This window comes from Polyangium sp. 15x6, assembly GCF_029960785.1.
GTDB lineage: Bacteria > Myxococcota_A > Polyangia > Polyangiales > Polyangiaceae > Polyangium.
Map to the genome: position 1 here is coordinate 1 of NZ_JASBQE010000003.1, position 54619 is coordinate 54619.

Here is a 54619-nt window from a genome sequence, read left to right on the forward strand (position 1 = left end):
GCCCATGCCGCCCGCGCCAGCCATCCCGCCTGCGCCACCAGCACCGCCCATGCCGCCTGCGCCGCCCATTCCACCGGAGCCGCCCTCGCCGCCTGCGCCGCCGCTGCCACCGCTGCCGCCCGCGCCCCCCTCGCCGCCGAGTCCGCCGGAGCCACCCGCGCCGCCTGCACCGCCCTCGCCACCCGTGCCCCCGGCACCGCCGGGACCCATCCCTCCGATGCCGCCCGTGCCTCCGGCGCCGCCGGGACCCATCCCGCCCGGTCCGCCCGTCCCACTGCTGGAACTCCCGCTCGTCGTGGGCGACTCGGCGTCGCATCCGACGCCGCCGGCGAGGCTCGCGACGGTGAAAAGGAAGATCGCAACGCGGCTCTGCATGAAGGCTCCTCGTGAAGGGGGTGACGGGGCGATCCTCCCATTGCCCCTCCGATTCACGCGAGATCCGCGCGCGCCAGAAATGAGATCAGGGCGCGCCAGAGCGAGCCCGCGCCCCGCGCATCTGGCTCGCCGCGACGCCGTACCAGCGCTTGAATGCGCGCAGGAACGCGCCCGTCTCGCGGTACCCCAGGACCACCGCGATCTCCGCGAGCGGCATCTCCGTATCGCGCACGTAGGCGCCGGCCATCTCGCGCCGCAGCCCGTCGACGAGCTCCTGGAACGTCGTGCCCTCCTCCGTCAAGCGTCGCTGGAGCGTGCGCGGGCTCATGGAGAGCGCGCGCGCCACGACCTCGAGATCGGGCGCTCCGTCACGCAACTTCTCGAACACCCGCTGTCGCACCTCCCCGAAAAAGTCGTGCGGTCGCTCGCGCGCCACGCGGGAGCGCTCGGCGTGACGATCGAGGACCGACAAAAGCCGCGGATCCGACGTCGCGAGCGGGAGAACGAGCGCGTCGCCGGGGAGCGCGAGCCCCGTCGCGCCTGCGTCGAACTCCAATCGAGGCGTCCCGAGCGCCTCGGCGAGCGCCGAGGTATCGCGCGGCGCGGGGTGACCGAACCAAGCGCGCTCCGGAACGACGGAGACACCCGAGAGCGCGCGGGTGCGTAGGAGCACGAGGACCACGAAACACTCGTTCGCGTGCCGCCCGAGGCACAACGGCGCGCCGGGAATCCGCTGCTGGAGGAGCCCCACGCCGCCGCGCTCCTCGAAGGTCGCCACGACCAGATCGTTGAGCAGCGCCGTGTAACGAGCGACGCGGACCAGGGCCTCGCGCACGGTCGGCGCGCTCAGGCAACTGAACTCGAGCAGGTCGTAGGTGCCGCGTTCTAGCTGCGCGGCGAGGTGCACGCCGAGGAACGGATCGCTCGCGACGCGGGCGGCCTCGTCGAGGAACGCGTAGAGCTTTGCGAGCGGCAGGACGACGTCGGGCTCGGTTTCGGCGCCGGGCGGCAGGCCGAAGGCCTCGACGAGGGGGGACGGATCGACGCCGAGACCCCGGAGACGCGACAGGATCGGGCCGACGATCTGGGAGCGCATCGGTCGCACGAGGGCACGCGCAGGCATCGCGGCAAAGACTATAGCCGGAACGAAAGGCGCCATTGTCCTTGGCGAGAGCGGCTGTGTCCTTGCGGAACACGACCCCGCCCTTGGCGCGAGGCATCGTGTCCTTGCGGAACACGCCCCCGCCGTTGCGGAACACGACCCCGCCGTTGCGGAACACGCCCCCGCCGTTGCGGAACACGCCCCCGCCGTTGCGGAACACGCCCCCGCCGTTGCGGAACATGACCCCGCCCTTGCGGAACATGGCTCCGCTGTTGCGGAACACGACTCCGCCGTTGCGGAACACGACCCCGCCGTTGCGGAACACGCCCCCGCCGTTGCGGAACACGCCCCCGCCGTTGCGGAACATGACCCCGCCGTTGCGGAACGAAACCCCGCCCTTGCCGCGGGAGAGAAAAACATCGCCCTCGCGTAGGGATCGGCCGGCTCGCCCCGTCAGTTGGATCGAGACCTCGCTGATGTATCGAGAGCGAGGCCGAGGAGAGACCATCATGTTCACCCGTACCCAGAAGTTCTTCGCGCCCCTTACCTTCGCTCTTGCCCTCGCCATGGGCGGTTGTGCGTCGGCGAGCCCGGACGAAGAGGTCGCCTCGGCCTCGGAAGCCTCGCAGGAAACCCAGGCGGCTCCGCACGAGCGCGGTGGCAAGTTCGGTCGTCACCACGGCGGCGGCGAGCTGCTCGTGACGGCGCTCCACGAGCTCGACCTGACGGACGCCCAGCGCAAGACCATCGAGGGCGCGCTCTCGACGCTCGGCGACACGCACGAAGCGGATCGGAAGGCGTTCCACAAGGCGCTCGCCGACGGCGTGCGCGCCGGCAAGATCGACGAGGCCGCCGTGAAGGCGAAGCTCGGCGACGGCGAGAAGATCGCGAGCGAGCGGCGCGCGGCCGTCGCGAAGGCGCTCACCACGCTGCACGCGACGCTCACCCCGGCCCAGCGCGCCGAGCTCGTGACGCACGTCGAGGAGCGGATGGCGAAGCACGGGCCGGAAGGCATGAAGCACGCGCGGCGCCACGGCCCCGAGGACGGCGAGCGCGGGCCGCGTGGTCCCGAGGGCGCGATGCGTGGTCCCCGTGGCCCCGAGGGCGCGATGCGTGGCCCGCGTGGCCCCGAGGAAGGCGAGCGTGGTCCGCGTGGCCCCGAGGGCGCGATGCGTGGTCCCCGCGGCGAGCACGGGCCGATGGGCTTCTTCCTGCACGGGCTCGAGCTCCGCGACGAGCAACGCGAGCAGATCAAGACGGCGCTCGAGGCCGCGCGGCCCGAGAAGGCCGAGAAGCCCGAGGGGATGGATCGGGAGGCGTGGGCGAAGAAGCACGAGGAGATGCGCGCCCGGATGAAGGCAGCGTTCGACTCGTTCCGGAGCGAAAAATTCGACGCCGAGGCGCTCCTGCCCCCGAAGGAGATGCGGCCGATGGGTGGTGATCACCTCGTGAAGGCGCTCTCCGCGATCGTGCCGGTGCTCGACGCCGAGCAGCGGAGCACGCTCGCGCAGCGGATCGAGGAAGGCCCCCAGATGCCGCCGCATTTCCGCGGCAAGCACGGCGGGCGCGAACACGGCGAGACGCAGGCGCCGCCCTCGCGGTAGAGTCCGGCGCGCATGTCCGTCGATCTGAGGCTCGTCGCAGCGCGTGTGGCCGGTGGAGACGTGGCGGCCTTCCGGCCGATCGTCGACCACACGCGCGTGCCGCTCTATCGGCTCGCGGCGCGCCTCGTCGGCAACCTCGCCGACGCCGAGGACGCGCTCCAGGACGCCTACGCCAGCGCCTTCCGCGCCCTCTCGGAAGGTCGCTACGATGGCCGCGCCAAGATAGAGACCTGGCTCTACCGTATCGTGACGAACGCGTGCGTCGACCTCCTTCGCAAGCGCCGCGAGCGTCCCGCCGAGGAGACGGGCGAGCCCCGCTTCGACGGCCTCGTGCGCGCCGAGGCGCGCGTCGCCTTGAACGAGCTCGACGCGATGCTCAAGGCCCTCCAGCCACAAGATCGCGCGGCCCTCGTGCTCGTGACCGTGGAGGGGCTCTCGGCGAAGGAGGCCGCCGAGGCGCTCGGATGCAGCGAGGGGGCGCTCGAGCAGCGCCTCGTGCGAGCGAGGGCCGCGCTGCGCACGAAGACCGAGGCGGGGGAGGTGTCCGATGGCCACGCGTGAACAAGATCCGCTTTCGCATCTCGCAGCGCTCGCCCACGCCACCGAGGATCTGCGCCCGACCGACGAGCTCACCGAGGCCGTACTCCTCGCGATCGAGCCTCCGGACGATCGGCTCGCGCGGATCGCCCGTGAGACCTCGGATCTCGCTCCGAGCGAGGATTTCGTGTCGTCCGTGATGGCCAAGGTAGGCGTAGGCGCGGCGAGCGGCGCGCGTCCGGCCGAACCTCCGTGGTCGTCCGGCGTCGTCCGGTTCGGCCGGTTCGCCCTGATCGGCGCCGCGGCGGCGGCGGTCCTCGGACTCTGGCTGTCGCGAACGGCGGAGACAGGCTACGACTCGGCCGTCCTCGAGTCGGTGGCCTCCATCGAGGTATACGAATGAAATCCCGCCTGCTCCCCGCCTTCGTGCTCGCGGGCGTGTTCGTGCTCGGCGGCGTCGCCGGCGCGGGCGCGATGCGCGCCTACATGCTCCAGGACCTCCGCTCTCGCTTCGGCGGCCCGCCGGGCGAGGTGCGCACGCACCTGCGTGTCGAGTCCATGCGCCGGCACCTCGACCTCACGGCCGATCAGGTGGTCCGGGTCGAATCGATCTTCCGCGATACCGACGGCGAGCTCGAGCGCACGATGAAGCCTTGTCGCGACGGACTCGAAGCGCTGCACAAGAGCACCGACGATCGGATCGTCGAGATCCTCGACGCCTCCCAGCGCGTGCGCTTCCAGGAGTTCGCCGAGAAGCGCAAGCGAAGGCCCCACGGCCCGTTCCCACCGCCGCCGCCGGGCCCGCCGCCGGAGTGAGCCGCCGCGCCGGGGCGCTGCCCCGGACCCCGCGGGGGCTGTTCGCCCCTCGACCCGAACCAGGGCAAGCCCTGGACTCGGGTTGGAAGAACCGCGCGATGCGCGGTTCTTCCAACGGCCGGTGCAAGACCAGGGGCAGCGTTGCCGATCGAAATGGCAGCGCGGCTGTTTTGGCTGGCAGGGTCGTCGCTGGTCTTGCCTCGGGCCTGTTCGATGAACTGCGCATCGCGCAGTTCATCGACCCCGGGTCCAGCGCTTGCGCTGGTCCGGGTCCAGGGGCGGATAGCCCCGGTGGGGCCTGGGGCAAAGCCCCAGCGCAGCGGCACCCAGATGAGACCCATGGGGGTGAGCCTGGCTTTACGCGCCCCACATCCAGGCGTTAGGCTGCCGCCCGTGACCCCGGCCGAGCTCTTCGGCGGCCGTTTCGCCATCGAGCGGCTCGCCAGCGCGGGCGGCATGGCCGAGGTGTATCGCGCGATCGATCGCGCGACCGGCGCGCGTGTCGCGCTCAAGGTCCTGCACGCCGCGGGGGCTCCGTTCGCTGGCCACTTCGCGCGGGAGAGCTACGTCCTCGCCGGGCTCGATCACCCTGGCATCGTCCGGTACGTCGCGCATGGCGCCGCGCCCTCCGGCGAGCTCTTCCTCGCGATGGAGTGGCTCGAGGGTGAGGACCTCGCGCAGCGCTTGAGGCGCGGGCCCCTCTCCATCGCCGAGACCCTCACCCTCGGCGTGCGTGTCGCCGAGGCCCTTGGCGCCGCGCATGCGCGTGGCGTCGTGCATCGCGACATCAAGCCGAGCAACCTCTTCCTCCCGGACCGCGACATCGGCCGCGTGAAAATCCTCGACTTCGGCATCGCGCGGCCCCAGGCCACGCGGCCTGCGACACGCACGGGCATCCTCCTCGGGACACCGGGCTACATGGCCCCCGAGCAGGCCCTCGGCGCGCGCACCGTCGATCCTCGCGCCGACGTCTTTGCCCTCGGGTGCGTCCTCTACGAGTGCCTCGTGGGGCGACCCGCCTTCGAGGCCGAGCACCTCATGGTGCTCCTCTCCAAGATGCTCGCGCCCGAGCCCCCGCGCCCCGCCGACCTTCGCCCCGACACGCCCGCCGCGCTCGACGAGATCATCGCCCGCATGCTCTCGCACGAGCCCGCGCACAGGCCTGCCGACGGCGCGGCCGTCGCCGTCGAGATCGCCATGCTCGACGACGCGGAGACGGCCTGGGTCCAGGGCGGCGTGCCCTTCCATCGCCTCGGCGCGGCCACGCCGATCGAGGATCTCTTCGAGGTCACCGGCGTCGGGCTCCCCGACGACGTGCCCACCTTGGACGCGGCCAAGCGGCTCGGCGACGGCGCGTCCACCTTGCCCCTCGACGCCTGGTATCGCCAGAGCGCCTCCCCAGGCGCCCCGCAAACGCAGGTGCTCCCCGGCGCCTCCCTCGCGCTCGCCGGCTCCGAGGACGACACCACGCTCGTCCCCCACACGCTCCTCGGCCGGCCTTCGCCGTGTGTCGGCCGCGAGCGCGAGATCGACGAGGTCTTGCGGGCGTTCGGTGCGGTCGTCTCCACGGGCAAACCCTCGGCGCTCCTCGTCACCGGCGAACCGGGGGTCGGCAAGTCCCGCCTCGTCGCCGAGGTCGTCCGCGCCCTCGATCAGCGCGGCGGCCTGCTCGACGCCGAGGGCATCGTCCGCCCCGTCTCCGTCTTCACCGCCGAGGCCGCGCCGCTCGCTCAGGGCGCCGCCTTCGCCCTCGCGGCCGACCTCGTTCGCAATGCCGCTGGCCTCTCCCGCGCGGACTCGCTCTCCGCGAGGCGCGACAAACTCCTCGAACGCCTGGCGCGGCACCTCTCGCCTGCGTCGGCGGGCCGCGTCGTCGAGTTCCTCGGCGAGCTCACGGACGTGCCTTTCCCGGACGACACGAGCGTCCCGCTCCGCGCGGCGCGGCAGGACGCGCGGCTCATGGGCGATCACCTCCGCCGCGCGTTCGAGGACTGGCTCGCCGCCGAGTGCGACGCGCGGCCCGTGCTCGTCGTGCTCGAAGACCTCGCCCGCGCCGACGCGGCGAGCATCGGCCTCTTCGAAGGCGCGCTGTCGAGCCTCGCCTCGCGCCCGCTCTTCCTGCTCGTCACGGACGCGCCCCCGTCCTTCGCGGCCGGCCGCGCGCGCGCCTTGCCCCTTCCGGCCCTGCTCTCCGATGCGGCACAGGCCATCGTCCGCCATGGCCTCGGCGAGGCCGCCGAGCCCGCGCTCATCACGCGGATCGTGCAGCGTGGGCTCGGCAGTCCGTATCGCCTGGAGCTTCTCACGCGTGCGGTGCGAGCGGCAGAAGACGTTCCCTCCGGCCCGACGCCCGAGCTCGTCCGCCGCGCCATCGACTCGCTCTCGCCTCTCGCGCAGCGCCTCCTCCGCGCCGCGAGCGTCTTCGGCGCGCGCTTCTGGCCCGGCGCCCTGCTCTCGGTCCTACCCGGCGGCGCCTCCGCGCGCACAGGCACCGAGCCGTGGCAAGCCGAGCGCAAAGCCCTCGCCGAGCTCGTCGCGGCCGAGCTCGTCGTGCGTCGCGGCGGTCGTATCCCGTGGGGCGAGGAGCACGTCTTCCGGCACGTGATCGTCCGCGAGGTCGCGTATGCCTCGCTCGACGACGGGGAGCGCGCGCGGCTGCACCTCGCGGTCGGCGCGTGGCTCGAGCGCGCGGGCGACACCGAGCCGGCCGTCCTCGCCGAGCATTTCAGCCTCGCCGGCGCGCCCGATCGCGCCGTCCCGTGGGCGGGCCTCGCGGCCGAGGCCGCCTTCGAGGCCAGCGACTTCGACGCCGTCCTCGCGTGGGTCGCGCGCGGCATCGCGGCCGCCTCGGCGGGCGAGGTCCGCGGCGCGCTCCGGCTCTTCGAATCGCAGGCTCGCAAGTGGAAGGGCGAGCATCGGGCCGCCCTCGAAGCCGGCAGCGACGCGCTCGGCCTCTTCCCGGTCGGCAGCCCCCTCTGGTACAGCGCCGCGGGCGAGGTCGTGCTCGCGGCGGGCAACCTCGGCGACGACGCCGCGCTCGGGGCCATCTTCGAGGCGCTCTCCGCGCTCGGCGCCGAGGGCGAGTCCGGCGGCCCGCACGTCATCGCCGTCGCGCGCGCGGCGCTCCAGCTCCTCATGGCCGGCCACCACGACCACGCCGAGGCCATGTTCCGAGCCCTCGACACCCTCGACCGCCGCGTCGTCGCCGTCGACCCCGAGGTCGCCGCGTCCGTGCACCGCGCCCGCGCCTTCCGCGCGCTCTTCGCGGGCGACGCAGGCACGAGCGTGCGCGAGTTCGAGGCCGCCGCCGTCCGCTTCGAGGCCGTCGGCGATCTCCGGAACGCCTGCGTCCAGCGGGCCAACGTCGGCTCCGCGACGAACGAGCTCGGCGATTACGCGCGGGCCGAGGCCTCCTTGCGGGATGCGCTCGCGCAGGCCGAGCGCCTCGGCCTCGGCGCGCTCGTCGCGCACGCGAAGCTCAACCTCGCGCTCGCCCTCGCGCGCCAGGGCCAGCTCACCGAGGCCCACGCCTTTGCGCGCGAGGCGCTCACCACCTCCACGCGCCAGGGCGACCGCCGCGTCGAGGGGTATGCGCGCCTCTACCTCGGCATGATCCGCCTCGCTGGCCGGGACCTCGCGGCGGCCGAGGCCGAGGTCCGCGCCGCGATCGACCTCCTCGCCGTGCACCCGCCCGTCCGCGCGCATGCGCTCGCCGTCCTCGGGCAGATCGCGCTCTTCCGCGGCGACGCGCGCGCGGCGCTCGGTCCCGCGGACGAAGCCATGCGCTTGCTCGAATCCCTCGGCGGCATCGAGGAGGGCGAATCGCTCGTGCGCCTCGTGCGGGCGGAGGCGCTCGCGTCGCTCGGGCTCGAGGCCGAGGCGCGCGAGGCGATCGTCTCGGCGTACGAGCGCCTCGACGACCGGGCCTCGAAGATCCGTGATCCGCTCTGGCGCGCGTGGTTCCTCGAAGCGGTACCGGAGAACGCGCGCACCGTGGAGCTCGCACGTGCGTGGGGCGTGGCCGAAAGTGCTTCGCAAGACGACGACACGAGCGCGTGAGAAGGGTTCTTCGCGACGATTTTTCGTGTGACGGCGAAAGGCCTCGTCGCTACGATGCGCGCGCGGGCGCCGGGAAAGCCCGCGCTGTTCGAGGCCGGAGGACGACACCATGAAGATCAAAGCCGCGGTCGCGCATAAACCCAACGCGCCGCTGAGCATCGAGGAAGTTGATCTGGAGGGCCCCAAGGAAGGGGAGGTCCTCGTCGAGATCAAGGCGACCGGTGTTTGCCACACCGACGATTACACGCTCTCGGGCAAGGACTCCGAGGGCATCTTCCCCTCGATCCTGGGGCACGAGGGCGCGGGCGTCGTCGTCGACGTCGGCCCCGGCGTGAAGAGCGTCAAGAAGGGCGATCACGTCATCCCGCTCTACACGCCCGAATGCCGCCAGTGCAAATTCTGCCTCTCGCGCAAGACGAACCTCTGCCAGGCCATCCGCGCCACGCAGGGCAAAGGCGTCATGCCGGACGGCACGAGCCGATTCAAGATCGGCAATGAGACCGTGTACCATTACATGGGCACGTCCACGTTCGCGAATTACACCGTATTGCCCGAGATCTCCGTCGCGAAGATCCGCGAGGACGCGCCGTTCGACAAGGTCTGTTACATCGGTTGCGGCGTCACGACGGGCCTCGGGGCGGTCATTTACACGGCGAAGGTCCAGCCCGGTGACAACGTCGTGGTCTTCGGCCTCGGCGGCATTGGCCTGAACGTCATCCAGGGCGCGAAGATGGCCGGCGCGAACATGATCGTCGGCGTCGACCTGAACCCGGCGCGCAAGGAGATGGGCGAGAAGTTCGGAATGACTCATTTCGTCAACCCGAACGAGGTGCAGGGCGACCTCGTGCCGTATCTCGTGAACCTCACGGACGGCGGCGCCGATTACTCCTTCGAATGCGTCGGCGACGTGAGGGTCATGCGCCAGGCGCTCGAGTGTTGCCACAAGGGCTGGGGCGAGAGCATCATCATCGGCGTCGCCGCGGCGGGCCAGGAGATCGCGACGCGCCCGTTCCAGCTCGTCACGGGCCGCGTGTGGAAGGGCAGCGCCTTCGGCGGCGCCCGCGGGCGCACGGACGTGCCGAAGATCGTCGACTGGTACATGGACAAGAAGATCAACATCGACGACCTGATCACGTACGTCTTGCCGATCGACAAGATCAACGAGTCGTTCGATCTCATGCACTCGGGCAAGTCGATCCGCACCGTCGTCACTTTCTGATCTTTGCGTCCGCGACCGGGGCGGGGTAGACCCTCGCACATGAGGGGATCCATCCTCGCCCTGGCCTCGCTTCTCGCCCTCGCCGGTTGCGAGAAATCCGTGCCGCCATCGACCTCGCAGCGCGTGACGCTCGTCCAGAAAGGCCCGGCCCAGATCGAGCTCGTGCCGGCCGCGGGGCAGCCCCCTTATTGCCTCGTCTTCACCATCGCCGAGGGCGGCCCCATCCGCCACCTCACGATGCTCGAGGACAAGCTCTCGCCCGATTGCCCGGCCGGCGAGCCCATCGTCGGCAACGTCTTTCGGATCCCGCCGCGCGAGGGCAAGGTGAAGATCTTCGTCGTCTTCTCGGATCGCGCCCTCGAAGCCGACCCCATCGCGCGCCAGATCAGCGATCTCGTCTCCCAGAAACAGCCCGTCACCGCGATGGACCTGCGCGCGCCCGGCCGCGTCGTCGTCGAGACGCTCGAATTCACGCCCTCCTCGGGATAGCGGCGCGTTTCACCTGGGGTGCACGCTATGGCGTGCTGCGCGGCGGATCTGGTCGATGCGGGCGCGGGCTTCCTGCTCGCCGGTAGCGAATTCCATGGGAAATGGTACGCGTGATGGGGAGAGGATCCGGGCCGCGCGATACATGGTCATCACGACCATGCGTATCGAGAAGCTCCCGCCATAGGCGACGATGTGCCGGATGGGGTAGGGCTTGTCGCGCTCCAGCCAGACCGCGCGCGCGCCGGGCTCCAGCGATTCGATCTGCGTCGCGTCGACGATGGCGTAAAAGCGGCCGACCTTCTCGCCGATCGTGTCGTAGATCTCCTTCATCCGCACGGTGTCGGCGGTCGTCGTGCTCCCGCGGAAGGCGATGAAGACGAGATCCGGCCGTTCCAGCCGGATTTCGTTGCGGCTCACTTCCCAGGTCGGCTTGGGGGAATCGAAAGGATCCACTCGGCCGTGTATGCTACCAGCGACCGAGCGCGGGCACAACCACGCGCGAACGCTCACGCGGACGCGCAGGCGTACCCCGCCTGGCTGCCGAGCGCGGCGAGACGCGTGCGCGCTTCTTGCTCCGTGGCGGCAAACTCGATGTGAAAATCGAAAACCGAAGGCACGAGCAGCCGCCCGGCACGGTAGACCGTCATGATCACGGTACGTGTCGGGAAGCTGGCGCCGAAGCAGACGACGTGACGTAACGGATAGACCTTTCCTCCGCGCGTCCAGGCTGCACGCGCGCCGGCCTCCAGAAATACGAGGTCGCTCGCGTCGAACAGGATGTCGAATTTCCCGACTTGCTTTCCGATCGCGATGTAGACATCCCGGATCTGTTCGGCTTCTGCGGCGCTCGTCGCGCCGCGGAAGGCAACGGAAACGAGGTCCGGCCGCTCCAACCGGACCACATGACGACCGACCACCCAGCTCGGCATGGAGGAATCGATAAGGTCCATTCGAATGATGCTACCAGCAGCGCCAGGCGGGCACAACAGCACGAACGGTCACGATACTGCTATTTGGTGTCGCGGAAATCGTCTCGGTCGAAAACCGATTTCGCGCACAGCGGATACGGATACAGCATGAGCCGTACAATGATGGTATGTTCGCTGTATGTCAGCGTCATGCCGTCATGTTGGAGCTGTATCTCTCCTCGGCGCGCTCCTCGCGGGCTGCGGCGAAGCACCGGCAATCGAGGCGACCGCCACCGCCTGGCCCGAGGCCGACGCGCTCTTCCACGCCGATCCCCGCTGGCTCGGCGCCGACGACGCTTACTCCGTCGACCTCGGCGGCGGCCGCGTCCTCTGGCTCTTCGGCGATAGCTTCATCGCCACGAGCGACGCGAACGTCCGCGGCGAATCTCGCCTCGTGCGGAACAGCATCGCCATCCAGAATGGCTACGACCCGAGCGAGGCCGCGATCGCGTTTTTCTGGAACGGGCCGAAGGACGAGCCCGCTTCCTTTTTCCCCGAGAAGGACGGCATCTGGTACTGGCCCGGCGACGGCGAGCGGGTAGGGGACGAGCTCTTCCTCTTCATGATGGCCGTCCGCGCCGCGAGCGGCGGCCTCGGCTTCGAGGTGTTCGATGCCGACGTCTTCGTCGTCGAGAACCCCGACGACGCGCCGCCCGCGTGGGTCATGAAGGAGCTCGAAATGCCCTCGAACGACGATGGCGTCATCGTCGGCTCGGCGAGCGTGCTCGCGCATGACGGGCACCTCTACGCATTCGGCGCCGACGAGTCCGGCGGGCACGACATCCACCTGACGCGCTTCCCCCTGCCCGCGTCGGGCCATATCGATTTCACGAAGCCCGAGCCGCTCGGCCTCGCCTTCGAGGACGGGCAAACCGAGCTCACGGTGCACCACGACCGCGCCCGCGACCTCTGGATCAGCGTGCAGACCGAGGGCTTCGGCGCCTCCGATCTCGCGCTCCGCACGGCAAGCGACCTCCGCGGCCCCTATTCCGACCTCGAGACCTTCTACCATCCCCCCGAATCCGACCGCGAAGACACCATCGTTTACGCCGGCAAGGGCCACTCCGAGCTCGAAGGCGCCGATCTCGTGGTCACGTATGCCTCGAACAGCCTCGATTTCCCCACGCTCGTCGCCGATACCTCGCTCTATTTCCCGCGCTTCGTGCGCGTGACGCTCCGCACGCCCTGAAATCGGCTCCGCGCTGCCACTATCGTCGCGGTTGCCGATCGGGTAATCTCGATCCATGCTGCATCGATCTTTCTCCTCGACTTGGGCTGCCCTCGCGGGCGTGATGGGCCTCGTGATCGCGTCGGCGTGTGGCGACGCCGGATCCAGCGCTTCTGGGAGCGGCGCATCGGGCGCTGCATCGGGCACCGGCGGTATGGGCGGCGGGGGCGGGGGCTCGGCGGGCGCGGGCGCGGGCACGTTCGGCTGCAATCCGGCCTGCGTCGAGCCGCAGACGTGTAGCTCCGTGGGCACGTGTATCGATCCCGGCACGTGCGCGGCCGACGGCGACTGCTCGCCGGGCATGAAGTGCGACGGCGCCACGAAGACGTGCGTGCCGGGCGGCGGATGCGGCGCGCAGGAGGCGAAGGTCGAGACCATCCCGCCGAACATGCTGCTCGTGCTCGATCGCTCCTGCTCGATGACGGCGCTCGTCGGCAACGTGACGAAGTGGGACATCGCCGTCGCCGCCATCAACAAGATGACGACCGATTATACCGGCAAGATTCGCTTCGGCCTCACGCTCTTCCCCGACCTCGTGACCCCGAATTGCCAGCAGGACGCGATCCCCATCCCCGTCGGCCCCGACAACGAGGCGGCCATTCAAGAGCTTCTCACGGCGGCGCTCGTGAAGGCCGACAAGTATTTCCCGGACGGCCCCTGCGTCACGAACATCCAGACCGCCGTCACGCAATCGACGACCGAGCCCGCGTTCAACGACGCCGATCGCGACAGTTATGCCGTGCTCATCACGGATGGCAAGGAGACGTGCGGCGCGGACGCGACGACCGAAATGGAAATCAAGAACCTCTTCGAGCAGCGCGGCATCCCGACGTTCGTGATCGGCTTCGGGGCGGGCATCGATCCGGCGCAGATGAACGAGTTCGCGGCCGCCGGCGGCGTCCCGGCCGCGGGGGCGAACCAGTATTACGACGCGTCCGACCAGGCGAGCCTCGACATGGCGCTCGCGACGATCGCCAAGAAGACGCTCTCCTGCGCGTACACGCTCGACACGGTCCCGCCGAACCCGAGCGAGATCTACGTCTTCTTCGACAACACGACCGAGGTGAGCCGCGACGACACGAAGACGGACGGGTGGGACTACGATCCGGGCAAGAACCAGGTCGTCTTTTACGGCCCGGCGTGTGATAGCTTGAAGAACGGCGTGGTCATGGACCTCGACATCGTCCTCGGCTGCCAGGAACCCACGCCGAACTGATCGGAAGGTTTGCCCTCGTTCATGAAGCAGAAGCCCGACCCGCGCGCCCCCGGCGCCCAGGCCCCCGAGGTCGTCCACGGCCTGCGCGCCGGCCTCGCCGTCTTCGCCCGCCGCCCCGACGACATCCTCGCCGTCTCCTATGGCCGCGAGGTGCGCCGCGACCTCGAAACCCTCATCCGCTGGGCGGCGGCGCGCCGCGTCCCCTGCCACGAGCTCCGCGACGACGAGCTCGAGCGGATCGCGCACACGAAGAACCACGAGGGCCTCAGCCTCCACACGCGGCCGCGGGCGTGGCTCGGGACGAACGAGCTCGCGGACATGCTGGTCCGGACGCGCGGCGCGGCCATCGCGCTCGAGCGCGTGCGGAATCCCTACAACATCGGCGCCATCGTGCGGAGCGCGGCGTTCTTCGGCCTCGACGCGGCGCTGCTCGGCGCGCCGGCCCCGCACCCGGGCCTGCCGCCCGACGCCGTGCGTGTGGCCGAGGGCGGCGCCGAAGAGCTCGCCTTTGCCCGCACGACGGACCTGCCCGACACCCTCGCGCGCCTCCGCGCCCGAGGGATCTCGATCGTGGGCGGCGAGAGCGACGCCGCGGCGAACGCGTTCGGGTATTCGTTCAAGCGGCCGGTGGTCCTGGTGCTCGGCCACGAGCGCGAGGGTCTGTCCGAGCGAGCCAAGGCGCAATGCGACGCGCTCGTGGCGATCCCGGCAGCCGGGGCGGGGACGGTCGGGTCGCTGAACGTGTCGATCGCGGCGAGCGTGCTCCTGGCGGAGGTTGTCCGGGAGAACTTGCTCGGGAAAAACCCGGCGCCCGCGTCGGCGGCGCCTGCCGGTTCCCCTGCGCGTCCACCTGCCGGCCCGCCGCGGGGGCGTCCGCCGCGGCGACGCTGATCCCTGCCTTTCACCCCACCTTCCGCGCCCGCGTCGTCCCCAGCGTCTTCCGCACCAGGATCCGGTCTCCCGCTTCCCCCATCCGGACGAACCCCGCCTGCAGAAACGTACCGAGCGGCCCTGTCTCCTTCCCGGGCCGCGTCTTCGGCGGGTACGCGTCCAGGAACGTCTCCCCTTCGGCCGCCAGCGCGCTCTCGGCCTCGGCGAGCAGCACCCGCCCGAGCCCGAGCCTTCGGTAGCGCGGGACCACGAGCAGGCAGGCCACCGTCGGCACCCGCCCCGTGGTCGCGGCGGCGCTCGGCCCGAACGCCGCGAGCGCGCCGACGAGGCAGAGCCCCGCGGGAAAACCCCCCACGTACCCGGCAAAACCTTTGAGCTTCCCGGAGCGCATGTCGGCTCCCAGAATCTCGACCACCTCCCATGGGTCGAGCTCCGGTGGCTGTCCTGACAGACCGGGAAAAACGGCGTCCGGCACCTCGTCGAGTTCGTGCTCCAGCAGCGCCAGGCTCTCGGCGACCGTGGTGGGTTCGTCGGCGGAGACGGGAAGGACGTACGTGTCGAGCATGGGTTTTACGGGACCGAACGCAGAGTCCCCTCAATGAGCTCCATGTGTCGAACGACCCGATCGTCCGGAAAAAAAGTGAGGCGATGAAAAATAAATCCCTCTCCGCGGGAAAACCGTAGGGCAACCCACGCTGCCTGGCGAGTGCACGAGAGGCATCGCGGCGGGCGGCGGGGCGCGTTATGTTTGGGTTCGATGGTCCGGAAGTTCGGGCTCCCCGTCCTCACGCCTCGGCCGCCGCTGCCGACGGTCGATGCCATGCGCAAGCGCCTCGGCGGGCGTGCCTCGACCGAGCCCGGGACCGGGGACGCGGTCACGTTCACCACGCCGGGCGGCGTTCGCCTGATGGGCGTCGTCCTGTTCGTCCGGGGAGACGAGCTCGACGTGTGGGTCGACGAGAACGTGGTGCGCCGGACCCGTCGCGCGGCGGCCGCCCCGCTCGACGCCGCGCTCCCGCGGGACCTCGTGACGATCGCCGCCGACGCCCGGGTCTTCGCCACGCTGACCGAGGGCCAGCGGATCCGCTACCTCGACGAGGGGCGCGTGGACGAGGGCACGCTCGTCGAGAAATGCAGGTTCGGCGCGCTCGTCGAGCGCGCCGACGGCACGATCGTCGGCCTCGGCTTCCGCAGGCTCTGGCCCGCGGACGCCGTGCCAGCGCGCGAACCTTCGTAGCTAGAGGCAGCTACAGATCGGATCGTTGATCGCGCAGGCGCAGCCCGTCGTGACCCGAGTGTTCGGTTTTCCCGGGACCGAGGTCGCGTCGTGCTTGTGCTGTTGCGGTTTCAGGCCGGTCGGCTGGTCCGGTGCTGTCTTCGGCTGCGCTTCGACTTCGGGCGGCGCTTGCGCCTCGACCGGCACCTTTGGCGCCTGGGCCTCGGCGGCCTCGGGCTTCGAGACGTCGTTCGTCGCGGTCGGCGCGGGCTCGGGTTTGCCGCAGGCCGCGACGAGCAGCGACGCACCCACGGCGAGGCGCAGGCGCGGCAAACTCCGGGCGGCCGGGGGACGCGGCTCGCGCTCGCGGAAGAGGACGTTCCCCTCCTCGTCGTGCTCCACCCGCACGCAGAGCGAATGCGGCCGGGCCGAGGCGATCAGGCGATCGGCCTCCTCGGGCGAGAGCTCGGCGAGCGCGACGACCTGCTTGTCGCACGAACCGCAATGGCGTCGCGCCTCCGAACCCGTCATCGACTCCCAGCGCTCGCTGCAAGGCTCGGCGATGTGGAAGCGTCGAAGCATGGGGAAGAGTGTACGCCGGCAAGCCGGAAAAGGGGAGCCCTCGGGCGCTACGCCCCGCCGAGACGGGCCTGCGCGAACGTCCCCAGGCCGTTCACGACGACCGGGGGGATCTCGTGCGCCCCGCCGTGCGGCACCCACGTCACGCCGGCTTTCGCCGAGGTCATCATGTCCCGCAGGATCTCGGCGCGCCCGAAGGGCAGGAGCGGATCACGCCGCCCGTGCGAGATGAACGCGGAGAGCCGCTCCCCGACCGCATCGAGCCCGGCCTGCCAGCGGTCGCCGCCGAGCCGGGTCCCCGAGAGCACGGCGAGGCCGGCGAACGGCTCGCGGAGGTGGGTCACGAGCTCGGTCGTGACCATGGCGCCCTGGGAAAACCCGCCGATGAGGAGCTGATCGCGCCGCACGCCGTGATCCTTCACGAGGACCTCGATGGTCTCCGCGAGCGCATCCCGCGCGGGCGCGAGCCCCTCGGGCACCTCGTCGAGGCGCTTCATGGCGCCGTCGATGTCGCCGCGCATGAGCAACGTCATCAGCCGATCCATGCCGATGTCCCACCAGGCACGACCGCGCATGCCGGGGCCGACTTCGACTTCGAGGGGGGCTTCGGGGAAGAACCAGCGGACGCCGCGGCCGGCGTCGATGACGCGGCAGAGGCTGACGAGGTCTTCCCCGGGCGCGCCGAAGCCGTGGCAGAGGAGAATCGCGGGGCCGTCGCCGCCGCCGCGGTGATCGTCGCCGCCGCGGGCGTGGACGCGGAGGGGGCCGAAGGTGCGGGGTTCCATGGGGCGGGACGGTAGCAGGATTTCGAGGGGGTGGGGGAGGAGGGGCGGCTGCCGTGCTTGACAGGGCTCCGGGCCCAGCCATTACGCTCGCTGCCCCATGCCCGGCTCGTTGTACCACGCTCGACAGTTCGGCAGGCTTCCGTATCGCGGGAACGACCAGCGGGAGCACTGGGAAGTGGATATCATCGACGGAGACATGGACGTCGTCTCGTATTCGTCCTGGCAGGAGCTCGTGGAATACAGCGCGCGGCTCGGCGTACCGGTCGAGGTATGGCCCGACTTCACCGACGGCCACGGCGAGGGCATCGATGTGCCGCTCGATCGGGTCGATCGGATGCAGGGGGACCTCCGGGAGGCTTTGCGCAGATTGACCCCCGCCGAGGTCGCCGGGCACGCGTTGCTTGCGCGTATCGTCGGGTACCTTGCTCGCGGGGAGAAGGTGTTTTTCTGTTGAACAATACGAGGCAGGCTGATTTCGAAGGCCTCGAACACGGATTCGTAGGGTCGCCACCAAGCCTTCGCGCAGAAATCGAATCCTTCTCGGAGCGCTCGTGCGAAAGCTTGCAACGAGTAGTCATCCGGCCGGGACGATGACTGGCTCAGTGAAGGCGAGGCAACGGCAAGTGGGTAGTACTTCGCCTCGACGCACATGAGGTCGAGGTCATGAGGAAAAGTTCTTGTTCGGAACACCACGTGTGTTCGGGAGGGCCCGGTACTCGAGACGCGCTCTCGGTTGGGTCGGGCTCAGGAGTTTGTAGTATGCTGAGCCCATCGTCGATACCTCAGGGCTCTCCGTCCGAGGACTTCCTGGCCCCGCTAACCCATGCCGACCGTCAACCACGAGGAAGAGACTCGATGACTCACCTCATCACGCTGTTTTCCCCGGAAACGTATCGCCGGTTCTCAGAATCCAAGCGGGACACGAGTGCCGTGCGCATCCGCCAGCAGAAAGCGGCGGAGCGGGTGAGCGTCGGCGATTTTTTGGTTGCGTACATGACCGGACTCTCGAGGTGGGTGGGGCTCTTCGAGGTCACAGGTCGTGCCTACCGAGACCAAACACCTATCTTCGCGGAGAAGGACGATCCATTTGTTGTACGGTTGCCCATCAAGACGCATGTGTGGCTAGCGCCACAGCACGGCCTTCCGATCCACGACCGCGCGTTGTGGCAAAAGCTCTCTTTCACGAGGGGCCACGAGCCGAACTCGACACTTTGGACCGGCTCGGTCCGGACAAGCCTGGCGCCGCTCGACGCCGCCGACGCCAAGCTGCTTGATGCGCTGCTCCGCGCCCAGGCCGGAAAGCTGATCAACTACCCACTCGATGCTAGCGAGGCCCGATTGATCGAGGAGCACCGTGTCCGGCGTGAGGGCGGTGAAGTCACGGTGAGCGTGCCCGAAGATGCAGTCGATTTGTCGTCGAATTCGCCAAAACTCGCGCGCGAATCAGTAAGGGTGCAGGCGCTTCTTGCAAAGATCGGCGCTACCATGGGTTTCCGGGTGTGGATTCCGACGAGCGATCGCGCCAGCGTCCTGCGCGAGCAGCCTGCCGTGGAGCCAAGCCTCCTGCAGCAACTCCCGCTCAACTACGATAACACGACGCTCAAAACGATCGAGAACATCGACGTGATCTGGTTGAAGGGGCGCTCAATGGCGCGCGCGTTCGAGGTCGAGCATACGACGGCGATCTATTCGGGGATCCTTCGCATGGCTGATCTGCTCGCCCTGCAGCCAAATATGGACATTCGGCTCCATATTGTCGGTCCAGAAGACCGCCGTCGCAAGGTTTTTGATGAAATTCGCCGTCCGGTCTTCTCCCTCATCGAAGGCAAGCCGCTCCAGGAACGCTGCACCTTCCTTTCCTATGATAGCGTTGATGAGCTCGCGAAGCTACCGCATCTCGGGCACGTCAACGACAGTATCTTGTCGGAATATGAGGATGATGCACGCTCCGAGGGAGCATGATGTCGAGCCCAAGTTGTCGGATCGGCTGATACCGAGAGTGGCCCACCGAGTGGTTTGGCTGTGCTTTGCCCAGAGGCAGAGTCGGAATCCTCCCATGCTACAATCAATCAACGAACGCCGCGCAAGTCACCAAGCCTTCGCGCAAAAATCGAATCCTTCCCGCAGCGCTCGCGCCAGTCTTTGCAACCAGTAGTTATACGGCAGCTCATCGAGCGTGTACCGGCCGAGGACTGCACGTAACTCGCTGCACTTGGCGAGCACGTCCTCCATCGGGAGATTCTCTTCGAGCTCCACGTCCTCGTAAAATGGCCAGGTTTCGGGTGGAATCCCGAGCTGCTGCTCGGCGAGCTCCTGGAGCTTGCTGATTGAGCTCCAGGACATGTTCTCGGAATCCAGGTCGGCTCCGACCAATCCCAGATTCCCGCCGTCATCGCCCGGCGGCTCCAGACGGAGATTCTTGCCGATGTAGATGGTCGCGCCCATCGCCCGAGCATAGGACGGCGCGCGCATCGCATCAAGCATGCGTCGGCTTGTGCCGATGGCCGAGGGGTGGCATGCTGCCGCGCGCAAAATGACCATCGAGAACGAAACCGTGAAGCAGCGAAAATTCCTCGCGTCGATGATCGAGGACGACTACTACCCGAAGCACCTCGTCGAGAAGGGGCAGCGGCTGCTCGCGGCGCTGGCGGAGCGTATCGAGAAAGATGCGCCCAAAGGAAGCGCGGTCTACGCGCTCACGCACACGACGACCGAGGCATTCAACGAGCTCCAGGAGGAGTTTTACGAAGCGGAGAGTGAGATCGAGACCGTCGCGCGTGAGGCCATCGCGGAGGACATCGGCTTCATCCTCGACGCCTATGGGTACGAGTTCGACATCGAAGAGGCGATCGCGCCGCGGGATTGGTGACCGTGCTCGGCGTCCAGGTCCAGATCGTGCGATTCGCCGATGACGCGCAGCCCGGCTGGGTCGAGTGCCACTTGATCGACGCGCACGGCCGCCGCTGGTCGTTCCTCGAGAAAGTGCCGGTCGTCACCCTGGCGCCCTTGGACGAGCAAAGCGAGTACCCGCAACCGGGCATCGTCGCTTGCGAGGTCCTCACGCGGCGCGGAGGGATTGCCCGCATCGATACGGCCCAGCCGTGGGCCATTGAATCGACCGAGGGGGAGACGCAATTCGATGTGCAGGAGTCCCTCCTGGTCGAGGTCGACTGGTAAGGACGGCAGCGGCGCGGGGACGTCCGGCGGATCCTCGGGGGACGTCGTCCACCACCATCCATTCCCGTCCGAGCTCCCTCCCGTAGGCGCCGAATCGAGCTGTCCCTCGAGCTCCCCAATGGCCGTGCGAATCTCTTCGAGACGCTCTTCCGCGCCTTCCGCCTCGCACAGCGCCTCGGCCGCCCTCGAGCTTGCGAGGGCTTCCGCTCCCCGGCAGTTCCGTCGCCATCGTGATCCGTCATGCGCGTGATCCTATCGCAAGTCACGCTCCGCAGGACACGCGGTTTTCCGTTGATCGCCCCCGCTGAATCGGAGGACGCTTCTGCCTGGAGCGAATCCCATGCCCGACCTCATTTTCCTCCGTTTTCGTGCGACTTCGGGTGGAAACGTCGACGTGCCGGTCCTCCTCGCCGGCGCGGGAAAGGACGCCGCCGAGCGCTGGAAGGACGCGCTTCGCACGCCCGGCGTGCACGTGCTGCTCGAAGGGGACCGTGATTATGCCGTGAGCCTCGCGCCCCCCGCCTCGGAGGCGACGATCCAGATGCTCCAGGCCAGCCGGAAGAAGAGCGTGCGCGTCGTCTTCCCCGGACGAACCCCCGTGCTGCGCAGGATCGCCGACGTCGCCGTCGTCCCGCCGAAGCAGGTCGGGCTTGCCTCCGCCCCCGAAGCGGCCGCGGCCCTCGATTTGACGGCCGGGCGCGAGGGCGCGCCGTCGTTATGGCTCCTGCCCGACGGATCGTTCGCCACCGAGCCGGGGCCGCCGCCGCGTGGCCTCGACGCGGGCCCCGCGCTCGTCCGCGCCGCGCGCTGGATCTCGTCCCGTCGCACCACCACCTTCGAGCGCCTCTTCCCGCCGAGCGCGTTTCGCCCCGACGAACCCTTGCGCCCCGAGCGGCTCACCGCCCCGCAGGCCGCGGGGCTCCTCGCCCAGGCCCGGAGCGCGTTCGCCGCCGCCGGGGCGAACACCGAATATGCGCGAAATGCGCTGCTCGCGGCCGCGCAGGTCCGATCGGCCACGCTCACCGTGCTCTCGCACCTCGTGGCCACGGCGCTCCGGGATCCCGAGTTCCGTGCGGCGGCCGATCAGGCCGCGGCCCTGATGTTCGCGCTCGTCGCCGGCGAGACGGGGCCTTCGGCCGTGCCGGCGCTCCGGGCGCACGCGATTCAGCTCCTCTCGATGCGCGCGCCGGCGCTCTCGGCCGCGGACCGGGAGCTCGCGCGGAGCCTCGTCCGGAGCCTCGTGCGCGAGGCGCCGCCCTACGACGACCTCGCCGGACCTTGGCGTTTCGCCATGTGCTCGGCCCGCGATTTCCACGAGGGCGAGGTCGACATCTTCATCGACCGCTACGATTTTCGCGAAATCCCAGCGCCCGAGGGCTCGCCGACGCCGCCGAAATACGGGACGTATCGCGTCCTCGAAGCCCCGTTCCGCACCCCGAGCGGCGATCCCGTCTGGCTCTATGCCCGCGCCGCGCGGCCCGACGACGAGAACCTCGAGATGGCCGACCCGGCCTTCGTCGGCGTCTTCATCAACCGCCACGCCCAGCTCGGCGCCTACGACATGCGCGCCGCCACGGCCACGGTCCGCCAGGCCGGCTACAAGATCATGATGAACGCGCAATGTGCTGGACTGACAACCCGTTTCGCCATCGCGCGCGCCTTCCCCGACGCCGACATCTACTCGTCCTGGGACAGCACGTATTTTCGTAACGGCGGACCCGACGGCAAGATGAACGCCTCCGAGGGCGTCGATTGCTTCGTCGAGCTCTTGCGCGGCATGTGCGAGAAGGAGACGCACGCCGAGATCGAGGCCCGCATGCGGCGCGTGCAATGGCACCACGCGCAGGCCCACTTCCCCGGCTTCTCGCAGTTCGTCGGGCCTGGCAATCCCCTCGTCGTCGCGCGCTTCCAGGACGTCAACCGCGACGGCCGCGCTGACCTCTACGACGGCTTCCTCGACCTCACGATCGCGGATCTCGCCGAGGACCTGCGCGCCTCGCTCACGCCGCGGGATCCCGGCGTCGCGCCCTCGCAGATCGGCGGCGAGGCGGCCACGGGGCTCGGCTGGGCCGCGGGCAGCATGAACCGCGTCACGCAATACTCGGATCTCTGGGCGGGTTTGCCGGGACAAAGCGAGCTCTTCTACATCTTCCACGCGGGCGGCTTCTACGATCGGGGCGAGCCGCCGGCCGACGTGCCCGGGGGTTTGCCCGGCGAGCGGCTCGGGGCCTTGCCGGCCGTTTGTCGGTACGTACGTGGGACGGACGAGCCGGCGGGTATGCAGGCGGACGTGATGATGCACGCCCACCTGAGCCACGCGGGCAAAGAATTGAAGCGCCTGCTATGCGCGGCCGACGCCATGTGGCGCGCCTTCGACACGGGCCTGCTCGATGGCCCGCCCATGCACACGCTCGCGGGCAAGCGCGGCGCCATCCTGCTCACGCTCGCGGGCCTGCTCGAGTTCCCCGCCGACCAGAACTTCGTCGACGGCCTCTGGTCCATGGCGCTCGAAGCCCTGCGATTCCCGCCCATCTCGAGGTCGGTCGTCCGCGGATGTATCACCGAGGCCGACCACGAAGCGTCGAACTACTACGGTTCGCGCCGGGGGCTCGTGCAGCTTTTGGAGGATCTCGGGAAATCGGATCCGCTCGCGCTTTCGGTGCTCGAATCGGAGGATCCGAAGGTGGGACGGGCGAAGGAGATTTAGCAGGAGCAGCGAATCTCAGGCTGCTCTGCGAGATGGGGCAGCGAGCTCGCCTCGGGAGGTGAATCGGCAGGCCTTTGCCTGGCCGAGGAAACCGACCGTAGCAATCCACCGCGTTGGCGACCGCGTTGCGCCCTGAGCCCAAGCTTCGCCCCGATCTCGTTCGGCTTCTGGCAGAACCTCGGCCCGAGTCCTCGATACGCGCTTTCCAGGTGGTCGACGCTCTCCGCCTGCCACGTGCTTCTGCTTCAGCCATCGAGCGATTGTCCCCGGACCGTGGCGCACCGCTCAACCCCGCAGCCGATGCCGGAGAAACCGACTTGCCACTTGCTCACCGTTTGCCGCGAGGCGTCGTTCGACGTGGCGACCTCGCCATTGCTCCTGTCGTCCGCGCATCCCTCACGCACTGATTCTCTCCATCAGCGCGTGGCCCCTTCTTGGCAATCCGTTCGAACACGTGCACGTTTCCTTCGCGCCGGGTGACGCGCGCTGCGATCGGCGAATGTACCCTCGCCTGCGAGATGTTCGACCGGGCATGGATACGGGAAATGGGGGATCCATGAGCAGTACGAAGACGCGAGCAATGTTCACGGTGAGCCTGCTCGGCCTTGCCCTGGGCACTTCGGCGGCGGAGGGGCGCACCGTCCCCCCACCCACCTCGGGGCTCGCCGTGGAGAGCGTCCAGGCCATGGGCACGGGTTGCATGGACGCTTCCGCGGTGCACGTGGAATTTTCGCCGGCAGGCGACGAGATCATCGTTCGATATGGCCCAGGCCAGCTCAGTCTCGCGGCGGGGCCGGGCATCCCGCTCTCGTTGATGGGCAGTTATTGCAGGCTCCAGCTCCGGCTGCGGGTACCGCAGGGGTACTCCTATGCGATCACCGGCATCACGCATGAGGGGTATGCGGACCTCGACCCTGGCGTCACGGCACGGCGCACGGCGTGGTTCTGGTTCTCGGGCATGGTGGCCCCTTACCGCACGGTGGCCCTCGTCGGGCCTTTCGCGGGGAACTATCGGCTCACGAGCGATGTGGGGGCCAATCCGCGATACTCCGCATGCGGATCGAGCGCCCCGCTGTTTCTCTTGATGAATGTCGGACTTTCGAACCTCGACAATCCGAATGGGATGGGAACCGTGGACGCTGGCGAAGCGGGCCCGATCATCCGTTACCGCCTTTCTTGGCAGCAGTGCGGCTGACGGCGCGCCGTCCCGTCGCCCCGGGCGAGTTACTTGCGCTACGCGCCGACGAAAGGCAGGTTTCACGCGGGAGGCCGTCAGGGGAACAAATGCTTTCAAGAGCCGTTGAGAACCCCTCGTCTGGCCAAAGGAGGCAGAGATGAAAGCGAGATTCATGGGGCTTCTGGTCACAATGGCGACGATGGGACTCGGCGTGGCAGGCTCTCCGGGTGTGGCCACGGCGCAGCCCGAGGTGCCAGAATTCGTCCGGATTCGGAACATCCAGTACAGCGGCCCCGCGTGCCCCCAAGGCAGCGCGAACGTGTCGACGTTCGCGAACAATACGGCGTTCCTCGTCACATACAACGAGTTCCTCGTGGAGGCCGCCCCGGGGTTCCCTCCTTCACAGGGCAACAAGCAATGTACGTTGAGCATCGAGGTCGAGCACCCGCCGGGGTGGAGCTACACGATTGGCAGCATCGTGTACCGTGGGAATGCCGTGCTGGGTAGGAACGTCAGCGCGCGGTTCCGGGCACGCTATAACTTCCCTGGCACCGCCTCGTCCTCGAACGAGGTGTTCATGAGCGGGCCCACGAACAGCGATTTCGAGCTGCCGAAGGATTTCTCTCTCGAGGTCTGGGAGCCTCGCTGCACCGGGGGGGCTTTGCCCATCATCGTGACGGGGACGGCAGCCATCGACACCACGAGGGAGCCGCAGGGAACCGGCATCATCCGCGTGGAGCAGACGGACGGTACATTCGACATGATCATCAACCTCCGCTGGAGGCGTTGCTGATCGAAATGATCCGAGCGCCGCGGAGGTGCGTCCGTGGAGATGCCATGGGAGAGGCTGGGGACATCGCAGCCTCTCCCATGCTTATTGGCACGAGAAACCACCGTGTCATGGCGTAACTTTGCCAACGATACAGCGGTCCTCGTCACATACGACGAGCTCATCGTGGAGGCCGGCCCTGGTTTGTGTCTCTCTCAGGGCTACGCTGGACGACCTCTTGCAATGCTTGGCATCCGGAGCAGGTTTCTCACGCAGTGGGACGTTGGTGGTTCGAGCGCGTTCCCTGAAACGGAAGCACTGCGGAGCATCCCGCGAACGACGAGGGCATGACCATGACCAAACGAATGATTCTTTTTCTCTCCTCCATCGCCATGGCGCTCGTCGGCCCCGGGGGCATGACGCCTGCGGCTGCCCAGCCTGCGCCTGCAGGCGTGAGGGTCGGGCGCGTTCAATTCAGCGGGGCCGGATGCCCATCCGGCGCGGGGACCGCGGTGCTCGTCGATGGCGGCCAGGCGCTTCGCGTCACCTTGATGGGATTACGCGTCCGCGGCGGTGCTGGGCTGCCGCTCTCAGCGGGCAACCAATCTTGCACGGCCAGCATCGAGCTTTTGCCCCCGCCGGGCTTGCGATATGTCGTCAACAACATCAACGCGCAGGGCAACGTGGCGCTCGCCGATCGCGTGCGTGCGCGCATCCGTATCCGCGCGAATTTCCCTGGCGGGGAGGGGATGTCGCGTGAGGCCACGGTCGGAGGGCCTGCGCGCCGGAGCTTCGCGCTTGCAGGCGCGGTAAGACCCATCGTGTCCCGTTGTGGGACACGACTGCCGCTCATCTTGACGGTGACCGTTGCCATCGACACGACACGGAACCCGAGCGGAGCCGCGGAGGTGCGGGGCGCGGGCAGGAATGGCGATCTGGAGGTGCGATTGCCGCTGCAATGGCAGCGCTGCTGATGCCCGCCCGCAACGTCGAGACCGCATGTTTCTTCCCGAACCATGCGCTCATCGCGTCTCGCCAATGCAGCGCCAGTCTCCCCTGGGGCCGTCTGCTGGCCGAGAGGGGGACGCGAGGCGTCCCCCTCGGGACTAAAGCTTCGTTCCGGGCTTCTTCCCCGGCGCCGGCGCCTTGCCGCTGGGGCCGCCGAGCACGCTGTCGGGCGCCTCGGGGGCCATCTGCTGCACATCGTCGGGATCGAGCGGGCCGTACGCCTTGCTGCCGAGCTTGAAGAAGACGCGACGCATCCTGTCGCTGAGCTGGTCGAACGCGCGCGCGGCCATGACGTCGTAGACGCGGCCCTCGCTCGGGCCGCCGCCGATGCCGTACATCGGATTCGTGTAGTCGACCGTGAAGTGGTCCGGCGGCTGCACGGGCAGGTCGAACTCGAGTTTGTCCGTCTCGCCCGGGATCTTCATGGCCACGTGGAAGTCGACCACGATGCCGACGAACTTGCGGTCGCCCTTGTCCTCGGTGAAGAAATCGCCGGCCCAGCCGACCTCGTAACGCACCTCGATCGTCGGCGCCTCGACGCTACTGGCCTCGGGCTCCTTGGTGATCGTGTTGCCCTTCAGCGAGTCGAGCGCGTCGCGCACCTGCGCCGTGTCGCGGTAATCGATGTTGCGCAGGCGCTCGAGCGGATCACGATCGTCCTTCGGCTGCACCGCGAGGGGCTTGCCGTCGGGGCCGATGCGCGGGCCTTGCTTCAGCGCCATCACGTCGGCCGGGAAGACCTTCTCGAAGCCCTGCTGCAGGTTGCGCACGATCTCCGACTCGCGCTGCACGCCCACCTTCTCGCCGAAATGCGGGGCCACGGGGACGATGTTGCCGCCGCCGGCGAGCTCGCCGCCGAGCTTGCTCTTGAGCAGCTCGTCGACCTTGTCGAGCTTCTCGGTCGACGGCGCCTCGAAGCGCACCTCGACGCGAGCCGTGTCGTTTTTCTCGAGGTACCCGAGGAGCTTCTCCATGAACGGCAGGAGCTTCGCATCGTCGGTCGAGGCCTGCTCGCGGAACTCGCCGAGCGTCTTCGTGAAGAGCGCGTGGATCTCGTCGCGCGCCTCCTTCTCGACCACCGATTTCGGGTATTTCTTGAGGAAGTCGCGCAGCGCCGTGACCGAGCCCTTTTCCTTGGCCTCGCGGAGCGCCGCGCGCGGCAGGTGCTCGTCGCGCGCCTCGTCGAGGTGGCGCTTGCACTCGCGGACGTACTGCTCCCACGTGTACTCGCGATCGACTTCCTTCGCATGCGCGAACATCGCCTCGTCGCTCGCGACGTTGCGCAGGTGCCACATCGGCAGCGCGAGCAAGGCCGCGGCGGCCCCGGAGACGCCGAGGATCGTGCCCTTCGCGAAGAGCGCGCCGATCGATTTCGCGGCCGGCTGCTGCATGTCCTCGTCGCGCGGCGCCTGCACGGCCCAGGTGTCCTTGACGCGCACCTCGAAGAGCGGATCGAGCTTCATCAGCCTCTCGAAGTCCCGCGCCTCTGCCGCCTCGCGGATCCCGCGCTGGGAATCGCCGAGCTGCCGGAGGACCTCCTCCGCGCGCTCCTTGCCGTGGATCGTGAACGTCTCGGTGATGCCGCCCTCGAACGTGAACGTGAGCGTCGTGCCGTTGTAAATCCCGTTCGTGTGCTGATGGACGCCGCGGAAATCCACGAGCGTGCTCATCGGCACGACGCGAAGGACGCGCTCCTCCGCGTTGATGAAATCCATCGGGAAAAGGAAGCGCCCGGGCTTGTACGGCAGCGCGGAGCCGAGGCGGACGCGACGGACCAGAAGCAGGATCGACAGGAAGACGATCGCCGCGCCGAGGAAGTAAAGGAACATCACGGGCATGGACTGGATCCCTTGCCCGTAGTCGTGGAGGGCCGTGCCGACCACGAGGATGAAGCCGAGGAGCGCGAGGACGAACCACCCCGCGATGGCTGCGCCTTGCGAGGGCACGCTCGACAAAAGGGGGTACGGGTACGACTGGTGCTGCATGCAGCTGATGAGCCGCTCCCGCACCTCCCTCGGCAATGCATTGAAATCGACGCGCTTGGCCTCTGCCATGGCGACCTCCGAACGGAAGCCGCGAGCCGAGCGACCTCCCGAGCCGAGCACGATACGCGAGGCCCTCTCCGTGTGTCTACGGGAGGCGCGTTTTCCGCGGCAGCTCGTGGGAAATCACGCGTCGACGGATTTCGCTGTCGCTTTCAGCGCACCACGGCGCGCGACGACAGCATCTCGTTCTCGAGCTTGACGATCTTGTTGTAGACGCCGATCAAGAGCAGCGACGGCACCCACTGTCCGACGAAGTTCGCGAGCTCGAGGCGCTTCGAGTAACCGAAGCGGCTCTGCGGGCGGGCCGAGGCCGCGAGGCTGGCCGAGAGCAACATCGAGCCGAACGCGAGGCCGAGATACGCGATCGACGGCAAGCGCGAGGTCTGGCGCTCGATGAGCTGCGTCGTCCTGCCCTCGTTCTTGTTCAAGGTGGAGGTCATGCCCTGCGTGGAGACGTCGAACGACTGATCCATGGATTCCTCCCGGGGCCCCGACGAAGAGACGACAGGCCCGCGCCGGCCGACGCTTGCGACGATCACGCCAACGGGAGAAGCGTGCAGGGGAGAAGCGAGGAGGCTAGTTCAGCACCTTGGGCGGCGTGCGTTTCGGCGCCTCGCGGCGGGCGATCGGGCCCGCCTGGTGCAGGACGAGGCGAAAGGCGCCGTCCTCGCGGACGAACAGGTTCGTCGCGACGAGCTCGTTTCCGTCGATGGACTCCGCGCACACGACGAACGCCGTGTCGCCGAGGACGGTCGCCGTCGGCCGCGTGGCGACGATCGCCGGAGCGGCCGGGCTCGTGAGGATGGCGCGGAAGCTCGCCATGACCTCGGCGCGCCCGCGCACCACGTCCCAGCCCGGATGCACGCACGCGACGCCCGCGCGCCGGGCCCAGAGATCGTCCATCGCCGTGAGGTCGCGCCGCGCGAACGCCGTGTAAAATGCCGCGTTCGCGGCGAGGACCTCCGCTTCGTCCGACGCCATGGCTCGAAACCTCCTCTCCGCCGGGGACGATATCAAAGCCAGAGCGCCCGGTCGACTTTCGCGGGCCGTGCCAGCGGCGTGTGCTGTAGCTCCATGACGGGCGGGCGCAGCCGCGAGCGGCACGGGGGTCGCCGTACCGCCGCGCGAGCTCGTGAGCCACGAGGCTTCGACTTCCCACCTGCTCGCCGCGCGGGGCCTCGGCGAGCGGCGCGACGAGCAGGCCGCGAGGGGCCGTCAACCGCGGGCCTTGCCGGCCCCGGCGAACTCGGGTGATGATGGCCGGACGTCATGAGCCATCAGGGCCCGTACTTCATCCCCTCCGGCGCTCCCCCCGGAACGCCCCTCTTGATGGAGGAGGATCGTCCGCCGGAAGGGGTCTATTATTTCCGCATCTATGCGGTGCTGATGATCCTCATGCTCCTCGGCGTGTTCGCGTTCGGGCTTTACCTGATGCTCGGGCCCGTCATGCGGGGTGCGTCCGGATCGTCCGCGACGGGGGAGTTCGTGATGGGGCTCTTCGCCGCGGGCTTCTCGTTCGTCGTCATCATCCCGCACGCGATCGTGCTCTTCGCCGGCAAGGCGCGGTGGGCCTACACGCTCGGGATCATCCTCATCGGGCTGAACATGCTGTGGAATACGTGCTGTCTGCCCATCACGATCCCGCTGCTCATCATGTGGATGAAGCCCGAGACGAAGCGCTGGTACGGCGCGACTTGAGCCTTCGCCCGTCGCCTCCCCCGTTCTCCCTGTAAAACGCGTTTCGACGCGAACACATTCGCGTGAAGCGTGCGCCCGGCGCGGGAGGTGCACGCCTGCGCCCGGTACGGGGGATCGATTATGAAGGCGATCATGCTGGCGATCGTGCTCGGGCTCTGTCTGCTCGGGTGCGGCGCGAATATCCGTCAGCCGGCCCGGGAGGCGACGCTGGGCGCGATTTCGGCGCTCGATACGCCTCCCGAGGACGTCGAGCTCGCCCGCAAGATGGGCCTCTTGCTCGACCGTTTCTTGACGAATGCGCTCGCGTCCGGCCCGCCGCCGAGCATCGAGGAGATCTCCGCGAACGCGATGCGGGGCGCGATGCGAGGGCTCACGGCGACCGTGCCCGAGCAGAGGTGGATCGTGCGTCATCTCGTCACGGAGTCCCTGCGCACGGCCGTCGATACCGTGATGGATGAGCGCGGCCCGATCAGCCAGGCAGCCGCGAGGGCCGGCGAGCAGGCGGCCATGGGGCTCGTGCGCGGGATGAACAACGGGGAAAAACAGACGACGTCGCTCGTCGGGGAGGTCTCGGGCGAGATGGGCCGGTCGCTCACGCGCGCGATGGGCGGCGAGATCGCAGGCTGGTTCGGCCCGGACGCCGAGGGGCCGCTCGCGGACGCGATGGCCGCGGCCGCCGAGCGCGCGGCCGGGGCGGCGGTGCGCGGGGCCATCGCCGCGGCGAAGGACGAGGTCGCGCAGTGCAACACGGGCACGGGCGAGCCGTGCGTGAGCGATGTCGTGGCCGCGCTGAGCCGCTCGGCCGCGCGCGGGGCGAGCGAGGGCGTGAGGCGGGAGATCCAGCCCCTGCCGGTCGGAATCGCGTTCGCCGTGGGGCTCGCGGTGGCGCTGCTCGGGATCCGGCTCCTGCGCGAGTGGCGCTCGCGCAAGCGTCCGACGACCTGACGAGCCGAGGACGCGCGGGCCGCTTCCATCTTGCCACGTGGGGCAGGATGAGGAAGAAGGGCCTCGTTGGAAGAGCCGGAGACATTGCTGCAGAACGAGGCGGGCACGATCGTGGCCGAGGGCCCGCTCGTGCTCGTCTGCGACTGCCCCGGCGGCTTTGCCGATACGCTGGTGAAGCTCTACGCGCCGTTCGCGCTCGTGGCGTCGATCCTCGTCTCCATCATCGTCGGGCTGCGCGCGGCGCCTTTCCCCATCCTGTTCGTCGCGATCGTCTGGACGACCGCCGCCACGATCGGCAATCGCATCGCGAAGCGGAGCGCGCGCAAGCACGGTCGCTTCCGTGTCGATCTCGAGCGTGGTGAGATCGTACAGCAGGGGCGGGGTTTTTCCCGGACGCTCGACGCGCGGGCGCTTCTCCATGCGGCGACGCCCGTGGTGGCCGGGGTGGAAGGGGAATCGACCGAGCCCGGGTTCGAGCCGCGCTGGCTCTTGCTCGTCATGCAAAGCGGCGAGGAGCTCCGGCTCGGCAAGGGGCCGGCGCACGCGCTCCGGCCCGTTGTCGTTTTTCTGCGGGAGGCGGGGGTGCAGATGAAGGGCAATCGGGGGCGTCTCTCCTAGGCCCTTCCGAAGGCGCGCCGCGCCGAGTACGATCGGCCGCGGGATGGGGAGGGGCGGACGTCGACCGCACGGGGCAGGCAGCCCCGAGCGGGCTGGGCTCGTGATCTTTTCGATCACGCTCGTGTTCAGCGGGAGCGCCCGCGCCGAGCCGGGCGTCGAGTTCTCGGGGGGAGCTGGCTTCGGCGCAGAGGTCACGAACATCGCATCGGGGCGTATGGACTTCACAATCCCGGAGGGGATGTTCTGCAACGAGTTTCCCAAAGCCGTGCTGGCAGCGTTCGGGGAGAAATATAAGTATCTCGGCGCCAGGGTGACGAAATGATGAAGATAACTCGTTCCGAGCTGCTCGACGTCGTCTACCGCTTCTATCCGCGGGGAATGCTGGACATCGCGCGTGAGCACGTCCCTCCCGGCGAGTTCGTCTACGACGACACGGAGGAGCACCGCCGCCTGGTGGAAGCCTCGAGCCGCGGGCGAGCGGAGTACCCAACGTGGAAGGCGATGATCCGCCGCCTGGGGGATCGATACGGCCTTCAAAACGAATCGCTCCATCTGCTCTCGGGCGGCACCGACCCGGCCTACTCGGCCCGCATCTGGCTGACCGACGAAACGGCCCTCAGCTTCCACGTGTCTTTGCTCGGGCCCTACTATGGGATCCACCTCCCCGGCATCCCCGAGGAGGAGCCGGTGGCGCGCGAGGTCGCGCGGGAGATCGAGGCAACGTACCCCGGATATCAGAGGATCCCGCCGGAGCTCGGTGAAGTGATCGTGCCGGATCTGTTCGCGCCCAGGGCTTATTTGGGCGTGGCGACCACCTACATCTGCCTCTTTTCGGAAGTCTGGACCTGGGTCGATCTATGAAACACACCCTCGACGAACTCCTGGACATCGTCTACCGGTACTATCCCCGCGGGGTCGGGATGGTCGACGGCGATCTCGATAGAAATGCCATCGACAATTCCGAAGAGCACGCCCGGCTCGTGGCCGCGCGCAAAAAGGCGGCGACGGACGAGCGCTGGCACGCCTTGCGGCGTCGCATCGAGGAGCGCTTTCCCGAGGCGCCGCTCATGAACTACTCGCTCCACCTCCCGACCGGCGGCCACGACGCCTGCTATTCCTTCGCCATCCATCTCCCCGGCGCCAGCCGTGATCGATCGCTGTGGTTCCAGGTGAGCTTCTTGGCTCCGTACTACATCATCCACAAGTCGTGCACGATCGACATCGTCAAAGAGACACGAAAAGACTTCTTCCCGGTCATCTTTCAGGGCCTCCATTTTCAGGTCGATGGCAGCCCGTTCGATCCAAGGCTCGTCTCGAACCCGGACGATGAACGGTTGAAGCACGTCACCATCGAGCGCCACTACATCACCTTCGATCTGCTGCCCGACGAGCGGCCGTATGCGGAGTGGATCGCCCGCGAAATCGAGGCGACCTTCGGCTGCGAGCCGATGCCGCCCGAGGTCGGGACCCTGCTCGTGCCCGATCTGGCGACCCCGCATCTCCCGGGGGAAAACAGGCTTTATGATTGCCTGTTCTCGGACCAGCATACGTGGGTGAAACCCTCACCGTCCGACGTGCCCGCACCCGGCGTGAGGGTCGACCCGAGCCAACTGACCGAGCCGTTCAAGGCGGTCCTCACGGTCCAGGCGGCGCTCTTCGGCACCCTGCTCACGCTGGAGCGAGAGACGAAGTCATTCTATGCTGTGGTAGGTACGGACGGGACCCTGCGCAAAGAGGAAATGCTCCGGATACTCGCGGAGATCCGAAAGCACCTCGACCTGCCGGCGACTCCCCGAGTCATCGCGGCCAAGGGCGAGCTCGAAGCTTCCATGCGCGCGTTCGAAACGCTGCTCGCCGCCTGGGAAGGTGACGGCGCCCCCTCGGACGCCATGGTCGCCTGGGCCTCGAACTTCCTGGCCCGCTGGGACGTGGACGAGAACGAAGCGCCCCGAGACGCCTAACTCATCCCTTGCGCGCCCTCGGCCGCGCCGCTTCGCGCAACAGCTCCGCCACCTGCGCGTCGGCCTCCCCCACCATGGCCAGGATCCGATAGGCGGCTCCCCACCGCTTGGCCTGGCGCTGCACGGCGTCCGACTTCGCCGCGGTCGCCGTCTTCGTCGCCCCCTTTTTCGTCGCTCGGTCCGAGAGCTTCTCGGAGAGCGCGTCCGCGTCCGCCTCCAGCTTCTTCAATCGCTCGACCGGAACCTTCCGCGCCGCGAGCGACGCGTGGACGGCAGGGAGACCGATGAGCGCGCGGGCATCCTTCAAGATCTCCGCCCGGAGCGCCTCGGTGCTGGTCGAGCGCGACGCGACGCGCTCCGTTTTGCCTTCCTCGCCCTGCACGGTTCGAACCGTCACCCGCGCTTCATTCTTGATGATCTGCTGCAAGGCCGCGACGAGGTCGGTTTTCCCGACGTCCTCGTGATCCTGTCGGACGAGCCGCACCACACCCATGACGGCGACGTATTCCTTTTGCACCTCGGCGAAATGGAGCATCACGTCCGCGGTCGCGGCGATGCCCCCTCCGGCGGCCGTGCTCTTGGCCAGCTCCAGGGCCTCGACCTCGAGGCCCGCGTCCCGGATCCGCTCGAGATCCGAGGCGAGCCCGCCAAAGGATTCGAAGAGCGCGAGGAGCTCCGACCTGGTCAAAATGCACTGGGCCGCGCGCGTACGCGCGGCGACGATCTGGGGAGAGATTGCAGATGCCACACGCGGACTTTACAGAAAGGACGGCTTGAAAAGCAAGCACGAGCACACTTGAACGCTTGGGGCTACGCCCAAGGCCGGAAGACGCGGCTCCCTCCCCCGGCAGAAGGCGCCGAACCCCCCCGCAGAAGGAGACGCGGCTCCCGGTAGAGGTAGGTCACATCACCGGCAGAAAGCGCGGGCGACACCGGCAGAAGGCGCGGGCGACACCGGCAGAAGGCGCGGGCGACACCGGCAGAAGGCGCGGGCGACACCGGCAGAAGGCGCGGGCGACACCGGCAGAAGGCGCGAGCGATACCGGCAGAAGGCGAAATCCCGATTGTCGCGGGATCGCACGTCCTGTAGCATGGGTGCTTCCCCACATGCTTACCCTCTTGCGCTGGACCGCCCCCCTGCTGCTCTTCGCGACGACCGCGGCGTGCGCCGAGCCGGCCGCGCCGTGCATCGTCTCCTCCAAGCCCTACTTCGCTCGTTACGGCGTCATCTCGCAGACCGGCCCGTGCAGCCCGCGCCTCGGCGAGGACGTGGGGCTCGAGGTGTATCCCGGGGCGAGCGGGGGCGCGCCGACCATCGCCGTGCAATCGCAGACGCTGAAGAGCTTGTGGTTCCAGGGCGAGTCCGAGAACGCAAACCACGACGACCAGCGATCCTACGCGCTCGGGGATTTTGCCGAGAGCGCGGGAGCGGACGGGATCTGTCGCGCGGGCGACCTCGCGCCGGCGGAGATCGATCTCCCGCCGGTGTACATCTCCGACGACCTCGGCAACCCGTTCCTCGTCTTTGGCGGGCACGTCCGGGAGACCTGGCGAAACCTCGCCATGTACGTCTCGCCCGACCTGCCCGGCGTGCGGTTCGCCGCCGAGCTCGAGGTCGAGGATTTCACGCAGGGGTGCACGATGAAGTACACGGTGGCGGCGCTCTCGCCGTCGGCGTATTGCGGCGAATTCGGCGATTTCAACGATCTGCCGAACGACGTGTTCTGCTCGCCCGCGCCCATCCAGATGGCCGCGGGGCTCCACCCCGGCTCCGGGATCGACCCGCGGATCGCCACGCATTGTGATGAGGCGACGCTCCACTGCGTGCTCGTGGGCGATCCGCTCGACCCGCTTTGATTTCGAGGTCCCGACGAACGTTTGGAGGACGAAACGTGGTGTTTCCGCTCCGGATCCCGCTCGCCGCCTCCCTCGTGGGGGTTTTCCTGGCCATACCGCCCGCCCACGCGGAGGAGCCCCTGCCGAGTGGTCTCGGCGAGGGGAGCGCCACGCGATGGGGAGAGTCGCTCGACCCGAGCGGGCTCCGCCTCCTGCCGCTCTCTTCCCCGGAGCAGCGCGGCGGGCCCGCGCGATCGTTCGAGAACCTCGCTTTGCTCCTGCCGGGGACGCTGGCCGATCGTTATGGCGTGTCGTTCGTCGGCGCGAGCTCGCCCGAGAACACGTTTTTCGTGGACGGGATTCGCGTCGGCCATCCGACGTATGGCATTCTCCAGATGCCGCTCTCGATGGAGTTCGTGGAGCGCGCCGACATCACCGTGATCGGGGCCGATCCGGCGTTCGGTCGGGGCGGCGGGCTGTACGACGTGACGACGAAGAGCGGCGGGAATCAGTGGCACGCCTCGACGTGGGGCGGCCTCGCGCCGGGCGCGCTCGAAGGGGAGCGGGTGCCGAAGGTCTTCGAGGGCACGGTGATCCATACAGATCCGCGCCTCGACGGCGTGCGGGATCTCGGCGGGTCGGTGGGCGGGCCCATCGTGAAGGACCGGCTCTTCTTTTTCGCGGGCGGGAGCCTCGCCCGGCGGCGATATCGCCTGGAGCGCAGCTTGCGGTCGCTGTCGTGGGGCACGGAGCTGGACGAATTCGGCGGCCTCTCGCTCGTGCCCGAGATCGATCCGGAGACCGGCGCCCAGAAAACGACGCTGCTGCCGAACTCGCAGAGCACGCAGTTCGCCCAGGGCGATATCGGGCAATGGATCGGCAAGCTCACGTACAGGCCCTCGAAGACGCGGGAGATCTCGCTCTCCGTGTTCGGCTCCTTCGCGGGATCCGGGGGCGGCGCGGTGTATCCGTTCGACCTCGCGAGCGAAGGGGTCGGCGTGGACAATTTGAATGGGGAGCATGCCGCCCTCGGCCGCAGGGAGACGGCCCTCACGAATGCGGTGGTGCTCCGCGGGACGTCCGTGTTCGCGCGTGGCAATGCCCGGCTCGACGCGGCGCTCGGATGGGTGCGCAGCGAGAACGAAACGCGGGCGGCGGATGGTTCGGGCGTCGACGACATCGGGCGCGAGGGGACGCTCGCGCACGTGCCGCGCATGCTCTGGCGGCGCGGCGGCGCTGTCGGACCGCACCCGTTCACCCATTTCGAGGATCTGACCACGCCGGCGCTCGTCGCCTGCGCCCCGACGGGGCAAAGCACGGACCTCATTTTGAACTGCCCGGCGAGCTCGTATGCGATGGGCGGCCCCGGGCTCCTGTCGCGGTCCACCGCGGATCGTATCGAGGGGCGCGCCGTCGTGTCGCTGCGGGCGCGTGGCCTCGGCGAGCACAGGATCCGCGCCGGCATCGATTTCGAGGTCGCGACGCTCGCATACGTGCGCGGGTATTCGGGCGCGGTCCTCCTGCGGGAGGACGTCAATGGCGGCTTCGTGCAGAACGACCGGTTCGGCTACCTCCGCGGCCCCGACGATCCCGTCGTGTTCGATACGGTCTCGACGAGGGTGACGTCGTACGCGGCGGGCGGGTTCGTCGCGGATACATGGCACATCGTCCCGGGGCTCGTGGCCGAGGCGAGCCTGCGGTACGACGCGCAGGTGCTCGGCGGGGGGACGCTCGCCTTGCCGTTCATGCTCGCGCCGCGCGCCGCCATTTCGTGGGACCCCACGAAGACCGGGCGGGCGCGGGTGTTCGCGACGTACGGGATGCGATACCAGGCCGTGCCGCTCGACGTGGCGGCGCGTGGGATCTCGAGGGAGAGCAAGGTCACGAGCATTCACACGATGGGGGGCCGCTGCGACGTCAACGAGCCCGAGGACGCTTATGGCGGCTGCCCCGCGGACACGGCCATCCTGTTTCAAACGTCGGCCGAGCCGAGCTCCCTGTCCGATCCGCAGACGAGCCAGGCCTCGATCGATCCCGAGATCGAAGGGCCCGCGTATCATCAATGGGTCGTCGGCGGGGACGTCGTGGGGCCGCTCGGCGTGCGGCTCGGGGTCGTGTACGTGCACGATCAGCTCATCCGCACGATCGAGGATACGACCTTCACCACGAGCGGGGGTTTGATCGGCAATCCGGGCGGGGGGGCGTGGGCGTTCATGACGTCGGCGGAGCGGGTGTACGACGCGTTCTCGATCTCCTTGATGCGGCCGTTCGCGGGCGGGTTCGTCGGCGTCGCGAGTTACACGCTCTCGTCGCTGCGCGGCAATTACGAGGGGTTTTTCCTGAGCCGCACGGGGCAGCTCGATCCGAACATGACGCGCGCGTTCGACACGCCCGAGCTCGACGCGAACGGGACGGGCCCCTTGCCCGGGGATCACACGCATTCGATCAAGCTTTACGCGGGGAAAGAGGTCGTCTTGCCGGCCGGGGTGATCCTCGAAGCGGGGGCGGGGTACACCGCGCTCTCGGGGTCGCCGTACAGCGCGCTCGGCGCGCATCCGTGGTTCGGGGCGAGCGAGGTGTACCTCTTGCCGCGGGGCTCGGTCGGGCTGACGCCGTGGTTGCATCGCATCGACGCGCGGTTCGGCGTGTCGGCGCTCCTCGGCAAGGGCCTCCGGCTCGGCGCGAACGTCGAGGTCTACAACCTGGCGGACAGCCGGACGCCCACGGCATTCGAGGAGAATTTCACGTACGACGCGGTTCTTCCCATCGAGGGCGGCGTCCGCGAGAGCATTCCGGCGGGGATCAAGAAAAACCCTCGTTACGAAAAACCCGTGGCCTTTCAGGCGCCGCGGCAGGTGCGGTTCGGGTTGCGCGTCGATTATTGAGGCCGCGCCGCACGCACGATTTCACCGGGCGCGGGCAGGGTCTCGTTCGAAGGGACCTCGACGAGCTCGGCGTAGTCGCATTCGGAGATCATCTCGTTGGCCCTCCCCGCTTCGACCCAGCCGACCGAGAGCGTCAGGATCGACGAGACGTCGTGGTGCAGGAAATAATGCCCCCCGGGCGCGGCGGTCAGGTTCGCGTCGACCACCGTGTCGGAGCCGAGCTCCGCGTCCACGTCGTCGCCGTACCGGGAGACGATCCGGTGCACCCCGGGCTCGGCGAGATAGCAGAAATACGACGGGCCCTTGGTCATGCCGACGAGCCGGCCATTGTCGCGCACGACGGCGGGCACGAGGAAGGCGACCGCGTACGGGCGGACGACGCAGATCCGCGCGGCGTCCGGGGGCAAGGGCGCGAGCGCGCCCGGCGGCGCGTTCTCGTGCAGGGCGAGCTCGTATTTCGTGCAGGACAGCGCGAGGAGGCCCGTGAGGGACGCGAAGGCGAAGGGGAGGGCGCGTCGAGCGAGCATGCCCGGCGTGATAGAATGGCGCGCGCGAGGCGTCAACGAGCAGGCGTACGCGTCCGCAATCCTTCGAGCCAGGGCGCGAGGTCGTCGGGCCACGGGCTCTCCCAGGCGAGGGACTCGCCCGTCCGCGGGTGGACGAAGCCGAGCCGGGTGGCGTGGAGCGCGAGGCGCGGCGGATCCAGCGGGCTCGTCTTTCCGTACTTGCGATCCCCGAGCACGGGGTGGCCTTCGTGCAGCGCGTGCAGGCGAATCTGGTGGGTGCGGCCCGTGGTGAGGCGGAATCGCGTGAGCGTCGCGCCGGGGGTGTCCGGGGGGGAGAGGCGTTCGAGCACCGTGGCGTGGGAGACGGCGCGTTTGCCGGCCACGGGCTCCTCGATGGTGCGTTCGTCCCAGGGGACGACACCGAGGAGCGCCGCGAGGTAGACGCGATCGAAATCATGGGCGCGAATTCGATCGGAGAGGGCGCGGTTCGCCGCTTCGGTCCGCGCGAAGACGACGAGCCCGCTCGTGTCGAGATCGAGCCGGTGGACGACGTAGATCGTGCCGCCGAGGGTACGGCCGAGCAGATCCGCGAGGTTTCCGCGGTCGCTCTCGGGCGTCGGCGCTGTCACGAGGCCGGAGGGTTTGTCCACGACCACGAGGTCGTCGTCCTTGTAGACCACGCGGAAGGGCGGGAGGGTGGCCTCGTCCTTGGCGCGCGCGGCGGCGCCGACCTCCTTGGTCGCCCGGTCGAGCGCGCCGCCGAGGTGAGCGAGGATGGTTTGTCCGGGCCGGATCGCGCGTCCGGCGACCTTGACGCGGGCGCCGTCGACGAAGACGCCGCCGAGGTCGATGGCGACGCGGGCCTTGCGGCGCGAGAGGCCGGGGACGTTCGCGGCGAGGACTTGATCGAGCCTTTGCCCGGCGTCCTCGGGGCGAGCGACGAAGCGGTAGCGCTGGTGGGAGAGGCCTGTCATTGCGGTGGTCGTGGGTCAGGGGGCCGGATCGGGGAAGTGGCTGAGGCCGATCAGGTTTCCGTCGGGGTCGCGGGTGTAGAGGGTATACGGGCTCTCGCGTTCGATGGGAAAACCTGCCTCTGCGAGGGTCGTGCGCCAGCGCTCGCGCGCGTCCGGGCGGATGCCGAGCGCGAGGCAATGCAGGCCGGGGGCCGTGTCCTCGCGGTGCGGGGCATTCGGCGAACCCGCGCGCTCGACGGCCAGAAACGCGCCGCCTCCGAGCGTGAGCCATACCGAGCGCGGCTGCCCTGCGGCGTCGTCCCAGCGGCGCAGGACGGGCAGGCCGAGCACCCCCGAATAGAAGCGCTCGGCCCGATCGAGATCGGCGACGACGACGGCGAGGTGGTGGACGGCGAGGGGGGTCTCCATCGAGGCGGGCAAGGTATCGCATCGCCGGGGCCGGGAGGAGCGCATTGCGCCCGTCGGGATGACGAGGGGCTTGACGCCTTCCGCGCATGACGGCAAAAGCTCGGTCATGCGCGAAGAGAACATGGGGATCGTCAAGTCGCTTGTCAGCGTTGCCTGGGCCGATGGCCACTACGACGCGAAGGAACGCGAGATGGTCGATGCGTTGCTCTCCGCGTTCGAGGCGACCGAGGAGCAGGCCGCCGAGATCCGCGCGTACGCGGCCGAGAAGAAGACCCTCGATGACATCCCCGTGTGGGACATGCCGTTCGACGACCGCCGCGTGCTCCTGCAGCACGCCGTGCTTCTCACCTACGTCGACGGCGAGCAGCACGAGATCGAGAAGAAGTTCGTGCAGGAGCTCTGCGGGAAGCTGGAGCTCGATCCGGAAGAGGCGAAGAAAATCGTCGAGGCCGCCGAGCATCGCGCCAAGAAGTTCTTGAACCTGCTCTGATCGATCCGCCCCGATCGAACTGCCTCGGGTGGCCCTTCCGACGCCTCGACGTCGCCGCTACGCTGCGAGTCGGAGGCGACATGCAGGATCATCGCAGGGAAGGGCCGGACGGGCAGGGCGAGCGGCGCGGCGAGCGGCACGAGGGCCACGGCGAGGGACGGCAAGCCGAGGGGCCCGAGGGCACGGATTTTCTCGATCTCGAGGTCTCGAAGGTCCTCTACAGCGAGGCCGCGGCGCTGACACGCGCGGCGGCGCGCGAGATCTTGAAGGACGCCATCAAGGAGCGGCTCCGGGCGCGGCTCGGGCCGCGGCTCGAAGCGATCGCGCGCATCGCGGCGGACGAGCTCGCCGACGACATCGAGGCAAACCTCGCCATCGAGTCGGTCGTGGAGGGCCGCAGGCACGCGCGCGCGGCGCGCGAGGAGGCGATCCGGAAGGCCCTCGCCCCGACGCACGAGCACACCAAGGAATAGCGTTGGACGAACCTTTTACGTACGGGCAGACATCGGACGGGCTCGGACGGACCTACATGGGCCTTCCTGGCTGGAGAAGTTGAAGAACCTGCTCGACACTCCTCTCGTAACGTTGTACAAACCATGTACAACGGAAGGAAGGGAGTGCTCATGTTCGACAGCGCCGCCCTTGGGGATGGGGGAGGAGCGTGGTTCGGTGGGGCCACGACGGACGCCGGTTGGGGCGATCGGGCGGGCGTCTCCTCGGATCGCGCGCGGGGTCGGCTCATCCTCCGAGGTCAACTCGACGAGGTAGGGCTCGACGATCTGCTCGGCACCCTCGGCTCCCGAGGCCGGACGTGCGTCGTTTCGGTCCGATCCCCGAAGCGGCGAGGCGAGATCGTCCTCGAGCGAGGGCGCGTGCTCCGCGCCCGCGCCGACGGGGTGCCAGCGGACGCCGACGTCGAGGTCACGCTCGCCGCCCTTCGAGGCGTTTCCCACGCGGTGTTCGACGTGCTCGCGCTCGACGAGCGAGGTTCGTCGTCGTGGCCGCCGCCACGCCCGCCGTCCTCCGAGACGCCGACCGCGTCCCTGCGCCCGGCGATGCTGGAAGGCAATGCGACGGAGGTGGCGCTGGCCGCGGCCGTGATGAATGCGTGCTCGGTCTACACGCGCAAATGGCTGGGGCCGAAGCTCGCGTCGTCGATCATGCTGACGGCCTGGGCGCGCACGGCGGCGGAGCATCCGGCGATGGATGCCTTCCGGATCTCGGCGGACGGCATGGTGACGGTGGCAGGCGTGGAGCGGGCGCGGTCCGCGATTCCGAAGGCGGTGGCCACGTGGGTGTTTGCCGTCTTCGAGGCCGCCTCGATGTTCCATGCGGCGCGTTTCCAGCGATATCACGTCCCCGAGATGCTCGGGGGCCTGATGCGACTGCTCGACAAGGGGGGATGGGGTGAGGCGTTCCGAATTCGAGATGGAGGTGTTCGTTGAGCCGGGGGTTCTTCAAGGCCGTGCAGGCCGCGATGGTATCGGAGGACGGCACGCTCGACGCCGTTGAGCGCATCGCCTCCATGTCGAAGGAGGAGGTCGACGAGCTCCCGTACGGGTTCGTGGTGCTCGACGAGGTCGGCACGATTCTTTTGTACAACCGATACGAGTCCTCCCTTTCGCGCCTGCCTCCCGAGCGGGTCGTCGGGAAAAACTGGTTCAAGGAGGTCGCTCCTTGCACGCGGGTGGAGGCGTTTCACGGGCGCTTCCGGGCGCTCGTGCAGGACGAGGCGCGCCTCTCGGAGAGCTTCCGGTTTCGATTTCATTTCATGCACGGGACGCAGGACGTGGCCGTGCAGTTCGTGAAGGCGCCGCCCGTGGTGACGCTGCCGCTCGTGCAAGAAGGCACGGCGGCGCGGATCTTCATGACCGTGGTGCGACGGCCGGTGGTCGAGGTGGGCGCGAATCAGGCCGGCCACGATTGGCAGAAGAGCCTCGGGACGATCGGCGGGGTTTTGCCGGTGCTGCTCGACGCGCTGCCCGCGCTGCTCGAACGGCTCGGGCCGCGCGGCGCGATCGAGCTCGGCGAGCACGTGGGGCGCGCCATGGCGCTGGTGATCGAGTCGGAGGCCGACGCGCACACGCGCGAGGGCGGGCGCGCGCCGGTGCTCGCCCCGGGCGCGCTCGACGGCGTGCTCGCGCGGGCAGGGCTCGGTCGCGTGGCGATCGAGGGGGCGGCGTGGTCCGAGCAGAAGCGCGTCCATTGCGAGCTGCGTCCGCCGTTCGAGGTGGAGGCGGCGGAGACGGCGCTCTTTTACGGAGCCTTGCTCTCGGCCGCGATGGGCTCGGGCCTCGGCGAGCCGTGCCAGGCGCGCTTCGCGGAGGACCGGAAGCCGCACGAGGTGCCGTGGCTCGTCGAGGTTTGTCCGGCCACGTCAGGGGAGCGTCGGAGCGAGCTTACGTCGAGCTCTTTTTGACGCGGAAGCCGCGAGCGACACGCTGGACGCGCCGCCGCGCGTACGCGATCGTGGGGTCTCAACCTTCCTCAGGAGACTTCCATGAATCATCTTCGCAGCCTCGGCGTTCTCCTCGGTCTTGGCCTCACGCTCGCCGCCGTGGCGTGCGGCGAGGACCAGGGCGGCAGCGGCGGATCGAGCAGCTCCAGCAGCACCGGTAGCACCGGCGGCACCGGCGGTACGGGCGGTACGGGCGGCGCTGGCGGCACCGGCGGCGTGGGCGGCGCGGGTGGCACCGGCGGCGCCGGCGGGAGCGAAGCGAAGAGCCTCAGCTTCTTCGTCTCCAGCACCGGGAGCACGACGGCCAACCTGGGCGGGCTCGACGGGGCGGACAAGAGGTGCCAGGACCTGGCCACCCCGGTCGGCGCCGGGGCGAAGACCTGGCGCGCCTACCTCAGCGTCGAGAAGGGTCCGAACGGAGAGCCCGTGCACGCCAAGGACAGGATCGGCACCGGCCCCTGGTACAACGCGAAGGGTGAGATGGTGGCGGCGAACCTGACCGAGCTGCACGCGAGGTACGGCGATCACAAGGTGTTCCTCGACGAAAAGGGCGAGATGGTGCCGGGTCAGTGGGAAGGCTCCCCCACGCCGAACCAGCACGATGTCCTCACCGGCACGGCGCGCGACGGCACCCTCGTCCCCGGGCAAACCTGCGCGGACTGGACGTCCGAAGACGCCACCATGACCGCCCAGGTGGGCCATAGCGATGGGCTCGGTCCCAATATGAGCGACGCCGAGATGTACCGGCCGTGGAATTCGGTGCACGTCAACGGCAACTGCGGCGACACCGCCCCGAAGGGCGGCAACGGGCGCGTTTACTGCTTCGCGGCGGATTGAGCGAACGCGACCACGCTCATCGGCTGCGTATCATCCCAGGCGAGATCGATCGCTTCGTCGGCCGGCGGCGGGACGGATTCCAGCGTGGAATCCGCCCGCGCAGGCCGCGGGGCCGGGATGTCGGCCGCGGGGGCCGAAGGAAGCGTTTGTCCTGAACCGGGGAAGGGGAAAAACGAGGGCACGAGGGGACCTCCTGGGAGAGCGAGAGGTGATTCTCTCTCTCGCTCCATCGACCGGAGACCCCCGGCAGTTGCTTATTTTTTCTGCCCGGCGTCCTTCGCCCGCTTGTCCACGTCGGCGAGCAGCGCCGAAAGCGCGTCCGCGTGGCGCTTCTGCGCGGCCGCGATGCGCTCCTCCATCTTCGGCTCCATCTCGCGGGCCTGCGTGAGCGATCCGTCGATCTGCGCCTTGCTCTCCTGGGCGCGCGCGATGCGGGCCTCGCTCGCCTTCTGGTCCGCGTCCTTGCCCTTGCCCTGCGAGGCGCGCTCCCGGGCGATGTAATCGTCGAGCGTCTTCTTCACCTGCTCGGCTTCTTCGATGAGCGCGCGCAGGCGCACCTTCTCCTCGACCATCGCAATGTGCACGAGGTAACTCGCGCGGCTGAGCTGGTCGGCTTGCTCCTCGAGCGTGGCCGCGTCTTCCTTGCTGAGCTCGGTCCGGTGACGGTCGATGATCGCGTGGGCCTCGTTCCGCTCGCGGAGCCGCTTTTCGAGCTGCTTGCCGACAGAATCGGTGAGCGCCTTGCCGACGGTGCCCGAGAGGTCGACCTCGCAGCCCTTTTGCTTGGCCACATAGGTGGCCGAGCCGGCGACCTTCTTGACGATCTCGTCCTCTTCGGCGACGAAAAACGCCGCCGCGCCCTGGACCTCGCGGTTGCGCTCGACGTACGCGTGGCTCCGGCCCGCGTCGTTCGCGGTGCGGTGAATGTCACCGACCACGCTCCAGTCGGGCGCCTTGAGGCCCTTCGTGTACTCGGAAAAACCGGAGGTGAGCGTCCGCGCGTCGTCGTCGTCGCGGCCGAAATCCTTGACGATCTGCTGGGTGACGACCGGATAGTCCTGCGCGTATCCGGGCTGCGTCGCCGAGGAGGCGATTTCGGGCTCGGGCTTCGGGGCAGAGCAAGCGACGGCGCCCGTGGCGAGCAAGAAGGCGAGGGAATACGCTCGAAGTCCGTTCATGGGGCGAAGTAAAGACCTCCGCCCCGAGAAAGGTCAAGTCAAGAGCAACGTTGTCCCACGTTTCAGGTGGTCAGCGACGGGACCAGATCGAGCATGTAGAAACGATTGCAGCCGTGGTGTCCAGTGCAGCCGAGCTGACGATCGAGGCGGCGAAAGCCGAGGCGCTCGTAGAGGCGCATCGCCGAATCCATGCCCGTGAGCGTCTCCAGGTAGACGTGGGCGAACCCGCGCTCGCGCGCGACCCCGAGGACGTGCCGGAGCAGGCGCTCGCCCATTCCTTTGCCGCGCGCCTCGCGCAAAAAGTACATCTTGCGGAGCTCGGCCGTGTCCGCGTCGCCACCCTCGAGCGGCCCGATCCCCGCGCCGCCCACGACGCGGCCATCCATTTCGACGACCAAATACGCGGAGCGAGGCCCGGAATACGCCGCGCTCATGGCCGAGACCTCGGGATCGTGAATGGCAAACCCGGGGCCGTCCGCGCCAAACTCGGGCATCACGGCGCGGATGACCGCGGCGACCGCAGGATCGTCCTCGGGGCGAATGGGGCGAAAGGAGATGGCGTCGGACATGGAAATGTTTGACGGGCCAATCGAGTTTTCAGACCGGCGCGCCGAGATCGCGGAGGAAGCCGCGCACGACGGCCTTCGCGGCGTGCTTGCGGTACTCGCGCGTGGAGCGGACGTCGTCGATGGGCGCGATGTCCGAGAGGACGGCGGCATCCAGCGCATCGGCCGTGATGTCGGAGAGGGGGCGCGAGAGGACGAGGGCGCGGGTCTGCAAGAGGGTCGCGGTGACCGGCGCGACGGAGGCCATGCCGAGGCCAAATCGCACGACCCGATCCTCGGAGCGCACGGCGATGCCCGCGAGCGCGACCTTGGAGATGGCCTGCGCCCGCCGCGTGCCGACCTTGCGCCAGAGCCAGGGCGAACCCTCGGGCGGGAGCGCGAGCTCGACGGCGACGATGACCTCGTCCGGCGCGCGCGAGCCCTGCTTGTAGCCAGTCTGCAGCGCGGAGAAGGGGATCCGGCGCTCGCCGCGGACGCTCTTCACGACGATCGCGGCGTCGTAGGCCGCGAGCGCCGCGACGCCGTCCGCCGCGGGCGAGGCCGTCGCGAGGTTGCCGCCGAGCGTGCCGCGGGCCTGGATCTGGATCGCGCCGAGCTCGCGGGCCATCGCGGCGAGCAGCGGGGCGCGCTCGATGACCGCGGGGTGACGGCGGATCTCGAGGTACGTCGTGGCCGCGCCGATGCGCAAAAGGCCGCGCGTCGCCGTGATGCCGCGGAGCTCGGCCATGCGGGAGACGTCGACGACGAGGGGCAAGGGATCGGCGTCGGGGCGCGGGGGTTTGAGCTCTTGCTCGACGACCCAGTCGGTGCCGCCCGCGAGCAGGACCGTGGCCTCGCCGCGCGCGTGACGCTCCGCCACGAGCCCGCAGAGCGCGTCGAGCGAGGCCGCCCGCCGCATGTCGTGGAGGGGAAGATCCGCGAGGCTCACGCCGCCCCTCCCGCGCGCTCGCGCGCCGCCTCGCGGATGCTGTCGACGATGCGCTGATACCCGGTACAGCGGCAGAGGTTGCCCGCGATGGCCTCGCGGATCTCCTCGTCGCTCGGATCGGGCCTTCGCGCGAGGAGCGCCTCGGCCGAGATGAGCATGCCGGGGGTGCAGATGCCGCACTGCGCGCCGCCGTGATCGACGAAGCAACGCGCGAGCGGGCCGAGGTGCGTGGCGTCCGAGAGGCCCTCGACGGTGGTGACGGCGCGGCCTTCGCACTGGCCGATCGAGACGAGGCAGGCGTTCACGGGTTCGCCATCGAGCAGCACCGTGCACGAGCCACACTCGCCCTCGCCGCAACCCTCCTTGGTCCCCGGCAGGCCGAGCGGACCGCGGAGCGCGTCGAGCAGCCGCACGAGCGGCGGCAGGTCGACCTCGCGCGAACGGCCGTTGAGGGTGAGCGTGATCTTCAAGGGTTACTCCTCCACCTTGCGCTGGATGAACTCGATCTTGTAGCCGTCCGGATCCTCGACGAACGCGATCACGGTGGTGCCGTGCTTCATCGGGCCCGCCTCGCGCGTGACCTTGCCGCCGCGCTTCTTGACCTCTTCGCAAGCCTTGTACGCGTCGTCGACCTGGATCGCGATGTGGCCGTAGCCCGTGCCGATCTCGTAGCTCTTCGTGTCCCAGTTGTGCGTGAGCTCGAGGACCGCCGTCTCCGACTCGTCGCCGTAGCCGATGAACGCGAGCGTGAACCGGCCCTCGGGATAGTCGCGCCGGCGGATGAGCTTCATGCCGAGGACGTCCGTGTAAAACGCGAGCGATCGGTCGAGGTCGCCGACGCGGAGCATGGTGTGGAGGATTCGCATGGTCGTGCGTTCTTTCTCGGTTCGCGGGCCTTCGCGTCAGCCCTTCAACGCTTGGGGCTTCGGGTCGCCTTCGGCGCCCTTCGCCCCAAACCCCTTGCGGGTGGTCTGGAGCTCGAGCAGCCGCTCCGGCAACAGGGGAAGATCCCGTGCGAAAATTCCCGTGGCGTGCTCGACGGCCGCGGCGATCGCCGGCGCGCCGCCGTCCATGGGCAGCTCGCCGACGCCCTTGGCGCCGCCGCCGGGGCCGTACGCGTACGGAGCTTCGACGAGGTCGACGTGCATGGGAGGCGCGTCGAGCGCGGTCGGGATGATGTAGTTCGTCATGCGCGGGTTCTGGATGAGGCCGTTCTTCCAGACGACGTCCTCCCAGAGCGCCCAGCCGATCGCCTGGAGGCTGCCGCCCTCGATCTGGCCCTTGCACATGACGGGGTGGATCGCCTTGCCCACGTCCGTCGCGGACCAGAAGCCCGTGACCGTGACCTCGAGCGTGTCGAGGTCGACCTCGACCTCGGCCACGTCGCACGCGTAGCCGTACACGGGGTACGCGTCGCCCTTGTACGTGCTGTCGTCCCAGGTGACCCAGCCGGGATGCTCGTACTGCACGAGCGCGGTGACCTCGCGTTCCTTGGTGAGCAAACGATCCGCGGCCGCGGTGAATTCGCCGCCGGAAGCCTCCTGCTCGGCGCGGACGCGCGCGGCGACTTCACGCGCGGCGCGCTCGACGATGCCGCCGACGACCATGACCGTGCGCGAGGCGACCGTGGGGCCGGAGTCGGGAACGTACGAGGTCGAAGGAACGGCGAAGTCGACGTCCTCGAGGCGGACGCCCGCGGCGTCGGCCGCGATCTGGCGGAAGACGGTCTCGGTGCCCTGGCCGATGTCGGTCGAGGCGGTGCGGATCCGCAAGCGGCCGCCGGGCAGGAGATCCACGGCGACGCGTCCCTTGAGGTGCTTCTCGCCCGAGCCGGTGAAGCCCGCGCCGTGCATGAAGACGCTCGCGCCGATGCCCCGCGCGACGCGGCCGCGGACGACCGGAGCCGCTTTGCGTTTGTCGTGGTACCCGCTCGCCGTGAGGGCCTTGTCCACGCACTCGGCGACGCCGACGGAGCCGCGCAGGGTCTGACCCGTGGCCGTGGTGTCGCCCTCGCGCAGCATGTTCTGCGCCTTGAGGTCCATCGGGTCGCGGCCGAGCTCCTCCGCGACGCGGTCGAGGTGCCGCTCGATCGCCCAGATGGTCTGGGGCGCGCCGAAGCCGCGGAAAGCGCCGTTCGGCGGGGTGTTCGTGGCGACGGCGATGGCGTCGATGCGCACGTCGTCCCAGCGATAGACGCCGGCCGCGTGGAGGGCGCCGCGCGAGAGGACGACGGGCGTGAGCGTCATGTACGCGCCGCCATCCATGAGGATGCGGATGGAGAGCGCGCGGAGCGTGCCGTCACGATCGCAGCCGGAGGTGATCTCGCAGATGGCCGGGTGACGCTTGGTGGTCGCCTCGATGTCCTCCTTGCGGTCGTAGATCATGCGCACGGGCTTGCCGCTCTTCTGCGCGAGGAGGGCCGCGTGGAGGGCGATCACCGAGGGATACTCCTCCTTGCCGCCGAACCCGCCGCCCGTGACGGCCTGCGTGACGTGTACGCGATCGGCGGCGAGGTCGAAGCCGTGGACGAGCGCTTTGTGCACGTAATAAGGGCACTGGAGGGAGCCCGTGACGTGGACGCCCTTGTCGTCCCAGCGGGCGATCACGCCCTGCGGCTCGATGTAGAGCTGCTCCTGGTGGTGCGTCGTGTAGCGGCCGCGGACGACGATCTCGCAGCTCGCGATCGCGGCTTCGATCGCGGCGGCGCTGCCGGCCGGGTCGGGGAGGTCGGCGCGGCCCTTCGTGATGGAGAAGCGCTTGTGGACGTTGTCCTCGCCCCAGATGACGTCGACCTTGGCGAACGATTGCTCGGGGTCGAGGACGGGTGTGAGCGGCTCGAGGTCGAGCTTCACGGCGCGTACGGCCTGCGCGAGCTTGCGTTTGTCCGCGCACGCGAGGAGGACGACGGGCTCGTAGGCGTGGCGGATCTGATCCGCCGCGAGGATCGGCTGCTCGGCGGAGATGCACTGGACCTCGTTCACCGCGAGATCCGAGGCGCGCACGACGGTGACGTCGCTCCAGTCGAACGCGGGATCGAGGGTGATGCCGCGGAGTCGAGCGCGCGGGACGGGGCTGCGCACGGTGGCGCCGAAGAGCTCACCGGGCTCGTGGGGGAGGTCGTCGACGTACGCGGCGCGCCCCGTCACCTTGGACGCTCCATCGGTGCGCGGTACGTTGGTCCCGATGAAGGGAGGGCGGGCAGACGAAGCGTTTTGCGCGGCGGTCGTCATCGCAGGCGACACGATACCGCGGAACGCGGCGATGGAGAACGCTCTCAGAAGGTATCGGCGAGCTCGAGCAGGCGGCGTGGATGGTAGACGTCACGCAGCGCGCTCGGTGGGCGGTCCTCCAGCGCACCGAGGACACGCGCGCGCCACGCGGCCGGGATCGCATCCTCGCCGAAGCGCGCGCCGAGGAGCGCGCCCGTGATCGCGCCGTTCGTGTCGGCGTCGCCGCCTCGGTTGACGACGTCGATCAGTGCGGCCTCGTAGGACGGAGCATGCAGGAGCTCCCAGAGCGCGAGCCGGAACGCCACGCGGACGAACCCTTGCTGGCGATGCACGTGAATCTCGGGGCCGTAGAGCTCGGGATCGTCTCGGACGGCGAGCTCGAGATCCCAGCGCAGCTCGGCACGCGCGGCCTCGACGTCACGGCCGTCGCTGGGGACGATGTCGATGAGCGTCGCCGCGGCCGCCTCGACCTCGGCGCGCACGGTCTCGAACATGTCCGTCGCCGAGGCGCGTCCCGCGCCGGCCGCGGCGATCGCGGCGCAGAGCGCGGCGCAGGTGATGCGGCAACGCGGGTCGTAGTGGGTGATCGCGCTGTCGGCGAGCGCGGCCATGCGGCGCGCTTCGGGGGCATGCGCGAGCGCGACGCCGATCGGCGCGATCCGCATGAGCGAGCCGTTGCCCGCGGTCTTGCGCTCGGAGTGGATCCAGGCGCGGCGCGCGGCTTCGCCGAGGGAGACGCCGCGGGCAATCATGGAGAGCGAGGCGTGCGTGAGGTTGCCGATGTCGAAGGCATGCTCGACCCACGCGACGTAACGCGCAGCCACGTCGGCCGCATGAAAACGGCCGTGCTCTTTCAAACTGAGCGCGAGGCACGTGGCCATCTGCGTGTCGTCGGTGACCTGCCCGGGCGTGACGCGGAACGGTCCGCCGCCCGTGACGTCGGTGTGCGGGCCCTTGGCGAACTCGGGGAAGGGCGGCGCCTCGCGCGCCTGGAACTCGAGCGTGGTGCCGAGCGCGTCGCCCACCGCGAGGCCGAGCAAGGTGCCGCGCGCCCACGCGCGCCGGGAGCCAGGAACAAGCGGTGTTTCGTCCACGAGGCGTCCTTTCCGAGCTAGTGGCCGTCGCCGAGGAACGAGGGCGGCGCGCGCAGGTACCGCATCGCCTCGGCCGGCGTGTTGATGTCCACGAGGACGTCGGCATCGTCGACGTCGACGTCACGAAGATCGGCGCCGAGCGCATGCAGATGATCCCGCAGCGGAGGCGGGTTCGGCTGGCGATACCGATCGAGCGCGCGGCCCTGGAGCGCGACGGGGTGCCCCGCGCGTCCGCCGTGCCGCGGGCGCGTCGCGAGCGGAGGCGCGCCGTCCGCGCCGAGGGCCCCGAGCAAGGCCGCCGTCGTCGTCGCACGGGCAGGCAACGTGTCGACGGGGCAAACGAGCACGCGATCGTTCGCGTCGACGCGCTGGACGGCCGTCGCGATCGAGCCCGCGGGGCCGAGCTCGTCGGCCGCGTCGGAGACGACGAGGTCGAGCCCCGGACGGACGAACGGGATGAGCGCCTGCACGATGGGCTTGCGCGCGACGACGACGACCCGCGAGGACTCGGACGAGAGTCGGGCCTCGGCGTGCGCGATCGCGAGCGGTCGCGGCTTCTGCCCGGGCGGCCCGGGCCAGAGGAGCAGCGCTTTCGGTCCGCCGAGGCGCATGCCTCTCCCGGCCGCGAGAACGATCGACACGGTGTTCGTCATGCGTCCTCTTCCTTCTCGGCCTCGCCGTGCCCATGGCCGCGCGCACCACGGCGCGTGCCGGAGAAACCGGCGCGCCACGATACGAGCTCGGCCGCGATCGCGACGCCGATCTCCGCTGGAAGGCGCGCGCCCACGTCCACGCCGAGCGGCATGCGGACGCGCGCGATGTCTGCCGCCGAGACGCCCTTCGTTTCGAGCCGCGCGCGTGTCCTCGCCGCCTTCGCGCGGCTCCCGACGCCCCCGACGAACCCGAATCCGGCGCCGAGGGCCCACTCGATCGCAGCCTGATCGAGCTGGTGATCGTGCGTCATGACGAGCGCGGCGGCGCGGGCGAGATCCGCGGGGAGCGAGGCGCGGACCTCGGGGTCGTCGTGATCGGCCTGGAAGAGGCGCAAGCGAGGCGCGTCCGCGCCGTTCGGGCCGGCGGACGGTCGCGGCAAACGCGCGGGATCGGCCGCGACCTCCCGCGCGTCGCAGAGCGTCACGCCGAACCCGAGCGAGGCGAGCAGGGGCGCGAGGTAGACGCCGACGTGGCCGGCGCCGACGACGAGCACCGAGAGGTCGGGGGAGAGGGGCTCGATCAGGATCTCGGCGGAGCCGCCGCAACACATGCCGAGCGAGGGCCCGAGGCGGAAGGTGTCGACGCGCGGAGCAGGCGCGTCCGCGGTGAGTGCCGCAGCCATCGCGGCGAGGACCGCGCGCTCGACCGCGCCGCCCCCGACGGTCCCGATCGCGGCGCCGGAGGGGAAGAGGGCGAGCTTCTGCCCGGGCGTGCAAGGCGCCGAGCCTTGCCGGGCGATCACCGTGGCGACGACGACGCGTTCGCCTCGCTCGAGCGCATCGAGCGCGGCCCGCAGCACCTCGGGCGGAGGTGCTGTGCGAGGGATGACCGTGGATACGTCGAGCACCGGATGCGCCGAGTGTAGCGGCGGAATCGTGGTCGGGAAAGGCATCCCGCGGCAGAGGCAGTGGCGAAAGAGCCCGCGCGCCGTATCCTCGCGCCGTGGACGAACGGCGAGTCGAGGCGGCGCGCGGCGCACGCAGGGCGAACGAGGCCAGGACATGACGGCGCGCAGAGCCCCGGATTTCCGTCTGGAAGAGGCGATCCGCGACCCCGGCTTCTCGCCGCGCCGGAGCGACGCGGCCGCGCTGGTCGAGCTCGTCGCGGAGGAAGGGGAGCGCACGGACGACGCGGAACGATCGCTGCTGCGCCTCGGCGTGGAGGCTGCTCGCGTCGCGATCGAGCGCGCGCGCACGGCCGAGGCGAAACCACGCGCGCGGCTCGTCGCGTTCGTGGGGAAAGTCGCGGCCGAGCATGCCGAGCCCGAGCTGTCGGTTTTTCTGATCGGCGCGCTCGGCGACGCGGATCCGCGGACGCGCCGCTTCGCCGCGAACGCGCTCGGTAAGCTTCGCGGGCCCGAGGTGGCTGCCGCGCTCGCGGCTGCGCTCGCCGCGGAGAACGATGCGCCCGCGCGGCGCGCGATGGCCGCGGCGCTCGGCAAGACGGGCGGCGACGAAGCTGCTCGCGCGCTCCGCGAGCTCGACACGGGCAGCGACGAGCTCCTCGCGCGCGCCACGGCGAAGGCCTCGCTCATGGCGCAGAGGACCGCCGGCCGCGAGGTCCCCTCGACCTTCGAGGTCCACAAGCCCGCGCCCTCGCCCGTGCCCGTCGCGCTCCACTGCCGCGCGGGCCTCGCGCCGATCCTGCGCGACGAGATCGACGTCCGGCTCGCGCCACGCCTCGCGCCGGACGGCCGCGAGGATCGCGTCCTCGCCACGCTCGTCGGCCCGCCCGAGCGCCTCTTCGACGCGAGGACCATGCTCTTCTTCGGCTTCCCGCTCCCGCCCGTGCCGCTCGATCCCGCGGGCGACATCGCCGAGGCCCTCGCGCGCTCGCTCACGTCGCCCGAGGCTCTCCGTTTGCTCGAACATTTCACGACCGGCCCCATCCGCTTCCGGATCGCCTGGGCCGGCGGCGGCAAGCGCCGCGCGAGCACGTGGCGCGCGGCCGAGGCGATCGCCGCGGCGAACCCGAAGCTCGTCAACGACCCGACCGAGAGCACCTGGGAGGCGCTCGTGCACGAGCTTCCCGATCGCCACGCGATCGAGGTCGAGCTCTGCCCGCGCGTCGAGGATCCACGCTTCACCTACCGCGAGCGCGACGTGCCCGCGGCCTCGCACCCGACGATCGCCGCCGCGCTCGTGCGGGTCGCGGGCGTCCACGCCGACGACGTCGTCTGGGATCCCTTCGTCGGTTCGGGTACCGAGCTCTGCGAGCGCGTGCTCGCCGGCCCGTACGCGCGCTTGCTCGGCACGGACATGGCTCCCGCCGCGCTCGAAGCGGCCCGCCAGAACCTCGCGGCCGTCGGCATCGAGGACGCCGTGCTCGCACGGGGGGACGCCCTCTCGTTCGTGCCGCGCGGCGCGCCGCCGACGGTCGTCCTGACGAACCCGCCGATGGGACGGCGCGTTTTGCGCGGGATCGATCTGCACGAGTTCTTCGATCGGTTCCTCGCGCACGTCGCGGAGGTCCTGGAGCCGGGAGGCCGGATCGCGTGGATCTCGCCGCTGCCCGCGCAAAGCGCCCGCGCCGCGCGGGAGCTCGGGCTCGAACGAGCGTTCGTGCAGCGCCTCGACATGGGCGGCTTCGACGCGGAGCTCCAGCTCCTGATCAACCGGCGACGGAGAAACGAGCGCGACTTCGGCCGCGGCTCGGGCTCCTCGCGCGAGCCCACGTGCGCGCCGGAGCGACGGGGCCGGCCCCGCGCGCCGGGCCGGCGATGATCACTTCTTCAGCAGCGTGAAGTAAACGGTGGCGCCCACGGCGAGCAGCACGAGCGCGATGAGCGCGCCGAGCAGCAAGCCCTTCGCGGTGCTCGGCGGCGCCGGCTGCATCACGACCGGCGGAGGCGGCGTGACGCGAGGCGAAGGCGCGCTCTCCCGCGCGAGCGCCGGAGGCGGCGTGACGCGGGGCGAAGGCGCGCTCTCCCGCGCGACGGCGTACGGCGAAGGCGCGCTCTCCCGCGCGACGGCGAACGGCGAAGGCGCGCTCTCCCGTGCGACGGCGAACGGCGAAGGCGCGCTCTCCCGCGCGACGGCGTACGGCGAAGGCGCGCTCTCCCGTGCGACGGCGAACGGCGAAGGCTGAGGCATCGCAGAGGCGCGCATCGCTTGCTCGGGCGAGAGCGGCGGCCGCTCGTCGGAGACGCTCGCGAAGAGATCCGGCAGCGCGTTCATCGGCGGCTGCGGCTGCGGCGCGAGGTCGGCGAGGTTCGCGGGGAGCGACGTCGACGAGCTCTCCTCGGGCAGCACCATCGTCGGCTCGGGCGCGCGCATGTCGGGCGCCGGCACGGGCACGGGCGCGGGGCCCTGCGCAGGCGGCGGCTC

The 54619-nt window shown here is 69.4% G+C and carries 59 protein-coding genes and 1 pseudogene (1 of these 60 cut by a window edge); 33 read left to right on the plus strand and 27 right to left on the minus strand.

Features of this window, described 5'->3' with window-relative positions; genetic code table 11:
- Together QHF83_RS02935 and QHF83_RS02940 are read right to left on the minus strand one after the other, a co-directional pair.
- Nucleotides 1-375: pseudogene (locus QHF83_RS02935) on the minus strand (hypothetical protein); the annotation flags it as partial.
- An 85-nt stretch (nt 376-460) separates the two neighbouring features.
- A complete protein-coding gene (locus QHF83_RS02940) occupies nt 461-1498 on the minus strand; it encodes an AraC family transcriptional regulator (RefSeq protein ID WP_282416211.1) in 1038 nt (345 codons plus the stop codon).
- A gap of 488 nt (nt 1499-1986) precedes the next feature.
- Between QHF83_RS02940 and QHF83_RS02945 the strand changes: the two genes are divergently transcribed.
- From QHF83_RS02945 to QHF83_RS02975, 7 genes are all read left to right on the plus strand, one after another.
- Entirely contained in the window at nt 1987-3081 is a 1095-nt protein-coding gene (locus tag QHF83_RS02945) for a Spy/CpxP family protein refolding chaperone (protein ID WP_282416212.1), read from the plus strand.
- Between the two features lie 12 nt (nt 3082-3093).
- Nucleotides 3094-3642 (plus strand): RNA polymerase sigma factor, encoded by a 549-nt coding sequence (locus tag QHF83_RS02950; protein ID WP_282416213.1) that lies wholly within the window; start codon nt 3094-3096, stop codon nt 3640-3642.
- The gene (locus tag QHF83_RS02955; RefSeq protein WP_282416214.1) at nt 3629-4021 is read left to right on the plus strand and encodes a hypothetical protein; all 393 of its coding nucleotides are present in this window, start codon (nt 3629-3631) and stop codon (nt 4019-4021) included. Before QHF83_RS02950 ends, QHF83_RS02955 begins: the two co-directional genes overlap by 14 nt.
- The gene (locus QHF83_RS02960) at nt 4018-4434 is read left to right on the plus strand and encodes a hypothetical protein (protein ID WP_282416215.1); all 417 of its coding nucleotides are present in this window, start codon (nt 4018-4020) and stop codon (nt 4432-4434) included. Before QHF83_RS02955 ends, QHF83_RS02960 begins: the two co-directional genes overlap by 4 nt.
- 393 nt (nt 4435-4827) lie before the next feature.
- Nucleotides 4828-8493, plus strand: a complete 3666-nt coding sequence (locus tag QHF83_RS02965) for a serine/threonine-protein kinase (protein ID WP_282416216.1) — start codon at nt 4828-4830, stop codon at nt 8491-8493.
- 109 nt (nt 8494-8602) lie between these two features.
- Entirely contained in the window at nt 8603-9712 is a 1110-nt protein-coding gene (locus QHF83_RS02970; RefSeq protein WP_282416217.1) for an S-(hydroxymethyl)glutathione dehydrogenase/class III alcohol dehydrogenase, read from the plus strand.
- Between the two features lie 39 nt (nt 9713-9751).
- Nucleotides 9752-10201 (plus strand): hypothetical protein, encoded by a 450-nt coding sequence (locus QHF83_RS02975; protein WP_282416218.1) that lies wholly within the window; start codon nt 9752-9754, stop codon nt 10199-10201.
- Between the two features lie 9 nt (nt 10202-10210).
- Here the strand turns inward: QHF83_RS02975 and QHF83_RS02980 are convergent, their stop codons facing one another.
- Both QHF83_RS02980 and QHF83_RS02985 read right to left on the minus strand, forming a co-directional pair.
- Complete coding sequence (locus QHF83_RS02980; protein WP_282416219.1) at nt 10211-10654, minus strand: hypothetical protein; 444 nt, start codon at nt 10652-10654, stop codon at nt 10211-10213.
- 53 nt (nt 10655-10707) lie between these two features.
- Nucleotides 10708-11193, minus strand: a complete 486-nt coding sequence (locus tag QHF83_RS02985) for a hypothetical protein (RefSeq protein ID WP_282416220.1) — start codon at nt 11191-11193, stop codon at nt 10708-10710.
- 115 nt (nt 11194-11308) lie between these two features.
- Between QHF83_RS02985 and QHF83_RS02990 the strand changes: the two genes are divergently transcribed.
- The 3 genes from QHF83_RS02990 to QHF83_RS03000 are packed head-to-tail and all read left to right on the plus strand — an operon-like array spanning nt 11309 to nt 14504.
- Entirely contained in the window at nt 11309-12358 is a 1050-nt protein-coding gene (locus tag QHF83_RS02990; protein WP_282416221.1) for a hypothetical protein, read from the plus strand.
- A gap of 55 nt (nt 12359-12413) precedes the next feature.
- Complete coding sequence (locus QHF83_RS02995) at nt 12414-13613, plus strand: VWA domain-containing protein (protein WP_282416222.1); 1200 nt, start codon at nt 12414-12416, stop codon at nt 13611-13613.
- 21 nt (nt 13614-13634) lie between these two features.
- Nucleotides 13635-14504, plus strand: coding sequence for an RNA methyltransferase (locus tag QHF83_RS03000; protein ID WP_282416223.1), 870 nt, complete (start codon nt 13635-13637; stop codon nt 14502-14504).
- 10 nt (nt 14505-14514) lie between these two features.
- Here the strand turns inward: QHF83_RS03000 and QHF83_RS03005 are convergent, their stop codons facing one another.
- A complete protein-coding gene (locus QHF83_RS03005; RefSeq protein ID WP_282416224.1) occupies nt 14515-15069 on the minus strand; it encodes a GNAT family N-acetyltransferase in 555 nt (184 codons plus the stop codon).
- Between the two features lie 192 nt (nt 15070-15261).
- Between QHF83_RS03005 and QHF83_RS03010 the strand changes: the two genes are divergently transcribed.
- The gene (locus QHF83_RS03010; RefSeq protein ID WP_282416225.1) at nt 15262-15741 is read left to right on the plus strand and encodes a hypothetical protein; all 480 of its coding nucleotides are present in this window, start codon (nt 15262-15264) and stop codon (nt 15739-15741) included.
- Here the strand turns inward: QHF83_RS03010 and QHF83_RS03015 are convergent, their stop codons facing one another.
- Together QHF83_RS03015 and QHF83_RS03020 are read right to left on the minus strand one after the other, a co-directional pair.
- A complete protein-coding gene (locus QHF83_RS03015) occupies nt 15742-16302 on the minus strand; it encodes a hypothetical protein (RefSeq protein ID WP_282416226.1) in 561 nt (186 codons plus the stop codon).
- A gap of 47 nt (nt 16303-16349) precedes the next feature.
- Complete coding sequence (locus tag QHF83_RS03020) at nt 16350-17084, minus strand: hypothetical protein (RefSeq protein WP_282416227.1); 735 nt, start codon at nt 17082-17084, stop codon at nt 16350-16352.
- A gap of 97 nt (nt 17085-17181) precedes the next feature.
- On the opposite strand from QHF83_RS03020, the gene QHF83_RS03025 reads away from it, so the two are divergent.
- The gene (locus QHF83_RS03025) at nt 17182-17538 is read left to right on the plus strand and encodes a hypothetical protein (RefSeq protein WP_282416228.1); all 357 of its coding nucleotides are present in this window, start codon (nt 17182-17184) and stop codon (nt 17536-17538) included.
- Nucleotides 17539-17939: 401 nt separating this feature from the next.
- Nucleotides 17940-19046: an EVE domain-containing protein gene (locus tag QHF83_RS03030; protein ID WP_282416229.1), complete on the plus strand. Its 1107-nt coding sequence runs from the start codon at nt 17940-17942 to the stop codon at nt 19044-19046.
- A gap of 126 nt (nt 19047-19172) precedes the next feature.
- On the opposite strand, the gene QHF83_RS03035 is transcribed toward QHF83_RS03030, so the two are convergent.
- Nucleotides 19173-19625, minus strand: a complete 453-nt coding sequence (locus tag QHF83_RS03035; RefSeq protein ID WP_282416230.1) for a hypothetical protein — start codon at nt 19623-19625, stop codon at nt 19173-19175.
- A gap of 13 nt (nt 19626-19638) precedes the next feature.
- Here QHF83_RS03035 and QHF83_RS03040 point away from each other — a divergent pair, with 13 nt between their 5' ends.
- The 3 genes from QHF83_RS03040 to QHF83_RS03050 all read left to right on the plus strand — a co-directional run bounded on the left by QHF83_RS03040 (nt 19639) and on the right by QHF83_RS03050 (nt 22968).
- Entirely contained in the window at nt 19639-19953 is a 315-nt protein-coding gene (locus tag QHF83_RS03040) for a DUF5713 family protein (protein WP_282416231.1), read from the plus strand.
- 2 nt (nt 19954-19955) lie between these two features.
- Nucleotides 19956-20261: a hypothetical protein gene (locus QHF83_RS03045; RefSeq protein WP_282416232.1), complete on the plus strand. Its 306-nt coding sequence runs from the start codon at nt 19956-19958 to the stop codon at nt 20259-20261.
- A gap of 340 nt (nt 20262-20601) precedes the next feature.
- The gene (locus QHF83_RS03050) at nt 20602-22968 is read left to right on the plus strand and encodes a hypothetical protein (RefSeq protein WP_282416233.1); all 2367 of its coding nucleotides are present in this window, start codon (nt 20602-20604) and stop codon (nt 22966-22968) included.
- A 245-nt stretch (nt 22969-23213) separates the two neighbouring features.
- Here QHF83_RS03050 and QHF83_RS03055 read toward each other — a convergent pair whose 3' ends face one another.
- Nucleotides 23214-23372, minus strand: coding sequence for a hypothetical protein (locus QHF83_RS03055; RefSeq protein ID WP_282416234.1), 159 nt, complete (start codon nt 23370-23372; stop codon nt 23214-23216).
- Between the two features lie 152 nt (nt 23373-23524).
- Between QHF83_RS03055 and QHF83_RS03060 the strand changes: the two genes are divergently transcribed.
- From QHF83_RS03060 to QHF83_RS03070, 3 genes are all read left to right on the plus strand, one after another.
- Nucleotides 23525-24163 (plus strand): DUF4360 domain-containing protein, encoded by a 639-nt coding sequence (locus tag QHF83_RS03060; RefSeq protein WP_282416235.1) that lies wholly within the window; start codon nt 23525-23527, stop codon nt 24161-24163.
- Nucleotides 24164-24302: 139 nt separating this feature from the next.
- The gene (locus QHF83_RS03065) at nt 24303-24938 is read left to right on the plus strand and encodes a DUF4360 domain-containing protein (RefSeq protein WP_282416236.1); all 636 of its coding nucleotides are present in this window, start codon (nt 24303-24305) and stop codon (nt 24936-24938) included.
- A 329-nt stretch (nt 24939-25267) separates the two neighbouring features.
- The gene (locus QHF83_RS03070; protein WP_282416237.1) at nt 25268-25888 is read left to right on the plus strand and encodes a DUF4360 domain-containing protein; all 621 of its coding nucleotides are present in this window, start codon (nt 25268-25270) and stop codon (nt 25886-25888) included.
- A gap of 132 nt (nt 25889-26020) precedes the next feature.
- Here QHF83_RS03070 and QHF83_RS03075 read toward each other — a convergent pair whose 3' ends face one another.
- The 3 genes from QHF83_RS03075 to QHF83_RS03085 all read right to left on the minus strand — a co-directional run bounded on the left by QHF83_RS03075 (nt 26021) and on the right by QHF83_RS03085 (nt 28948).
- Nucleotides 26021-27976 (minus strand): hypothetical protein, encoded by a 1956-nt coding sequence (locus QHF83_RS03075; protein WP_282416238.1) that lies wholly within the window; start codon nt 27974-27976, stop codon nt 26021-26023.
- A gap of 143 nt (nt 27977-28119) precedes the next feature.
- Nucleotides 28120-28440: a hypothetical protein gene (locus QHF83_RS03080; RefSeq protein ID WP_282416239.1), complete on the minus strand. Its 321-nt coding sequence runs from the start codon at nt 28438-28440 to the stop codon at nt 28120-28122.
- A gap of 103 nt (nt 28441-28543) precedes the next feature.
- A complete protein-coding gene (locus tag QHF83_RS03085; RefSeq protein WP_282416240.1) occupies nt 28544-28948 on the minus strand; it encodes a nuclear transport factor 2 family protein in 405 nt (134 codons plus the stop codon).
- A gap of 288 nt (nt 28949-29236) precedes the next feature.
- Here QHF83_RS03085 and QHF83_RS03090 point away from each other — a divergent pair, with 288 nt between their 5' ends.
- From QHF83_RS03090 to QHF83_RS03115, 6 genes are all read left to right on the plus strand, one after another.
- Nucleotides 29237-29665: a hypothetical protein gene (locus tag QHF83_RS03090; RefSeq protein ID WP_282416241.1), complete on the plus strand. Its 429-nt coding sequence runs from the start codon at nt 29237-29239 to the stop codon at nt 29663-29665.
- Between the two features lie 120 nt (nt 29666-29785).
- Complete coding sequence (locus tag QHF83_RS03095; protein ID WP_282416242.1) at nt 29786-30610, plus strand: hypothetical protein; 825 nt, start codon at nt 29786-29788, stop codon at nt 30608-30610.
- A 66-nt stretch (nt 30611-30676) separates the two neighbouring features.
- Nucleotides 30677-31228: a hypothetical protein gene (locus QHF83_RS03100; RefSeq protein ID WP_282416243.1), complete on the plus strand. Its 552-nt coding sequence runs from the start codon at nt 30677-30679 to the stop codon at nt 31226-31228.
- Between the two features lie 100 nt (nt 31229-31328).
- On the plus strand, nt 31329-31550 hold the full coding sequence (locus QHF83_RS03105; RefSeq protein WP_282416244.1) for a hypothetical protein: 222 nt from the start codon (nt 31329-31331) through the stop codon (nt 31548-31550).
- The gene (locus tag QHF83_RS03110; protein WP_282416245.1) at nt 31547-32089 is read left to right on the plus strand and encodes a hypothetical protein; all 543 of its coding nucleotides are present in this window, start codon (nt 31547-31549) and stop codon (nt 32087-32089) included. Before QHF83_RS03105 ends, QHF83_RS03110 begins: the two co-directional genes overlap by 4 nt.
- The gene (locus QHF83_RS03115; RefSeq protein ID WP_282416246.1) at nt 32086-33189 is read left to right on the plus strand and encodes a hypothetical protein; all 1104 of its coding nucleotides are present in this window, start codon (nt 32086-32088) and stop codon (nt 33187-33189) included. The genes QHF83_RS03110 and QHF83_RS03115 overlap by 4 nt, the downstream gene beginning before the upstream one ends.
- 1 nt (nt 33190) lies before the next feature.
- Here the strand turns inward: QHF83_RS03115 and QHF83_RS03120 are convergent, their stop codons facing one another.
- Nucleotides 33191-33937: a hypothetical protein gene (locus tag QHF83_RS03120; protein ID WP_282416247.1), complete on the minus strand. Its 747-nt coding sequence runs from the start codon at nt 33935-33937 to the stop codon at nt 33191-33193.
- 359 nt (nt 33938-34296) lie between these two features.
- Between QHF83_RS03120 and QHF83_RS03125 the strand changes: the two genes are divergently transcribed.
- Both QHF83_RS03125 and QHF83_RS03130 read left to right on the plus strand, forming a co-directional pair.
- On the plus strand, nt 34297-35046 hold the full coding sequence (locus QHF83_RS03125; RefSeq protein WP_282416248.1) for a hypothetical protein: 750 nt from the start codon (nt 34297-34299) through the stop codon (nt 35044-35046).
- 35 nt (nt 35047-35081) lie between these two features.
- Nucleotides 35082-37910 carry a TonB-dependent receptor gene (locus tag QHF83_RS03130; RefSeq protein WP_282416249.1) on the plus strand — a complete coding sequence of 943 codons (2829 nt, stop codon included), beginning with the start codon at nt 35082-35084 and terminating at the stop codon, nt 37908-37910.
- Here QHF83_RS03130 and QHF83_RS03135 read toward each other — a convergent pair.
- Genes QHF83_RS03135 through QHF83_RS03145 form a run of 3 tightly spaced genes read right to left on the minus strand, consistent with a single transcriptional unit; the run spans nt 37904 to nt 39798 of the window.
- Complete coding sequence (locus tag QHF83_RS03135; RefSeq protein ID WP_282416250.1) at nt 37904-38437, minus strand: hypothetical protein; 534 nt, start codon at nt 38435-38437, stop codon at nt 37904-37906. The genes QHF83_RS03130 and QHF83_RS03135 overlap by 7 nt on opposite strands.
- A 32-nt stretch (nt 38438-38469) precedes the next feature.
- Nucleotides 38470-39390, minus strand: a complete 921-nt coding sequence (locus QHF83_RS03140; protein WP_282416251.1) for an RluA family pseudouridine synthase — start codon at nt 39388-39390, stop codon at nt 38470-38472.
- Nucleotides 39391-39405: 15 nt separating this feature from the next.
- Complete coding sequence (locus tag QHF83_RS03145; protein WP_282416252.1) at nt 39406-39798, minus strand: VOC family protein; 393 nt, start codon at nt 39796-39798, stop codon at nt 39406-39408.
- Between the two features lie 106 nt (nt 39799-39904).
- Between QHF83_RS03145 and QHF83_RS03150 the strand changes: the two genes are divergently transcribed.
- The 5 genes from QHF83_RS03150 to QHF83_RS03170 all read left to right on the plus strand — a co-directional run bounded on the left by QHF83_RS03150 (nt 39905) and on the right by QHF83_RS03170 (nt 43583).
- Nucleotides 39905-40288 carry a TerB family tellurite resistance protein gene (locus QHF83_RS03150; protein ID WP_282416253.1) on the plus strand — a complete coding sequence of 128 codons (384 nt, stop codon included), beginning with the start codon at nt 39905-39907 and terminating at the stop codon, nt 40286-40288.
- Nucleotides 40289-40368: 80 nt separating this feature from the next.
- Nucleotides 40369-40761 carry a hypothetical protein gene (locus QHF83_RS03155; protein ID WP_282416254.1) on the plus strand — a complete coding sequence of 131 codons (393 nt, stop codon included), beginning with the start codon at nt 40369-40371 and terminating at the stop codon, nt 40759-40761.
- Between the two features lie 123 nt (nt 40762-40884).
- Nucleotides 40885-41733 (plus strand): DUF4388 domain-containing protein, encoded by an 849-nt coding sequence (locus QHF83_RS03160; RefSeq protein WP_282416255.1) that lies wholly within the window; start codon nt 40885-40887, stop codon nt 41731-41733.
- On the plus strand, nt 41730-42707 hold the full coding sequence (locus QHF83_RS03165) for a PAS domain-containing protein (RefSeq protein WP_282416256.1): 978 nt from the start codon (nt 41730-41732) through the stop codon (nt 42705-42707). The genes QHF83_RS03160 and QHF83_RS03165 overlap by 4 nt, the downstream gene beginning before the upstream one ends.
- A gap of 81 nt (nt 42708-42788) precedes the next feature.
- The gene (locus QHF83_RS03170) at nt 42789-43583 is read left to right on the plus strand and encodes a DUF1554 domain-containing protein (RefSeq protein WP_282416257.1); all 795 of its coding nucleotides are present in this window, start codon (nt 42789-42791) and stop codon (nt 43581-43583) included.
- Here the strand turns inward: QHF83_RS03170 and QHF83_RS03175 are convergent.
- The 10 genes from QHF83_RS03175 to QHF83_RS03220 form a co-directional block, all read right to left on the minus strand.
- Nucleotides 43562-43765: a hypothetical protein gene (locus QHF83_RS03175; protein WP_282416258.1), complete on the minus strand. Its 204-nt coding sequence runs from the start codon at nt 43763-43765 to the stop codon at nt 43562-43564. The genes QHF83_RS03170 and QHF83_RS03175 overlap by 22 nt on opposite strands.
- Before the next feature lie 72 nt (nt 43766-43837).
- Entirely contained in the window at nt 43838-44761 is a 924-nt protein-coding gene (locus QHF83_RS03180) for a hypothetical protein (RefSeq protein ID WP_282416259.1), read from the minus strand.
- A 62-nt stretch (nt 44762-44823) separates the two neighbouring features.
- Complete coding sequence (locus QHF83_RS03185) at nt 44824-45330, minus strand: GNAT family N-acetyltransferase (RefSeq protein WP_282416260.1); 507 nt, start codon at nt 45328-45330, stop codon at nt 44824-44826.
- 28 nt (nt 45331-45358) lie between these two features.
- Nucleotides 45359-46255 (minus strand): FAD binding domain-containing protein, encoded by an 897-nt coding sequence (locus tag QHF83_RS03190; RefSeq protein ID WP_282416261.1) that lies wholly within the window; start codon nt 46253-46255, stop codon nt 45359-45361.
- Nucleotides 46252-46725, minus strand: a complete 474-nt coding sequence (locus QHF83_RS03195) for a (2Fe-2S)-binding protein (protein ID WP_282416262.1) — start codon at nt 46723-46725, stop codon at nt 46252-46254. The genes QHF83_RS03190 and QHF83_RS03195 overlap by 4 nt, the downstream gene beginning before the upstream one ends.
- Before the next feature lie 3 nt (nt 46726-46728).
- Nucleotides 46729-47121 (minus strand): lactoylglutathione lyase, encoded by a 393-nt coding sequence (gene gloA / locus QHF83_RS03200; protein WP_281313962.1) that lies wholly within the window; start codon nt 47119-47121, stop codon nt 46729-46731.
- A 36-nt stretch (nt 47122-47157) separates the two neighbouring features.
- Nucleotides 47158-49401, minus strand: a complete 2244-nt coding sequence (locus QHF83_RS03205; RefSeq protein ID WP_282416263.1) for a xanthine dehydrogenase family protein molybdopterin-binding subunit — start codon at nt 49399-49401, stop codon at nt 47158-47160.
- Between the two features lie 128 nt (nt 49402-49529).
- A complete protein-coding gene (locus tag QHF83_RS03210) occupies nt 49530-50579 on the minus strand; it encodes an ADP-ribosylglycohydrolase family protein (protein ID WP_282416264.1) in 1050 nt (349 codons plus the stop codon).
- 17 nt (nt 50580-50596) lie between these two features.
- Nucleotides 50597-51232, minus strand: a complete 636-nt coding sequence (locus QHF83_RS03215; RefSeq protein WP_282416265.1) for a nucleotidyltransferase family protein — start codon at nt 51230-51232, stop codon at nt 50597-50599.
- On the minus strand, nt 51229-52296 hold the full coding sequence (locus tag QHF83_RS03220) for an XdhC/CoxI family protein (RefSeq protein WP_282416266.1): 1068 nt from the start codon (nt 52294-52296) through the stop codon (nt 51229-51231). The genes QHF83_RS03215 and QHF83_RS03220 overlap by 4 nt, the downstream gene beginning before the upstream one ends.
- Between QHF83_RS03220 and QHF83_RS03225 the strand changes: the two genes are divergently transcribed.
- A complete protein-coding gene (locus tag QHF83_RS03225; protein WP_282416267.1) occupies nt 52295-54016 on the plus strand; it encodes a HEAT repeat domain-containing protein in 1722 nt (573 codons plus the stop codon). The two genes, QHF83_RS03220 and QHF83_RS03225, sit on opposite strands and share 2 nt — an antisense overlap.
- Here the strand turns inward: QHF83_RS03225 and QHF83_RS03230 are convergent, their stop codons facing one another.
- On the minus strand, nt 54017-54619 hold the final stretch of the coding sequence (locus QHF83_RS03230) for a hypothetical protein (RefSeq protein ID WP_282416268.1). Its footprint extends 1305 nt past the window's final position; the window shows 603 of its 1908 coding nt (coding positions 1306-1908); its start codon lies off the right edge, out of view; the stop codon is at nt 54017-54019.

Coding starts and splice junctions, on each gene's coding strand:
- QHF83_RS02955 (WP_282416214.1), top strand. CDS start 3,629: ATGGCCACGCGTGAACAAGATCCGCTTTCGCATCTCGCAGCGCTCGCC.
- QHF83_RS03135 (WP_282416250.1), bottom strand. CDS start 38,437: ATGCTCGCTCGACGCGCCCTCCCCTTCGCCTTCGCGTCCCTCACGGGC.
- QHF83_RS03030 (WP_282416229.1), top strand. CDS start 17,940: ATGACTCACCTCATCACGCTGTTTTCCCCGGAAACGTATCGCCGGTTC.
- QHF83_RS03160 (WP_282416255.1), top strand. CDS start 40,885: ATGTACAACGGAAGGAAGGGAGTGCTCATGTTCGACAGCGCCGCCCTT.
- QHF83_RS03050 (WP_282416233.1), top strand. CDS start 20,602: ATGCCCGACCTCATTTTCCTCCGTTTTCGTGCGACTTCGGGTGGAAAC.
- QHF83_RS03005 (WP_282416224.1), bottom strand. CDS start 15,069: ATGCTCGACACGTACGTCCTTCCCGTCTCCGCCGACGAACCCACCACG.
- QHF83_RS03095 (WP_282416242.1), top strand. CDS start 29,786: ATGAAGGCGATCATGCTGGCGATCGTGCTCGGGCTCTGTCTGCTCGGG.
- QHF83_RS03185 (WP_282416260.1), bottom strand. CDS start 45,330: ATGTCCGACGCCATCTCCTTTCGCCCCATTCGCCCCGAGGACGATCCT.
- QHF83_RS03010 (WP_282416225.1), top strand. CDS start 15,262: ATGGTCCGGAAGTTCGGGCTCCCCGTCCTCACGCCTCGGCCGCCGCTG.
- QHF83_RS02960 (WP_282416215.1), top strand. CDS start 4,018: ATGAAATCCCGCCTGCTCCCCGCCTTCGTGCTCGCGGGCGTGTTCGTG.
- QHF83_RS03155 (WP_282416254.1), top strand. CDS start 40,369: ATGCAGGATCATCGCAGGGAAGGGCCGGACGGGCAGGGCGAGCGGCGC.
- QHF83_RS03060 (WP_282416235.1), top strand. CDS start 23,525: ATGAGCAGTACGAAGACGCGAGCAATGTTCACGGTGAGCCTGCTCGGC.
- QHF83_RS03085 (WP_282416240.1), bottom strand. CDS start 28,948: ATGGCGTCGGACGAAGCGGAGGTCCTCGCCGCGAACGCGGCATTTTAC.
- QHF83_RS03170 (WP_282416257.1), top strand. CDS start 42,789: ATGAATCATCTTCGCAGCCTCGGCGTTCTCCTCGGTCTTGGCCTCACG.
- QHF83_RS03015 (WP_282416226.1), bottom strand. CDS start 16,302: ATGCTTCGACGCTTCCACATCGCCGAGCCTTGCAGCGAGCGCTGGGAG.
- QHF83_RS03025 (WP_282416228.1), top strand. CDS start 17,182: ATGCCCGGCTCGTTGTACCACGCTCGACAGTTCGGCAGGCTTCCGTAT.
- QHF83_RS03115 (WP_282416246.1), top strand. CDS start 32,086: ATGAAACACACCCTCGACGAACTCCTGGACATCGTCTACCGGTACTAT.
- QHF83_RS03140 (WP_282416251.1), bottom strand. CDS start 39,390: ATGACAGGCCTCTCCCACCAGCGCTACCGCTTCGTCGCTCGCCCCGAG.
- QHF83_RS03225 (WP_282416267.1), top strand. CDS start 52,295: ATGACGGCGCGCAGAGCCCCGGATTTCCGTCTGGAAGAGGCGATCCGC.
- QHF83_RS03090 (WP_282416241.1), top strand. CDS start 29,237: ATGAGCCATCAGGGCCCGTACTTCATCCCCTCCGGCGCTCCCCCCGGA.
- QHF83_RS03000 (WP_282416223.1), top strand. CDS start 13,635: ATGAAGCAGAAGCCCGACCCGCGCGCCCCCGGCGCCCAGGCCCCCGAG.
- QHF83_RS03215 (WP_282416265.1), bottom strand. CDS start 51,232: ATGACGAACACCGTGTCGATCGTTCTCGCGGCCGGGAGAGGCATGCGC.
- QHF83_RS02995 (WP_282416222.1), top strand. CDS start 12,414: ATGCTGCATCGATCTTTCTCCTCGACTTGGGCTGCCCTCGCGGGCGTG.
- QHF83_RS03070 (WP_282416237.1), top strand. CDS start 25,268: ATGACCAAACGAATGATTCTTTTTCTCTCCTCCATCGCCATGGCGCTC.
- QHF83_RS02970 (WP_282416217.1), top strand. CDS start 8,603: ATGAAGATCAAAGCCGCGGTCGCGCATAAACCCAACGCGCCGCTGAGC.
- QHF83_RS03110 (WP_282416245.1), top strand. CDS start 31,547: ATGATGAAGATAACTCGTTCCGAGCTGCTCGACGTCGTCTACCGCTTC.
- QHF83_RS03080 (WP_282416239.1), bottom strand. CDS start 28,440: ATGGATCAGTCGTTCGACGTCTCCACGCAGGGCATGACCTCCACCTTG.
- QHF83_RS03220 (WP_282416266.1), bottom strand. CDS start 52,296: ATGTCCTGGCCTCGTTCGCCCTGCGTGCGCCGCGCGCCGCCTCGACTC.
- QHF83_RS02940 (WP_282416211.1), bottom strand. CDS start 1,498: ATGCCTGCGCGTGCCCTCGTGCGACCGATGCGCTCCCAGATCGTCGGC.
- QHF83_RS02945 (WP_282416212.1), top strand. CDS start 1,987: ATGTTCACCCGTACCCAGAAGTTCTTCGCGCCCCTTACCTTCGCTCTT.
- QHF83_RS02975 (WP_282416218.1), top strand. CDS start 9,752: ATGAGGGGATCCATCCTCGCCCTGGCCTCGCTTCTCGCCCTCGCCGGT.
- QHF83_RS02950 (WP_282416213.1), top strand. CDS start 3,094: ATGTCCGTCGATCTGAGGCTCGTCGCAGCGCGTGTGGCCGGTGGAGAC.
- gloA (WP_281313962.1), bottom strand. CDS start 47,121: ATGCGAATCCTCCACACCATGCTCCGCGTCGGCGACCTCGACCGATCG.
- QHF83_RS03180 (WP_282416259.1), bottom strand. CDS start 44,761: ATGAACGGACTTCGAGCGTATTCCCTCGCCTTCTTGCTCGCCACGGGC.
- QHF83_RS03145 (WP_282416252.1), bottom strand. CDS start 39,798: ATGGAGACCCCCCTCGCCGTCCACCACCTCGCCGTCGTCGTCGCCGAT.
- QHF83_RS02990 (WP_282416221.1), top strand. CDS start 11,309: ATGTCAGCGTCATGCCGTCATGTTGGAGCTGTATCTCTCCTCGGCGCG.
- QHF83_RS03075 (WP_282416238.1), bottom strand. CDS start 27,976: ATGGCAGAGGCCAAGCGCGTCGATTTCAATGCATTGCCGAGGGAGGTG.
- QHF83_RS03125 (WP_282416248.1), top strand. CDS start 34,297: ATGCTTACCCTCTTGCGCTGGACCGCCCCCCTGCTGCTCTTCGCGACG.
- QHF83_RS03065 (WP_282416236.1), top strand. CDS start 24,303: ATGAAAGCGAGATTCATGGGGCTTCTGGTCACAATGGCGACGATGGGA.
- QHF83_RS03035 (WP_282416230.1), bottom strand. CDS start 19,625: ATGGTCATTTTGCGCGCGGCAGCATGCCACCCCTCGGCCATCGGCACA.
- QHF83_RS03020 (WP_282416227.1), bottom strand. CDS start 17,084: ATGGAACCCCGCACCTTCGGCCCCCTCCGCGTCCACGCCCGCGGCGGC.
- QHF83_RS03150 (WP_282416253.1), top strand. CDS start 39,905: ATGCGCGAAGAGAACATGGGGATCGTCAAGTCGCTTGTCAGCGTTGCC.